The organism is Rugamonas brunnea (assembly GCF_014042345.1).
Lineage (GTDB): Bacteria > Pseudomonadota > Gammaproteobacteria > Burkholderiales > Burkholderiaceae_D > Rugamonas > Rugamonas brunnea.
Genome location: NZ_JACEZT010000007.1, coordinates 172,512 through 230,182, shown reverse-complemented (window position 1 = coordinate 230,182; position 57,671 = coordinate 172,512). Strand labels below are relative to the sequence as shown.

Here is a 57,671-nt window from a genome sequence, read left to right as displayed (position 1 = left end):
CTGACCTCTTTGCAAGCAAGGGCCCCGGCATGGACCACGGCGAGAACAACCCGGAACCGCCGCGCCGCCGCAAGGAAGACGCGGAGGAGGCCATGCCGCGCTATCTCGATCCCGGCGACACCGTGTTCAGCCTGTGGGGCCGGGTGCTGCGGGCCCGCTATCAACGCCTGGCCGCCGCCATCACCCGCCACATCATCCAGCGCCCGCTGCACATCGGTATCTCGGCCCGCATCTTCCACCCGGAGCCGGGCGCGCGCGGGCTGCGCAGCAAGAAGCTGCAATACCTGGAGGAGTCGATCGCGCAATGGGTGATGTCGCGCGACGTACTGGTGTTCATGATCCCCACCGTGAACACGGACGGCCTGCTCCATCCCAGCAATATCCGCCTGCGCGACTACGCGCGCCACCTGGACGGTCTGGTGCTGCAAGGCGGCGCCGACGTCTCGCCGCAAAGCTATTCGGAGGCGCCGACCCGGCCCGAATGGAGCGGCGACCGCGCGCGCGACATGTACGAGCTGGAGCTGCTGCACGAATTCGTGGAGGCCGGCAAACCGGTGCTGGGCGTGTGCCGCGGCTGCCAGCTGATCAACGTGGCCTTTGGCGGCACGCTGTACCAGGATATCGCGTCGGACGTGCCCACGGCCCAGCCGCACGTCCATGAAGACTACGACCGCCACCGCCATGCCGTCACGTTCCCGCGCGGCTCGTCGCTGTCCAAGCTGTTTGCGGGCCAGGGGCCGGGCCTGGTGAACTCCATCCACCACCAAGCCGTCAAGACACTGGGCCGCGACATGATGATTGAGGCGCTGTCCGAGCCGGACCAGATGGTGGAGGCGATCCGCTACCGCAAGGCGCCGTTCGTGATGGGCTTGCAGTGGCATCCAGAATTCCACCGGGCGGGCGGGGTCGAACTGCTCGACTGCACGCCCATCCTCGACAACTTCCTGCGCGTGGCGCGCGAAACGCGGTTCTGAGCAGCGGCCATACCATCACCCTTCCCGTCCCAACATAGTTGATGACTCAAGTATCGACGTCGCTTGTCAGCGCCTCCCTTGCGGTATAGGATGAACTGCATCATCGTCGCCGCCTGCCTTGCCCCATGAACGGAGCCACCACCCTGCCAGCGCCGCGTCGCGCCATCCCGGGCCTCCTGTGCGTCCTTTGCCTGGTGCCCGCGTTCGCCCTCGCGCAAGCGGACGCGCCACTGGTCGTCACCTACAGCATCCGCCCGCCCTACACCGTGACCGGGCCGGACGGCGCGCTGGGCGGCCTGACGGGCGCCCCGGCCAGCGAGGCCTTCCGCGTGGCCGGCATCGCGGCAGACTGGCGTGTGATGCCGCCCAACCGTCAACTGGCCATGGTCAAGCAGGTCGCCCCGCCCAGTTGCGCCGTCGGCTGGTTCATTACGCCCGAACGCGAGCGCTACGCCAAATTCACGCGCCCCATCTACCGCGACAGCGCCTGGGTGGCGCTGGCCAACGCGGATTTCGCCGCGCACGGCGATACCACGCTGCAAGCAGCCTTGCGCCGCAAGCAGACGCGCATCCTCGTCAAGGACAATTTCTCCTACGGCCAGACGATAGACCAGATGCTGGCCGACTACCACCCCACCACCGCCGTCAGCACCGCGCCCATGATCAAGATGTCGCACTCGGTCAGCAGCGGCATGGTGGACCTGATGCTGGTACCCGAGGAGGAGGCGCGCTACATCATGGAGCACGCCGGGGGACAACGGGACAATCTGCGCCTGCTGCGCTTCAGCGATATCCGGGGCGGCAACGAGCGCCGCATCATGTGCAGCCGCAGCGTGCCGGACGAGGTCATCGAACGCCTGAACCAGGCCATCAGTTTCAGATAACGACGTAACGCGACCAGCCAGCGCGATCAGTTTGTGCGCGCTTAAACAGGCCCATCGCGGAAGCGCGCGATGGCCGCTTCCACCATGCCTTCCGCGCTGCCGCGCGCCTGGAACTCGCCGCGCAGCTGGTGCGCATCGCCGCCCTCGCGCAGCACCTGCTCCAGGTGCGCCAGCGCGGCCATGCCGCCGAGCGCCGCACCGTGCGACGCCATCGCCTCCAGCGTGGCCTGGATGTCGTCGCGCAGTGGCAGGCTGTCATAGGTACGCGGATGCACCAGCGTGCCATCGAGCCCGAAGCGGCACGCCTGGAAGCGGTTGTAGTTGTAGACCAGGTAGTCATCCTCGCACGGCTGCTCGCGCCGGTGTTCCAGCAGGTAGCTGCACAAGGCCTGCAGGTAGGCGGCCAGCGCGGCGGCCCGTTGCACCGTCAGCGGCGTGTCGCACACGCGCAGTTCGATGGTGCCGTATTCGGGCTTGGGCCGGATGTCCCAGTAAAAGTCCTTCATGCTCTTGATCACGCCCGTGTGCTCCATCTTGGCGAAGTAATCGTCGGCGAACTGGCTCCAGCGCAGCATGAACGGCGCCCGGCCGCTCATGGGGAAGGCGAATACGGAATTGAGGCGGGCCGAATGGAACAGCGTGTCGTTCCCCTGCACGAACGGCGACGAGGCCGACAACGCGATGAAGTGCGGCACGTAGCGGCCCAGCGCATGCAGCAGGTACAACGCGTCGTCGCCGTTGGCGCAGCCGATGTGCACGTGCTGGCCGAACACCGTGAACTGCTTGGCCAGGTAGCCATACAGGGCCGACACCTGCTGGAAACGGGGCTTGGCGAAGATGCGCTGCTCCGACCATTTCTGGAACGGGTGGGTGCCGCCGCCGCAGATGCCGATGTTGAGCATCTCGCCGGCCTGCACCAGCGTGTCGCGCACATGCTCCAGCTGCGCCAGCAGTTCCGTGTGGTTGGTGTGCACGTCCGAGTTAATCTCGATCATGCTCTCGGTGATTTCCGGCGTCACGTTGCCGGGGAAAGGTTTGCGGGCCAGCAGGTGCAGCAGGTCCGGACTCGACGCCGACAGGTCGAAGTCCGACAGGCTGACCAGTTGCAGCTCCAGTTCCACGCCCATGGTCAGGGGCACGGAGTTCTTGAACGGTTCCAATGCCATATCAGGCCTCCGGTCGTTGGGTTTCGTTGGCCCACACCAGCGCGCGCTGGGTGAGGATAGGACCCACCACTTCCAGCAGCAGGATCATGGCGGCCAGCGCCGCCAGCTCGTCCACCAGCACCACGCCCATCTGGCGGGTCTGCTCCAGCAGCAGCGTGATGAACACGGACATCGGCGACAGCGCGATCCCCGTCAATATCCCCTTGCGCCACGAGGTGCCGCCCGGGTGCGAGAACAGCGCCACGGCCGCCATCTTGACGATGAAGCGCGCGCCCACCAGCACCGCGCCCAGCGCCGCACCCTCCACCACCCGCTCCCACGGCAGCACGGTGACGGCGAACACGAACAGCAGCACCGTCAGCAGTTCACCGATGCTGCCGAAATTGCGCTCGGTGCGGGCGAAGGCCACGCGCCGGTGGCGCGCCACCAGACCAAAGGCCAGCGCCGCCAGCACGGGCGACAGGTTGGCTGCGTGGGTCAGCGCCACCAGCAGCACCACGCCGAGCGCAAAGCCCACCGTGCCGTCCTGCGACAGCGCGCCCAGGCGGCGCAGCAAGGCCGGCGCGCCGAAGCCAAACAGCGCGCCCAGCGCGGCCGATGCCAGCAGCTCGATCAGGCTGTGCGAGACGGCCTGCCACAGGTTGCCGGACGTCTGGAACACCCACACGCCCACGATCACCTTGAACGCGAACACGGACAGCACGCAGTTGATGGCCACCAGGTGCAGCAGCCGTTCCGTCACCTGGCCGGAGCTGTTCTGCTCATTGACCACCCGCAGCACACCGGCCGGCGAGGTGGACATGGCCAGCGACGCCAGCAGCAGCGACGTCAGCGGCGGCATGCCCGTCCATTGCGATATGCCATACACGGCGCCGAACGTGGCGGCCGCCTCGGCCAGCCCGCTGACGGCGATCCACGGATTGATGCGCAACCAGTGCAGGTTGATGCGGTAACCGAATTCGAACAGGATCAGGCCGAAACCGAGATTGGCCAGCAGCGTGACGGTGCTCGATGCGCCGCTGGCCAGCGCGCCCGGCCACACCTGGGCCAGGCCGAAGCCTACCAGCCCGTACACGCTGATGCGGGGCACGCCAAACCAGCGGTACGCGCACTCCCCCGCCAGCCAGGCCAACGCGATCGCGAGTGGCCAGCCCAGTTCCGTCAAGACGATATCAAGATTCGGCATGCGCCTCCCCATTGTTGTGATCCTAGTACAATTCTGCCCATCCACGCCGCCGCCCACCGTGCGGTACTGAACATAAGGACAGCAGATGCCAGAACTGATCAGCGAACACGCCTGCTTCGGCGGCAGCCAGCGCTACTACCGCCATGCGTCGCAAGCCATCGGCCTGCCGATGCGCTTTTCCGTCTTCCTCCCGCCGCATGCGCCGGGCGCGAAGCTGCCCGCGTTGTTCTACCTGGCCGGCCTGACCTGCACCGAGGAGACTTTCATGATCAAGGCCGGCGCACAGCGCGTGGCGGCCGAACTGGGACTGGTGCTGATCGCGCCCGACACCAGCCCGCGCGGCGCCGGCGTGCCCGGCGAGACCGATGATTGGGACCTGGGCGTGGGCGCCGGTTTCTACGTGGATGCCACCGAGCAGCCGTGGTCCAGCCACTATCGGATGGATAGCTATCTGCAGGAGCTGCACGCGCTGGCGTGCGCCGCGCTGCCGGTGGATGCGGCGCGGGTGGGCATCTTCGGCCATTCGATGGGTGGCCATGGCGCGCTCACGCAGGCGCTGCGCCGGCCGGAGCTGTTCCGCTCCGTGTCGGCCTTCGCGCCCATCGCCGCGCCCACGCAATGCCCGTGGGGCCGCAAGGCGTTCAGCGCCTACCTGGGGAAGAACGAGGACAGCTGGCGCCAGTACGACGCCAGCGCCCTGATGGCCGGATTGCACACGCCGTTCCCGGCGGGGATACTGATCGACCAGGGACTGGCCGACAAATTCCTGGCCGACCAGCTGCACCCGGAACTATTCGAAGCGGCCTGCCGCGCCGCCGCGCAGCCATTGCGGCTGCGCCGCCATGAAGGCTACGACCACGGCTACTACTTCATCGCCACCTTCATGGAAGAACACTTGCGCTTCCACGCCCGCAACCTGGGCGTGGACAAGGGCGCATGACGATGACAGCTTTACTTTACAGCTTGATCTTTACAGCTTGATCTCGGTCCCCAGCCGCTGCAGGAACTGGCCCAGCCAGGCCGGATGCGCGGGCCACGCGGGCGCCGTGACGAACTGGCCGTCGGTGACCGCCTGGTCGACGGGAATATCGGCATACTCGGCGCCAGCCTGGCGCACCTCGGGCGCGCAGGCCGGATAAGCCGAAATGCGCTTGCCGCGGATGACGTCGGCCGCCGTCAGCAGCTGGGCACCGTGGCAGACGGCGGCGATCGGTTTGCCGGCCGCAGCCATCTGCTGCACGATCTCGATCACGCGCGGGTTCAGGCGCAAGTATTCGGGCGCGCGGCCGCCGGCGATCATCAGGCCATCGTAGCTGGCCGTGTCCACGCCGTCGAAGGCGGCGTTGATGGTGAAGCGGTGGCCCGGCTTTTCGGTGTAGGTCTGGTCGCCTTCAAAGTCGTGGATGGCGGTCTTGATGGTGTCGCCCGGCTGCTTGCCGGGGCACACGGCGTGCACCACGTGGCCCACCATCTGCAGTGCCTGGAACGGCACCATGGTCTCGTAATCTTCCGCGAAATCGCCGGTCAGGAACAGGATCTTCTTTGCTGCCACGGTAGCTCCTTTCGAAAAGGGTTGAGGGCCGTGCCAGTCCGGCAATGTTAGCCAGACCACCACGACCCTCAGAGTGTAACCCGATTCGAGACGGCGTGCGCCGCGCAGCCTTATTTGTGCAGCACCTGGCGGATGGTGGCGGCCAGGTCCTCGGCCACGAACTTGGCCACGTAGGCGTCCGCGCCCACGCCGCGCACGTGGTCCTCGTTGGTCTTGCCCGACAGCGAGGAGTGGATCACCACGGGGATCTTGGCGAAGCGGGCGTCCTGCTTGATCAAACGGGTCAGCGTGAAGCCGTCCATCTCCGGCATTTCCAGGTCGGTCAGCACCAGCCCCACGCGCTCATCGACCGGCACGCCTTCGGCCTTGGCGCCGTCGGCGATGTGCTGCAGGCGGTCCCACGCCTCCTTGCCGGTCTTGGTCATGATGTAGTGCGCGCCCATGGCCGTCAGGCCCTTCTCGATCAGGCTGCGCGCCACCACCGAGTCGTCTGCCGCCAGGATGATCTGGCCAGGCTTGAGCAGCAGTTGCGGGCCGATGGTTTCCGGGTCCACGTCCTTGCCTTCGGGCGGCACCAGTTCACGCAGGATGGTCTCCACGTCCAGCACCTGGGCCAGGCGGGTGTTCTGCACGTCGCCGTCCACGCGCGCGATGCTGGTCACGCGGCCGCCGGCCGTGCCTTCGGCCGTCAGCACCTGGCTCCAGTCCAGGCGCACGATCTCGTCCACCGACTCCACGGCGAAGGCCTGGGTGGTGCGCGCGAATTCCGTCACCAGCATGATGTTCAGGCCGGTCTTGGGAATCACGCCGACGATGGAGGGCAGGTCCAGCACGGTGATGATCTGGCCGCGCAGGTTGACCACGCCCAGCATGTGCGGCGAGGAGCCCGCCACGGCCGTCACTTCCGGCATGGCGACGATTTCACGGATCTTGAAGACGTTGATGCCAAACAGCTCGGAATGTTCGCCGTTGGCGTCGCCGCCGAGCCGGAACAGCAGCAGTTCGAATTTATTGGAGTTGGTCAGGTTACTGCGTTCGTCAACTTCCTGTTGAACTGATTTCATCTTTCATCTCCGTGTTCGGTCATGGGTGTGACCCGGCCGTGGCCGGTCAGTGGCGCACAGGGCAAAACCCTGCCCAGGCAATCGTAACATTGCGCTGCCAGTATAGCGAATAAGGATGCATTTACGACAGCTTTGGGGCGCCGCGATGTCATTCTGGCGCAAGTTTATACAACGTTCGGCAACGTTCGCGCCAGCGGCGATCGACTGGTTGAAGAATGTGGGAGGCAGGACGGGGAATAAAAAAAAGGAAGCCATCGGGCTTCCTTTCTTTTTGAATCTGGAGCGGGAGAAGAGTCTCGAACTCTCGACCTCAACCTTGGCAAGGTTGCGCTCTACCAACTGAGCTACTCCCGCGGAGAGCCCGCATTATGACAGAAAGATTTCCGCTTGACCAGAGTCGTGGCCAACTTTGTTAAAAAACATGATTGCCATCCATCCCCTATAATCGGGCGGCTCAATACGGAACAGGACAAGGAACGGGAATGGATGCGATCGAAGTGGTGCTGGCCATGTTGCTGGCCGTGGTGGCCAGCGCCTTCATCGTGCGGGTGATGCCGCGCGCGCCGCTGCCGCTGGTGCAGATCGGCCTGGGCGCCCTGATCGCGGCCAAATCCAGCCACGGCGTGGACCTGGAACCGGAACTGTTCTTCCTCACCTTCCTGCCGCCGCTGCTGTTCCTCGATGGCTGGCGCATCCCCAAGAGCGGCCTGCTGCGCGATAAGGGCACGATATTGGAACTGGCGCTGGGCCTGGTGGTGTTCACGGTGGTGGGCGCCGGCTTCCTGATCCACTGGCTGATCCCGGCCATGCCGCTGCCGGTGGCGTTCGCGCTGGCGGCCATCGTCTCGCCCACCGACCCGGTGGCCGTGTCGGCCATCGCTGCGCGCGCGCCCATCCCCAAGCGCCTGATGCACATCCTGGAGGGCGAATCGCTGCTCAACGACGCCAGCGGCCTGGTCTGCTTCCGCTTCGCCGTGGCGGCCGCACTCACCGGCCACTTCTCGCTCGGCTCGGCCGCCCTCACCTTCCTGTGGCTGGCCTGCGGCGGCCTGGCGGCCGGGATCGCCATCACGCTGCTGGTGACGGGCATCCAGCGCTGGCTCACGGCCCGTTTCGGCGAGCCGGCCGGCTCGCCCATCCTGGTCAACCTGCTGCTGCCGTTCGGCGCCTACCTGGGCGCCGAACACCTGCACGCGTCCGGCATCCTGGCCGCCGTGGCGGCCGGCGTCACCATGAGCTACGTGGAACTGAGCGGCAGCGCGCTGGCGGCCACCCGCATCCAGCGCGCCGCCGTGTGGGACACGGTGCAGTTCGCGCTGAACGGCATCATGTTCGTGCTGCTGGGCGAACAACTGCCCGACATCTTCCATGGCGCGCGCGCCTCCATCGCCCAGGGCGGCCACGCCAACCCGTGGTGGCTGGCCGCCTACGCGCTGGCCATCAGCGCCGGCCTGCTGGTGCTGCGTTTTTGCTGGGTGTGGGCGTCGCTGCGGCTGAGCATCTTCAAGCAGCACATGCGCGGCCAGCCCCGCCTGCGGATCAAGCCGCGCCTGCTGCTGGCCATGTCGCTGGCCGGCGTGCGTGGCACCATCACGCTGGCCGGCGTGCTGACGCTGCCACTGGCCCTGCCCGGCGGCGCGCCCTTCCCCGCGCGCGACCTGACCGTGTTCCTGGCCAGCGCCGTAATCCTGATCTCGCTGCTGGCCGCCAGCATCGTCCTGCCGCACCTGCTCAAGGACATGCACTTCCCGCATGAACCGGCGGAACAACAGGCCGAAGACAAGGCGCGCCGCGAGGCCGCCACGGCCGCCATCATCGCCGTCGAGACGGCCCAGGTGGAGCTGATGCCGCGCACCGCGGACGCGCAAGCGTGGCCGCAGGCGGCCGCGCGCGTGATCGCGCTGTACCGGCACCGGCTGCACGAGGCCGACGGCGACGGCGAGAACGACAGCGGCAGCCGCGCCGCCCTGCGCGAACTGGCCGACGCGGAACAGGCGCTGCGCCTGGCCGCGCTGGCGGCCGAGCGCGACGCCATCTTCCGCCTGGCGCGCCACGATCTGCTGCCGGACGACGTGACGCGCAAGCTGGTGCGCGAGATCGACCTGGTCGAGGCGCGCTACCGCTGACCACCGGCACATGCGCATCGCGCTACAATCCACGTTTTCAGACCGATACCAAGAACGCCATCATGATGACCATCTTCGCCGCCCCCGTGTTCGACGCCACCGTCATTTTCGAGGACAAGGAATTATTCAAGGGCCAGGGCGCCGCCAAGGGCTGGGCCGAAAAACTGGCGAAGGAACTGGAAACGGAGATCACCGTACAAAAGATCGGCACCGGCTGGGCCCTGTGCGGCACCGTCGACGGCGAAGCCTGCCAGTGGGGCATCCACGGCCAGCGGCTCAAGCGCATCAACTGACGTCGATGGCGCCATGACGCCCCGTTGTTTTAGCGTTCGATTAAGATTAACTTAACAACAGCGCTTGCTTTTCAGGTATGTTATTGCTCGGCGCCGCCATGTGCCGCGCCACTCAACCTAACCTGAAGGGGACGTCCACATGAACCAGCATCCACGCTTCACGCAACGCCTGACCCAAGCCGCGCTCGCCCTGAGCCTGGCCGCCCTGCTCGCTCCCGCCACCGCGCTGGCCGATCCGGCCGCCGCGCCCCAGTACGCGTCCATCATCGCCAGCCCGCTGCGCACGGCCGACGACGTCAAGGGCGACGCCAAGCGCAAGCCGGCCGTGTTCCTCGCCTTTGCCGGCGTACAGCCCGGCATGAAGGTGCTGGACGTGGCCGCCGGCGGCGGTTCCACCTCGCAGCTGCTGGCACTGGCCGTGGGCAGCTCGGGCGAAGTGTGGGCGCAAGGCCAGAAGGCCAATCCGGGCATGGAGAAACGGCTGGCCGAGCATCCGCAGGCGAACCTGCACCCGGTGCTGCAAAGCTTCGACAACCCCGTGCCGGCCGGCGCGCCGCCGCTGGACCTGGTCACCCTGATCATGAACTACCATGACATCGTCAACCTGCCCACCGACCGCGCGGCCATGAACAAGCACATTTACGATGCGCTTAAACCGGGCGGCCACTTCATCGTGATCGACAACGCGGCCAAGGCCGGCAGCGGCCTCAGTGCCACCAACACCCTGCACCGCATCGACGAGGCGACGCTGGTGGACGAGGTGACCAAGGCTGGCTTCACCGTCGAAGCCACCAGCGACTACCTGCGCGTGCCGTCCGACCCGCGCGAGCAGCCGTTCTTCAAAATGGACGGCAAGCCGGATGACAAATTCGCCATCCGCTTCGTCAAAAAGTAAATCCTGACCGGCTGCCGCGCCCATGCGCTCCGCCCGCACCAACGACCTGATCGCCGCCGCCTGGCTGTTGTTCTGGCTGCTGATGATCACCAACGAGGTGCAGGGCTACCTGCGCGAGGGCGGCCGGGAACTGTGGAAGCCGGTGCTGTGGTCAGTCTCCTCCGCCATCACCGGCACCCTGCTGCCATGGATACAGCGCCGCTACAGCCGGCGCCACGACAAGCTGCTGGGCACGCCGCGCCAGTGGTTCGCGCACCAGTTGCTGTGGCTTCCCATGTACTGGATCGCGTTCGTCCCCATCACCTTCGCCATGCGCCACGGCGTGTACGCGCTGCTCGGCCAGCGCTACCATCACGAACCGTGGCTCGAAACGTTCCTGTACGAGGACGTGCGGATGACGGTGTTCTTCGGCGCCTACGTCGTGATCCTGTTCGGCATGCTGTCCTACCACGCGCTGCAGCAGGAAAAACTGCGCGCCGAGCAGGCCAACGCGCTGCTGCGCCAGGCCCAGTTGCAGCAGTTGACCCAGCAGATGCAGCCGCATTTCCTGTTCAACGCCCTCAACACCATCTCCAGTCTGATGCACGCGGACGTGGAGCGGGCCGACGCCAGCCTGCTCAAGCTGGCCGAAGTGCTGCGCGCCACGCTCGACATGAGCGCACAACATCAGGCACCGTTGGAGACGGAACTGCGCCTGCTGCGCGCCTACGCCCACCTGATGGGCGAACGCTTTGCGGAACGGGTCCATTTCACGTGGCACATTGAGGACGCGGCGTTGCCCTGCCAGGTGCCCGTGATGAGCATGCAGCCGCTGCTGGAGAACATCTTCAAGCACACGGTGGAGCGACGCCGCCAGCCCACCGCCATTTCCATCTCGGCGCGCCGCGTCGGCGATGCGCTCGTGCTGCGGCTCGAAGATGACGCCGGCCGCCTCGACACGGCTCGCGCCACGGCCGGCCACGGGGTCGGCATGCGCAATTTGCGGCAGCGGCTGGCCGCCATGCACGGCCCTTCGGCCACCGTCGAACTGCAACAATTGTCGCCGGCGGGCGTGCGCACGGAGCTGCGGTTGCCATGCGCGTGATGATCGTCGACGACGAGCGTCCCGCCCGGGAGCGATTGCGCCGCCTGCTGACGCAGGAAGCGGACGTGGCCAGCGTGACGGAGGCGCGCGACGGCGTGGAGGCCCTGGAACTGATCGCGCGCGAGCAGCCCGACGTGCTACTACTCGATATCCAGATGCCCGAAGTGAGCGGCCTGGAACTGGCGGCCTCCTTGCCCGCGCCGGCGCCGCTGGTGGTGTTTGTGACCGCCTATGATCAACATGCGATCGCCGCCTTCGACGCCAATGCCATCGATTACCTGCTCAAGCCGTTCGACCACGCGCGTTTGCGCCGCGCGCTCGCGCGCGTGCGGGCGCGCCTGGCGCAGCAGCCGGCGCCGGTGGCCACGGCGACGGCGCCGGTGCTGGCCACCCAGCCAGTGCGCCAGTTGCTGATCGCAGAACGCGGCGCCACCCGCATCGTGCCGGTGGAGCAGATCCAGTGGCTGGAAACGGCGGACAACTACGTCGTGCTGCACACGGCCGCAGGCCAGCCGCTGATGCGGCAAACCCTGGCCGGCCTGCTGCTGCAGTTGGGCGAACCATTCGTGCGCTGCCACCGGCGCGCCGCCGTCCAGCTGGCATGGGTGGAAGCGCTGCTGCCACTCGACAAAGGCGACGGCGAGCTGCTGCTGCGCGGCGGCGCCCGCGTGCCGTGCAGCCGCCAGTACCGGGCCGGCGTGCTGGACGCCCTGCGCGGCGGCCCGCAGCAGCGCTGAGCGCGCGCCGCCATCCGGTTCGCCCCGGCCACGCCCCGCCTCGCCCCAAAACGGTGGCGCCGCCGCCGCTGCCCGCATTACAGTGGTTTCATTATTTATTCAATAACGGAGCCAAGACGATGTCCACCGCATTCTCCCCCGCCAGCCGCGCCACGCCCCCGCGCCTGCACTTTCTCGACTGGCTGCGCATCTGCGCCTTCCTGCTGCTGATCCTCTTCCACACGGGGATGTATTACGTGACGTGGGGCTGGCACGTGAAGAGTCCCTACGCCAGCGACGCCATCGAACCGCTGATGCGCCTGTCGTCGCCGTGGCGACTGAGCCTGCTGTTCCTGATCTCCGGCGTCGCTTCCACCTTCATCCTGAACAAGACGGGCGTGGCTGCCTTCCTGCGCCAGCGCAGCGTGCGGCTGCTGGTGCCGCTGCTGTTCGGCATGGCCGTGATCGTGCCGCCACAATCTTATTTCGAGGTGGTGGAAAAGCTGCACTACGCGGGCAGCTATGGCGACTTCCTGCGCCTGTATGCGAGCGGCTACCACGGCTTCTGCCAGGACGGCTGCCTGATCCTGCCGACCTGGAACCACCTGTGGTTCGTCTGCTACCTGTGGGTGTACACAGTCGCGCTGGCGGCCATCGCCGCGCTGGCCGGCGGCGCCATGGCGCGCTGGGGCGCGCGGCTGGAGCAGTTGCTGACGGGCTGGAAGCTGATCGCGCTGCCGGTCGCCGTGCTGGCCCTGTACCGCATCGTGCTGGCCATGCGCTTCCCCACCACCCACGCCCTGATCGACGATTGGTTCGAACATGCGAACAACTTCTCGCTGTTCCTGCTGGGTGCCCTGATGGCGTGGCGTCCCGGCTTCTGGGCCCGCACCGAGCGCGCGCGCTGGGCGGCGCTGGGCCTGGCCCTCACATGTTGGTGCATGGGCGAGATTTTCCACGCCCAACCGGGCGCCGTGCGGGACCACATCTTCACCGAGGCGTTCGCCTACGCCGGCGCACCGCTGCTGGTGGTGTATGCGCTGTGCCAATGGAGCGCCATCGTCGCCGCCTGCGGCTTCGCCCACCGCCACCTGCGCGCGGACGGCCCGGCGCGGCGCTACCTGACGCAAGCCGTGTTCCCGGTCTATATCGTGCACCAGACGCTGATCGTGTGCATGGCCCACCTGCTCAAGCCAGCCCAGCTCGCGCCCGGTCTGGAAGCGGCCGTGCTGATTGTACTGACCCTGACCATCAGCTTCGCCGCGTTCGAAGTGGCGCGCCGCTTTGCGTTGCTGCGGCCCCTGTTCGGCATCAACGGTCCCTTGCCGCGCGCCGAGCCGGCCCTGGACACGGCCACCGCCGCAGCGCGCCCGGCCGCCGCCTGATCGCGATACCGCCCCGTCAGCGCACGAAGGTCAGCGTGTGCGCGGCGGGGCCGGGCAGCAGCGGGGTCTGGCGGCCCGCCACCCAGTCTTCCCGGCCGTCGAGGAAGTACGGCGACAGCGGATGGCCGCTCTGCCCGCCGGGCATGTTGAAGATGCCCTGCTCCTCCTTGCCCGGCGTGACCGTCAGCCGCTCGGACTGGCCGAACGTCGGTCCCGCCACGCGCGGCATGTTGCTGTCGCCGGGCAGCATCTCGGGCGGCACCTTGAGCCAGCGGCCCAGCAGCGGCACGGCGCTGGCGAACGGATGGGCGCTGGCGGCCGTGTTGCGCTGGCCCCAGGTGGCCGCCGCCAGCGGCTGGCCGTCCCTGGTCAGGTCGGCCGTCACGCGGTCGATGGCGGCCAGTTGCACGTCCTGCCAGCTGGCGTATGGCGCCGGCAGCCATGCGGCCGGCTGCGCATCGAGCAACCGCGCCAGCGCCACCGGCCAGCGCTGCGTGACGGCGGCCATGTTCGATTTGGGATCAAGCTTGGCCAGTTCGTCGTTGGCATGCTCGAACACGATGTCATACAGCGCGTGCATGTAGCCGCGCGCGATGCGGTAGCCGGCTGAATCGACGCTGGCATGGCCGCTCCAGTTGTCCCTCAACAGCCGCAGCGCTTCGGCGCGCTGCGCATGGCCGGCCACGGCCTTGCCGTTATCGGCCAGCAGCGCCTTGATGGCGCGATCGCGCCAGCCTTCAATGAACACGGCGCGGTCGTCCAGACCCACCGCATACACTTGCGGCACGTTCGTTTTCGCGCCCAGCGCGCGCAGGTCGTCGCGCACCTGGCGCGTGCGCGCGCCGAGGTCGAAGCCGCCGTCGCCGATCAGCTCCGCACCAGCGCCGGCCAGCTGGCGGCTGTTGGCCGTGGCCAGCTGGCCGCCGGCAGGATTGAACACGCGCGGATAGTCGGCCGGCGCCAGCCAGCCTTGCCAGACACCGGTCGCATCCCCGGCCGCCAGCGGATAGGTGGCCGCCTCGCCGGTGGCGGCGCGGCGCGGCAGCGGGCCGGCGATGGTCCAGCCGATGTTGCCGCGGTCGTCGCCGGCCACGAAATTCTGGGCCGGGATGCCCAGCGTGGGCGCGATCAGCAGGGCCTGCTCGACCGAGTTGGCCGCTTCCAGCTGCATGGCGTTGAAGTTGATGGCGGCCGCCGTGTGGGCGGTCCAGTGCACGGCGTACTGGCGCCCCGCCACTTCGCGGATCGGCCCCAGCGACGTTTCGCGCACCAGCAGCTTGTCGGCCGGCGCACCTTTGACGAGGATGGTTTCTTCATGCACGGCCGGGGTTTCCCAGCCGGCCTGGGTGCGCACCTGGCCGGGGTGGCCGCTATCGGTGTCGAGCGCCACCAGGTCCAGGTAATCGCCATAACTGTTGGTAAAGCCCCAGGCCACGTGGCCATTGCTGCCCACCACCACGGCCGGCGTACCGGGCAGGGTCACGCCCACCACGCGGCGCTGGCCGCCGCCGGCGTCCGGAAATTGCAGCGCGGCGCGATACCAGGTGTTGGGCAGTTGTATGCCCAGGTGCATATCGTCGGACACGATGGCGCCGCCGTCGGCGCTGCGGCTGCCCGCCACGGCCCAGTTGTTACTGCCCACCATATCGAGGAAGGCGACGGACGCCGTCTGCGGTGCGCCCTGCGCGCGCGGCTTGCCCCACCACGCGGGCGGCGCGGCCGGGATGGGCGCGTCGGCCAGCGGCAGTTGGTCGGCGTCCAGCGGCGCGTCCCATGCGGTGGCGGCCGGCGCCAGGAAGGCGCGCTGCGCCGCGTCCGTGTGCTCCAGCAACCAGCCGCGTGCCAGCTCGCGCGGCTCCTGGCCGCCTTGCAGGTCGAAGTACATGGCCCAGATCACCAGCAGCGTATCCTCGGGCGTCCAGGGACGGGGCGCCATGCCGATCAGCGCGTATTCGAACGGCCGCGCGCGCAGCGCCTGCAAGCCGGCGTTGACGCCGCCCACGTAGCGCTCCAGCAGCGCGCGCTGGTCGTCCGGCATGCCCTGCAGCGCCAGCGTGGCGCGCGCGCGGAAGCGGTGCAGGCGGTGGGCGCGGTCCACGCCCAGCGCGCGGGCGCCGAACAGTTCGGACAATTCACCGGCCGCCACCCGGCGCAGCAAATCCATCTGGAAGTAGCGGTCCTGGGCGTGCACGAAGCCGGTCGCGTAGGCCACGTCGAGCCGGTCCGCGCCACTGATGAGCGGCACGCCGTGCGCGTCGCGCGCCACGCTGACCTGGGCGTGCAGGGCCGGCGCATGCAGTTCGCCGTCCAGCTGCGCCATGCTGGCGCGCAGGAACAGCCAGCCGCCCAGCGCGCTCGCCGCCACCAGCCCCGCCGCGCCCAGCGCCACGCGGCCCGTCCACACCCTCGTTCTGCTTTTCTGCATGCGCTTCCCTCTCGTTTGCGGCTGGCACCGGCGGCAGCCAGCGGGGAAGTGTGCCAGAAATCAAGGCGCCGGCATAGCGCGTAGCAGGCCAATTTATTGGAACGCCACCTCCGTGAAACTGCGCAGTTTGCGGCTGTGCAACTTGTCCACGCCCAGCGCGCGCAGCATCTCCATGGCGCGGATGCCGATGCGCAGGTGCTGGTCGACCCGCTCGCGGTAGAAGTGGTTGGCCATGCCGGGCAGCTTGATCTCGCCGTGCATCGGCTTGTCGCTCACGCACAGCAGGGTGCCGTACGGGACGCGGAAGCGGAAGCCGTTGGCGGCGATGGTGGCGCTCTCCATGTCCAGCGCCACGGCGCGGCTCTGGCTGAAGCGGCGCTCGGGCGTGCGCTGCGGCAGCAGCTCCCAGTTGCGGTTGTCGGTGCTGGCCACGGTCCCGGTGCGCATCACGCGCTTGAGGTCATGGCCCGTCAACTGCGTGACCTCGGCCACGGCGGCCTCGATCGCCACCTGCACCTCGGCCAGCGGCGGGATCGGCACCCACAGCGGCAAGTCCTCGTCGAGCACATGGTCCTCGCGCACGTAGCCGTGGGCCAGCACGTAGTCGCCCAGCTGCTGGGTGTTGCGCAGGCCGGCGCAGTGGCCCAGCATCAGCCACGCGTGCGGCCGCAGCACGGCCACGTGGTCGGTGATGGTCTTGGCGTTGGCCGGCCCCACGCCGATGTTGACCATGCTGATGCCGCTGCCGTCGGCCCGGATCAGGTGGTAGCCGGGCATCTGCGGCAGCCGTGGCAATGGCGCGCCCAGCGCGTCGCCCGGCTCGGCGGCCGTGCCGGCCCGGCGCGTGACCAGGTTGCCCGGCTCGATGAAGGCGATGTAGTCGTCCTGGCCGTCCTTGAGCGGTTCGCTCATCAGCGACAGTCCCAGCTTGACGAATTCGTCGATGTAGAACTGGTAGTTGGTGAACAGGACAAACTTCTGGAAGTGCTCGGGCGAAGTGCCCGTGTAGTGGCGCAGCCGCTGCAGGGAATAGTCCACGCGCGGCGCCGTAAACAGCGCCAGCGGTTCCGGTTTGCCGGGCGGCGTCTCGTGAGTGCCGTTGGCGATGCCATCGTCCATCGCGCCCAGGTCCGGCAAGTCGAACACGTCGCGCATCAGCAGGCGCCGCTCGGCGCTCAGGCTGCCCTCGATGTGTTCATGTTCGGCGAACGAAAAATGGATGGGGATGGGCTGGGTGCTGATGCCCACCTGCAGGTGCACGGCCTGGCGACTGCCGTGGTTCTTCAGCAGCAGCCGGAATTGCTGCTGGTAGTAGCGCGCATACAGGTCGGGCCGGGTCAGCGTGGTCTCGTAGGTGCCGGGGCCGGCCACAAAGCCGAACGACAGGCGCGAATCGGCGCGCGCCACCGTGTCCGTGTGCACGCGCACGAACGGGTAGCAGGCGCGCACCCGCTCGCCCACATCCTCGCCGGCCACGAAGCGCCGCATGGCCTCGCGCAGGTGGGCGATGCTGCCATCGTAGATGGTCTTGACCTGCTCCCAGGCGGCCTCCGGATCGTCGAACAACATGGGGGCGATGAACGGGCGGTGGTGCATGGCGGTTCCTTCCACGGTGATAACGCAGGGCAATTATCACCAGTGTATGCGAACCGCGGGGTCCGTGCCAACATCCATGAAATTCGGTGTCAGCTCGTGTCCGAATGACAGACCTGACACCGGCTTTGGCACCGGCTTTTTTATTTGCCCAGCACGTACTGGCCCGGCGCGTCGCACAGGGCTTTGGGCATCTTGGGCGGGGCCGCCAGCTCGGGCGCGGAATGGCGCGCCAGCCAGGCGTGCCAGTGCGGCCACCACGACCCTTCCGTCACTTCGGCCGTCTGCTGCCATTCCTCGGGGCTGAGGAAGTGCGAGCCGGGCGGGCGGTGCGCCATCGACTTGAAGCTGCGGTTGGCATGCCCCGGTTCGCACACGATGCCGGCGTTGTGGCCGCCCGAGGCCAGCACGAAGTCCACCGGGGCGTCGGCCATCAGGTGGATCTTGTACACGGACTTCCACGGCGAGACGTGGTCGCGCCCCGTGCCCACCACGTACATCGGCGCCTTGATGTCGGAGATGGCGGCCGCCTTGCCGTCCACGCAGTAGCGGCCTTCGGCCAGGTCGTTGTCGAGGAACAGGTGCTTCAGGTATTCGCTGTGCATGCGGTACGGCATGCGGGTGGTGTCGGCGTTCCACGCCATCAGGTCGTTGGGGATGTTGCGCTGGCCCATCAGGTATTCGCGCATGATGCGCGACCAGATCATGTCGCGCGAATTGAGCAGGCGGAACGAGCCGGCCATCTGCGAGCCGTCCAGGTAGCCGTGCTGCCACATCATCGCGTCCAGGAACGCCAGTTCGCTGTGGTCGATGAACAGGCCCAGCTCGCCGGGGTCGCTGAAGTCCGTCTGCGCGGCCAGCAGCGACACGCTTTTCAGCTTGCCCGCATGGCGGTGCCGGCCCGACCCGTACACGGCCGCCGCGATCGCCAGCAGCGTACCGCCCAGGCAGTAGCCGACGGCGTGGATGGGCTGTCCCGTCAGGCGGTCCACTTCGCGCACCGTGTCGAACACGCCGTGCCGCAGGTAGTCGTCCATGCCCAGGTCGCGGTCGGCCGCCACCGGGTTGCGCCACGAGGCCATGTACACCGTGTGGCCCTGCTCGACCAGGTAGCGCACCATGGAGTTGTGCGGCGACAGGTCGAGGATGTAGTACTTCATGATCCACGACGGGATGATCAGCACCGGCTCGCGGTACACCTTGGCCGTCTGCGGCTTGTACTGGATCAGCTCCACCAGCTCGTTGCGGTACACCACCTTGCCCGGCGTGACGGCCACGTTGCGCCCCACTTCGTAGGCGCTGTGCTCGTCCTTGGGCGCCTGGCCGCGCCCGCCCAGGTCCTGCATCCAGTTGGCCCAGCCCTGCAGCACGCTCTGGCCCTGGGTCTCGTAGGCCTTGTGCAGCACTTCGGGATTGGTCCAGAAGTAGTTCGACGGCGAGGCCACGTCCAGCAACTGGCGCGCCGTGAAGCTGACCACGTCCGCATGGTGGGCCGACACGCCGCGCACGCCGGTGGTGGCCTCGCGCCAGAACTGCTCCGTTTGCAGGAAGGCGTGCGACAGCGCGTTGAACGGCCAGGCCGACCATTCCGGCGCCGAGAAGCGGTTCTCGCCCTCGCGCCGCTCGGGCGCGACGGGCGCCAGGTCGCCGCTCATCTTGATGGCCAGGTCCAGCAATTCCATCTGCTTGCCCGGCGAGGTGGCCAGGTGCAGCAGCCAGTCCTGGAACGCCAGCGACATGGCGATCGGCGACACCCCGCCCGTGATCTTGGCCACCGCGCTTTGCAGGCGCAGGTCGAGCGGGTTGGTGGAGACGCCATGGTCGTCGATATAGCAGGCCGGATGCTGCTCGGCCTTGGCGGCCGTCACGGGCTCGGACTGGGTGGTCACGTCGTTCAGGTTCACGATTGCTCCTTCTAGAATTGATTTTCATTATTGCAATTGTCGAACGCTAATGTATTTGATCTAGATCAAATACAGCCTCATGAAACGTCCTCTACACTGCGCTGCATCAATACCAACCTTTTCGGTATCCATGAAGAACAAGAATATACAGCGCCTCAGGTGCTGCCAGGCGATCATCGCCTGTTTAATCGGTGCCATGTGCAACCGCAGCATAGCATCCGAAACCCTGGCCCAGGCGTGGGCCAGCGCGCAGCAGGTCGACCACACGGTGGCCGCCGCCGCCGAACGCGAAGCGGCGGCCCGCGACGGCCTGGCCGCGGCCGAGGCGCACCGCCTGCCCAATGTGAGCCTGTCGGCCGGCTACACCCGGCTGCAATCGGAGCCGGCCGCCGCCATCGCCATCCCCGCCCTGCACATCAACGGCCTGCCGTTCGCGCAGGATGAAGCCTACTCCGCCGCCGTCAGCTTCAGCGCACCGCTGTTCACGGCCGGGCGCATCAGCCACGGCATCGCCGCCGCCGGCGCCATGACGGACGCGGCCCGCGCCGCCAGTGCGCTCAGCAAGCAGGAGTTGAAACTGGCCGTGGCCGAAGCCTACGTCAACGTGCTGCGCGCCCAGCACCTGAACGGCGTGGCCACCAGCCATGTCACCGCCATCACGCGCCACGCGGACGACGTGGAACAGCTCTACAAACAAGGCTACGCCGCCCGCCACGACGTGCTGGCCTCGCAAGTGGCGCTGGCGGACGCGCGCCAGCAGGCGCTGCAGGCGGCCAACGGCGTGGCGCTGGCCAGCGCCGCCTACAACCGCCTGCTGGGCCGCCCGCAGGACGCGCCGGCCGATCTGGCCGAATTGAACGACACGGAGGAACCGTCGGCCAGCCAGTTGGCGGGCCTGATCGCGGCCGGCCGCGCCCAGCGCAACGAACTGGCGCAGCTGGGCGCGCAGGAAACGGCCTTGCGCCGCCAGTCCGACAGCGTGGCGGCCCAGCGCGCGCCGCAAGTGGGCGTGAATGGCGGCTGGGGCAAGCTGCAGAACCGCTACCTGGTCGAGGACAAGGGCTGGTGGATAGGCGTGGCCCTCAAGTGGGACTTGTTCGACGGTGGCCTGGTCAAACGCGAATCGGCCCAGCTGGCGTCGAACGCGCGCGCCGTGGCCGAACTGCGCGCCGACGCGGCCGACAAGATCGAGCTGCAGGTGCGCCAGGCCTGGCTGCGCTGGCAGGAAGCGGCGGCCCGCATCGACGTGGCGCGCGCCGCGCTGGCCCAAGCCGACGAGACGCTGGACCTGTCGCGCGAACGCTACCGCGCCGGCCTGGCGCCCAACAGCGAGGTGCTGGACGCGGAAACGCGCCGCGCCGGCGCCTACGCCAACCGCGACAACGCCTGGTACGACCGCGCGCTGGCCCGCCTGCGCCTGCAATATGCGAGCGGCAGCCTGTGAGCGCCGCCCTCCCCCACATTCCGAAAGCCATCCATGACTGACAAACGCAAATACCTGGGCCCCGCCGTGATCACGCTGGTGCTGTGCGCCGTGGGCGGCGGCCTGGCCTACTACCTGCTGCACGCGCGCAGCATGCCCGACGGCCTGATCGCCGCCAGCGGCCGCATCGAGGGTGACCGCATCGTCGCGGCCAGCAAATTCCCGGGCCGCATCGCCACCATGCTGGTGCACGAGGGCGACAGCGTGAAGGCCGGCGCCGGCGTGGCCCAGCTGGACGACCAGCAGATCGCCACGCGCCTCGAACAGGCGCGCCAGGCCTACAACGCGGTGCAGGCCCAGGTGCAGTCGGCCGAGGCCAGCCTCGCCATCGCGCGGCGCGAGGTGCCGCTGTCCCAGGCCAGCGCCAACGCCGGCGTGAGCCAGGCCGAAGCCGTGCTGGCCAAGGCGCAGGCGGTGGAGGCGCAGGCATCGCGCGACGCCCAGCGCCACCGCGAACTGTTTGAACACGGCAGCATCGAGCGCCACCGCGCCGAACAGGCCGACCTGGCCTGGCATGTGGCCCAGGCCGACGTGACCGCTGCGCGCGAGACGCTGGTGCGCGCGCGCCAGGGCGCGAGCGAGGCGGCGCTGGGCGGCGACAAGGTCAAGGCCCGCGAGCAGGAACTGGCGGCGCTCAAGGCGCAACTGGCCCGCGCGGCCGGCGCCGTGGCCGAGGCGCAGTCCGTCAGCGGCGACCAGCTGGTGGTGGCGCCCGCCGCCGGCGTGGTGGTGTCGCGCCTGCGCGAACCCGGTGAAGTGATCCAGGCCGGCAGCGCCATCGCGGAACTGGCCGACCTCGACGCGCTGCACCTGAAGGTGTACGTGCCGGAAGCGCAGATCGGCAAAGTTAAACTGGGCCAGCCCGTGCGGCTGTACGTCGATTCACAGCCGGGCAAGGCCTACGAGGCCAAGGTCAGCTACATCGCCTCGCGCGCCGAATTCACGCCCAAGGAAGTGCAGACGGCCGATGAACGGGTCAAGCTGGTGTACGCCGTCAAGCTGGCCATCGTGGCCAACCCGGAACACCGCCTCACGCCCGGCCTGCCGGCCGACGCCGTGATCCGCTGGGACGAGCATGTGGCATGGCAGAAGCCGACGTGGTGAGCGCATCGTCATCATTGCTGGTTGAAGCGCGCGGCCTGGGCAAGCGCTATGGCGCGGTGCGCGCCGTGGACGCCGTGGAGCTGGAAGTGCGGCCCGGCGAGATCTATGGCCTGATCGGTCCGGACGGCGCCGGCAAGAGCAGCCTGCTCAAGGCCGTCGCCGGCATCCTGCGCTTCGACAGCGGCACGCTGGACGTGTTCGGCGTGCGCCTGGACAGCGAGCGCGCGTGCGAACGCATCAAGGACCGCATCGGCCTGATGCCGCAGGGCCTGGGCCAGAACCTGTACGGCGACCTGTCGGTCGAGGAGAACATCGATTACTTCGGCGGCCTGCGCCTGCTGGGCGGCGACGAGCTGACCAAGCGCAAGGACAGCCTGCTGCGCAGCACGCGGCTGGATGCGTTCCGCGACCGGCCCATGAAGAACCTGTCGGGCGGCATGAAGCAGAAGCTGGGCCTCGTGTGCACGCTGATCCACCAGCCGCAACTGGTGATCCTGGACGAGCCGACCACCGGCGTCGATCCCGTGTCGCGCCGCGAATTCTGGGCCATCCTGGACCGGCTACTGGCCGAACACGGCACCACGGCGCTGGTCTCGACGGCCTACATGGACGAGGCGAGCCGCTTCCACCGCGTCTCCATGATGCACGAGGGCCGCATGCTGGCCAGCGGCACGCCCGAGCGCATGCGCGCGCTGAGCGCCGGACGCATCGTGCGCAGCGGCGCGGACGGCCGCCAGGCCGAGGCGCTGGAACGGCTGCAGCGCAGCTATCCGCAAGCGGAGGCGCTGGGCCGCGAACTGCGCGTGTTCGTGGACGGTGACGACGCCAACGCCGCGCTGGAGCAAGTCGAACAAACGCTGGATGGCCTGCCGCACGACCCGTGCGAAGTGCTGGAGCCGGAACTGGAGGACGTGTTCATCGCCCTGCTGCGCCAGCGCGGCGCGCAAGCGGACGCGAAGCGGACACCCGGCGCGGTGACGAACGGCGCGACCAGCGCGGCCACGCCGACGGCGGCCGGCCGGGCCAGCGCGCCAGCCACGCCCGCGTCCGTCCCCGCGCCCTCGCTCGCGTCCATGCCCGCACCTGCCAGCGCGCCCGCGCGCGCGACCGACGCCACCCCCGCCATCGAGGCCGACCAGCTGACCCGCACCTTCGGCGCCTTCAAGGCCGCCGACGCCGTCAGCTTCCGCGTGCCGCAAGGCGAGATCTTCGGCCTGCTGGGCGCCAATGGCGCCGGCAAGAGCACCGTCATCAAGATGCTGACGGGGATTTTGCGCCCCAGCGACGGGCGTGGCCGCGTGGCCGGCGCCGACATGCGCGACGCTGGCCGCCAGATCCGCGAACGCATCGGCTACATGTCGCAGGCGTTCTCACTGTACCTGGACCTGACGGTGATGGAGAACATCCGCCTGTACGCCGGCATCTACGCCGTGCCGCCCCAGCTGGAGGCCGAGCGCATCGCCTGGGTGCTCGACATGGCCGGCCTGCACCCGTTCGCCGGCGCGCTGGCGGCCAGCCTGCCCATGGGCCTGCGCCAACGCCTGGCGCTGGGCTGCGCGCTGCTGCACCGGCCGCAGGTGCTGTTCCTGGACGAACCCACGTCCGGTGTGGACCCGGTGGGCCGGCGCGCGTTCTGGGACATCCTGTTCCGCCTGTCGCGCGAGGACAAGGTGACCATTCTCGTCACCACCCACTACATGTCCGAGGCCGAACACTGCGACCACATCGCCCTGATGTACGCGGGCCGCGTGGTGGCCGACGCCTCGCCCGAACAACTCAAGGCCGGCGTGGAGCGCGACGCCGGCAAGCTGTACGAACTGACCACCAGCGCGCCGCAGCCGCTGCTGGACATGCTGCGCGCCGAGGCGCTGGGCCAGGCCGCCCTGTTCGGCTCGCACATCCACCTGCTGCTGCCCGATCCGCAGGCGGGGCTGGCGCGGCTCGATACCCTGCTGGCCAAACACGGCATGCAGGTGGACGCCATCACGCCGCGCCGCCTGTCGATGGAGGACGTGTTCGTCCACCTCGTCACCAAACTGGAAGCGGCCGACCAGGCCCGCGCCGGCGCCGCCACGGCCAAGGGCGCGGCCGGGGGTGATGGCAAAGGCGCGGCCGAAGGTGGGGCCAACCCGTCCGCACAGGGAGCATCCGCATGAACCTGCACCGCATCGCCGTCGTCGCCTACAAGGAGTGGCGCGAAATCGTGCGCGACCGGCTGTTCTTCGCGCTGGCCTTCATCGTGCCCTCGCTGCTGATGCTGCTGTTCGGCTACGGCCTGTCGCTGGACGTGGAGAACATCCCGCTGGCCGTGGTCGATTACGACCAGAGCGTGCAATCGCGCGACTACGCGCACCGCTTCACCGACTCGCGCTATTTCGAATTCCACGGCTATGGCAAGAACGAGGAGGCGCTGCGCAAGCTGGTGGTCAACAACACGCTGCGGGCCGTGATCGTGATTCCGCCGCAGTTCGGCGCGCGCCTGGCCAGCGGCCACCCGGCCGAGGCGCAGACCTGGATCGACGGCACCTTCCCGTTCCGCGCGCTGACGGCCAAGGGCTATGTGACGGCCATCAACGCGGCCGCCACGCTCGACCACATGGCGCGCTGGCTGGGCGACGCCAACGGCGTGCCCGCCGCCAGCGTGCGCGCGCTGCTGCAGCCGGTGAAGCTGGAAACGCGCTACCTGTACAACCAGGAAGTGAAAAGCATCTGGTCGATCGCGCCCAAGCTGATCATGGTGATCCTGATGCTGTCGCCGCCGTTCCTGACGGCGCTGGGCGTGGTGCGCGAGAAGGAGTCGGGCGCCATTTACAACGTGTACGCGTCCACGCTGTCGCGCGGCGAGTACCTGGTGGGCAAGCTCACGCCCTATGTGGGCATCTCCATCATCAACGCCTCGCTGCTGACGGCCATGGCGCTGCTGCTGTTCGGCGCGCCGTTCAAGGGTAACCCGCTGCTGTTCATGCTCGCCACCGTGCTGTACGTGATCTGCACCACCGGCATCGGCCTGCTGGTGTCGGTGCTGGTCAACACCCAGGTGGCGGCCATGGTGGGCACGGCCATCGTGACGGTGGTGCCGGCCGTGCTGTACTCGGGCATGATCATCCCCATCCCGTCGCTGTCGGCCGAGGCGGCGCTGATCGCCCACCTGCTGCCAGGCATGTACTACGCCGACATCGCCACCGGCAGCTTCCTCAAGGGCGCCGGGCTGGCCGCGCTGTGGCAGGACGTGCTGATCCTGGCCCTGTACGCGGCGGCCCTGTTCACGGCCGGCTTCCTCGGCTTCCACAAGCGCCCCGCCAACTGAATGACCACCACTATGCGACTTTGGCCAACTAACGCAACTGCCACCTGGTGGCGCCGCCTGCGCGTGATGACGTGGAAAGAACTGGTGCAGCTGATGCGCGACCCGCTGCTGCTGCTGTTCGTCGTCTACGCCTTCTCGGCCGACATCTACAACGCCGCCGCCGGCGTCACCCTGCAACTGAACAACGCGGCGCTGGCCGTGCTGGACATGGACCGCAGCGCCGCCTCGCGCGAGCTGGCCGGCCGCTTCCTGGCGCCCGAATTCCGCCAGATCGGCAGCGCCGGCCACGCGAGCACCGGCCAGGCCCTGCTCGACAAGGGCGACGCCATGGCCCTGCTCGACGTGCCGCCCGGCTTCGGCGCGTCGCTGGCGCGCGGCGAACCCGCCGCCGTGCAGATGCAGATCGACGCCTCCAACTCCGTGCAGGGCTTCCTCACCTCCGTGGACGCGGCCCAGATCGTGGCCCGCTTCGGCCTCGAATCGGCCGCCGCCCGCCTCGGCCTGGGCAATGCCACGCTGGACGGCCCGCTGATCGACAACCGCGTGCGCGTGTGGTTCAACCCCAACCAGAACGACGCCTGGTTCATGGGCATCTCCGAGCTGCTCAACGTGATCACGCTGTTCTCCATGCTGCTGCCGGCGGCGGCCATGGTGCGCGAGAAGGAGCGCGGCACCATCGAGCAGTTGCTGGTGTCGCCGCTGGGCCCCTTGCAGATCATGCTGCCCAAGATCGTGGCCATGGTGGCCGTGATCCTGTGCGGCACGGCGCTCGGCCTGTTTGGCTTGCTGATCCCCGTGTTCGGCGTGCCGGTGCACGGCAGCCTGCTGCTGTTCCTGGCCGTGTGCACGGCCTACATCTGCACGCTGGCCGGCATCGGCATCCTAATCGCCACCGTCACGCGCAACATGGCGCAGGCGGGCATGATGGTGATCCTGATCCTGGCGCCGATGATGTTCCTGTCCGGCGCCTGGACCCCGCCCGAAGCCATGCCGGCCGTGATGCGGGCGCTGATGTACATCTCGCCGCTGTACTATTTCATCAACGCCAGCTACGGCATCCTGCTCAAGGGCGCCGGTTTGCTCAGCCTGTGGCCCATGATCGCCGGCATCGTCGGCCTGGGCCTGGCCGTGGGCGTGGCCTGCACGCTGCGCTTCACCCGCCAGTTCGGCTGAACGCGGCCCGCCCGTCCGCCATCCGACAACCGTCCACCCGCCAACCAACCACAAGGCCAATATGAACGAGAACGCCAACCGGAACGCCGCCCCCAGCGCCACCCCGAGCGCCACCGCCCCCTACTCGCTGGCCGGCAAGCGCGGCCTGATCGTCGGCCTGGCCAATGAGCACAGCATCGCCGCCGGCTGCGCGCGCGCCGCGCACGCGCTGGGCGCGCGGCTGGTGCTGTCCTGCCTGAACGACAAGGCCGTCCCCTACGCCGGCCCCGTCGCGAGCGCGCTCGACGCGCCGCTGCTGGTGTGCGACGTGGAGCAGGACGGCGCGCTGGAAAACCTGGTGCAGCAAGCCGTGGCCCAACTTGGCGGCCTCGATTTCGTGATCCACTCGATCGCCTGGGCGCCGCTGGCGGACCTGCGCGGGCGCGTGGCCGACAGCTCGGCGGAGGGCTTCCTGCGTGCCATGAACATCTCCTGCCACTCGTTCGCCCGCCTCGCGCGCCTGTGCGAGCCGCACATGCGCAGTGGCGGCAGCCTGATGACCATGAGCTACCTGGGCGCCGACGAAGCCGTGCCCCACTACGGCGTGATGGGCCCCGTGAAGGCGGCGCTCGAATCGCTGGTGCGCTACCTGGCGGCCGAACTGGGGCCACAGGGCTTGCGCGTGCACGCCGTCTCGCCCGGCCCCATTCCCACCCGCGCCGCCTCCGGGCTGGAAGACTTCGACGGCCTGATGGCGCGCGCCGTCGAACGCGCGCCGCTGCGCCGCCTCGTCACGCTCGAAGAGGTGGGCCGGCTGGCCGCCTTCCTGGCCGGCGACGCCGCCTCCGGCATGACCGGCCAGACCATCTACGTCGATGGCGGTTATCATATCGTCAACTGATGCCCCCAACAGCACCACCGCGCACCCACCTCAATCACGGACAACGAGCCACAACATGAACGACCATATCCACGACGACCTGCCCGAGATCATCGAGAACGTCACCTACGGCGAACTGCAAGTGGGCCAGAGCGCGCGCCAGACCCGCACGCTGACGGCCGACGACATCGCCGCCTTCGCCGCCGTCTCGGGTGACGTCAACCCGGCCCACCTGGACACCGACTACGCCGACGCCACCCTGTTCCATGGCGTGATCGCGCACGGCATGTGGGGCGCGGCCCTGATCTCCAAGCTGCTGGGCACCACCCTGCCCGGCCCCGGCACCATCTACCTGGAGCAGTCGCTGCGCTTCCTGAAGCCGGTGCGCATCGGCGACACGCTGCGCATCACGGCCACCGTGCTGACCAAGGAAGACGCCAACCACCACGTCACCCTCAACTGCGAAGTGAAGAACCAGACCGGCGCGCTGGTGCTGGCCGGCGTAGCCACCGTGATCGCCCCGGTCGAGAAAGTGCGCCGCCCGCGCGCCCAGTTGCCGCTGCTGCGGCTGGTGGACCCGAGCGACCGCTTCGGCGTGCTGCTGGCCAGCGCGGCCGCACTGGAGCCGGTGCGCTGCGCCGTGATCCACCCGTGCGACGCCGAGTCGCTCAAGGGTGCGCTGGACGCGGCCCGCCGCAAGCTGATCGTGCCCGTGCTGATCGCGCCGGCCGCCCGCCTGCGCGCGGTGGCCGACGAGGCGCGCGAATCGCTGGACGGCGTCGAGATCATCGACGTGGCGCACAGCCACGCGGCAGCCGAGAAAGCGGCCGCCATGGCCGCCGCCGGCGAAGTGGAAATGCTGATGAAGGGCAGCCTGCACACGGACGAGATGATGCAAGCCGTGCTGGCGCAACCGGCGCTGCGCACCAAGCGCCGCTTCTCGCACGTATTCCGGCTCGAAGTGCCGATGTACGACAAGGTGCTGCTGATCTCCGACGCCGCCCTCAACATCCAGCCCACGCTGATGGAGAAGGCCGACATCGTGCAGAACGCGATCGACCTGGCGCACGCGCTGGGCACGCCGGAGCCGAAGGTGGCCATCCTGTCGGCCGTGGAAACGGTGACACCGAAAATCGCCTCCACGCTGGACGCGGCCGCCCTGTGCAAGATGGCCGAACGGCGCCAGATCACGGGCGGCGTGCTCGATGGGCCGCTCGCCTTCGACAACGCCATCTCGCCGCAGGCGGCCCGCATCAAGGGCATCACCTCGCCCGTGGCCGGCCACGCCGACATCCTGATCGCGCCCGACCTGGAAGCGGGCAACATGCTGGCCAAGCAGCTCGAATACCTGGCCGGCGCCGCCACCTGCGGCGTGGTGCTGGGCGCGGCGCTGCCGATCGCCCTGACCAGCCGCGCCGACGCGGCCGACGCGCGCGTGGCCTCGGCCGCGCTGGCGCTGCTGCTGGCCCACCGCTACCGCAAGGAGCGCCCATGAACAACGGACAGCAGGCCATCATCGCCGTCAACGTCGGCTCTTCCTCGATCAAGTTCGCGCTGTATCCGTTCCGCGGCGCCACCACCGGCGCCGCCCTGCTGACGGGCACCATCGCCGGCCTGGAGCCGGACGGCCAGCCATGCGTGGCCTTCAGCACGGACGACGGCGTCAATCTGAGCGAAACACTGGCGCCCGGCCCCGGCGACAGCTTCGAGCGCGCGCTAGCCGCCATGCGCGCACTGCTGGCGCGCTACGCGGCGCCAGCCCGGTTGATGGCCGTGGCACACCGCATCGTCCACGGCGGCGAACGCTATGCCGAATCCGTGGTGCTCGACGAGGCGGCGATGGCCTACCTGCGCACGCTCGAACCGCTGGCGCCCCTGCACCAGCCGCACAACCTGGAAGGCGTGGAACTGTTCATGCGCGCCTTCCCCGAGCTGCCGCAGGTCGGCTGCTTCGACACCTCGTTCCACACCACGATGGACCCGCTGGAGCAGCGCTTCGCCCTGCCGCAAGCCATGCACCGCGAGGGCGTGCGCCGCTACGGTTTCCACGGCCTGTCGTACCGCTACCTGGCGGCGCGGCTGGCCGAGCGCAGCGGCCGCAGTGGCCGCAAGGTGCTGATGGCCCACCTGGGCAATGGCGCCAGCGTGTGCGCCATGCATTGCGGCGTGAGCGTGGCCACCAGCATGGGCTTTTCCGCGCTCGACGGCCTGATGATGGGCAGCCGCTGCGGCGCGCTCGACCCCGGCGTGCTGCTGCACCTGATGCGCCAGGGCTGGGATGCGGACCGCATCGAAAAACTGCTGTACCGCCAGTCCGGCTTGCTGGGTGTCTCGGGCCTGTCGGCCGACATGCGCACGCTGCGCGCCAGCGACCAGCCCGAGGCCCGCACCGCCATCGACCTGTTCACGCACCGGCTGGTGCGCGAATGCGGCGCGCTGACGGCCTGCCTGGGCGGACTCGATCTGCTGGCCTTCACGGGCGGCATCGGCGAGCACGATGCGGCGCTGCGGCTGGCCGCGTGCGAGCAGTTGCTGTACCTGGGCGTGCGCATCGACACGGGCCGCAACAAGGCGGCCGACGGCAGCCAGATCATGGCCATTCATGCCGACGACAGCAGCGTGGAAATCTGGGTCGTCCCCACCGACGAAGGCCGCGTGGCTGCCGGCGACGCGGCGGCACTGCTGGCGCATATGCAAATTTGAATTTATTCGTTCTCTCGACGGGAACGTATCGCTAATCTCTTTTTGGATTGCAAATCAGCGGCAAGACGAGGAAGGCCATCGGGCTTTCCGCAGCGTAACGCATTACGGAGAAACCATGAAACTTGAAACCATCGCAGTACACGGCGGCTATTCCCCCGATCCGTCCACCAAGGCGGCCGCCGTCCCGATTTACCAGACTGTCTCGTATGCGTTCGATGACACGCAGCACGGGGCGGACCTGTTCGACCTCAAGGTGCCAGGGAACATCTACACGCGCATCATGAATCCGACCCAGGACGTGCTGGAGCAGCGCGTGGCTGCGCTGGAAGGCGGCATCGGCGCACTGGCGCTGGCCTCCGGCCAGGCGGCGATCACCTATGCAATCATGACCATCGCCGAAGCTGGCGACAATATCGTCTCCGCGTCGACGCTCTACGGCGGCACCTACAACCTGTTCGCGCATACGCTGCCGCAATTCGGCATCGAAACCCGTTTTGCCGACTACCGCGACCCGGAATCGTTCGCGCGCCTGATCGACGAAAAGACCAAGGCCGTGTTTGTGGAATCAATCGGCAACCCGCTGGGAAACATCACCGATTTCGAAAAGGTGGCGGCCATCGCGCACAGCCACGGGGTTCCACTGATCGTGGACAACACGGTGGCCACACCTTACTTGTTGCGTCCCTTCGAGCATGGCGCGGACATCGTCGTGCACTCGCTGACCAAGTACCTGGGCGGGCACGGCAACTCGCTCGGCGGCGTCATCGTCGATTCCGGCAAATTCCCGTGGGCCGAGCACAAGCAGCGGTTCAAGCGCCTCAATGAGCCGGACGTGTCCTACCATGGCGTCGTGTACACCGAGGCGCTGGGGCCGGCTGCCTACATCGGCCGCGCACGCGTCGTCCCGCTGCGCAATACCGGCGCCGCGATCTCGCCGTTCAACGCGTTCCTGATCCTGCAGGGCATCGAGACGCTCGCATTGCGCATGGATCGCATCACCGACAATGCACTCAAGGTGGCGCAGTTCCTGCAACGGCACAAGAAGGTGAAGTGGGTGAACTATGCGGGTCTTCCGGAGCACGCCGATCATGCGCTGGCAGCCAAATATCTGGGCGGCCGACCGTCCGGCGTGCTGACCTTCGGCGTCGAGGGCGGCCTCGCGGGTGGAGCGCGCTTCCAGGATGGCTTGAAGTTGTTCACCCGGCTGGTGAACATCGGCGACGCCAAGTCGCTGGCCTGCCATCCGGCGTCCACGACACACCGACAACTGAACGCCGAGGAACTGGCCAAGGCTGGCGTCACCGAGGATACCGTGCGACTGTCCATCGGCATCGAGCACATCGACGACCTGTTGGCGGATCTCGATCAGGCATTGGCTGAAGTTTGATTTTCCGGAGCGGTGCGGCAGGGGATCGCGTCAGGTAGCCCGCCCCTGCCGTACCGCCGGCCAGATACGGGATGTTTTTCGTACCGGCGGCGAACTACTCGGCGTCCGACGACGACATTCCACAACCGCCAGCTCACAAAGGAAATTCGGCGATAAACTTGACGACCCGCCGGCTGGCGCCGTCCGTCATGGCTTTTCCTATGCCGACATGCAGCCCAACCTCATCGATCTTGGTGTCCGCCGTCAGGAACAGCAACTCGCTGCGCTGGCTTCTTGGCAGCAGCTTCTTCAACGGCCCCGCCTCGACAAAGTATTCCAGCCCGAGCGCGTGACGTTTGTCGATATGCCAGGACAAGCCGGCTGCTGGCTCAAACCGGACATCGCGGTCCTCGCCGGACAGCGGAATGTCGAAGCCCGGATTGAGCGCCAGGTTCAGTGGCCCGCTACGCCAGCCGACTATGCCGACCAGTTGCGCATGCCAGGCCTTGTCCTCATCGACAGGCGCGGCATAACCGGCTTCCGCGCGCACGCCCCAGTAAGCGCCATCGTCGGCGTCGTGCGGCGCGATGTATTGCGCTTCAGCGAACAGCCCCGTCGCGCGCCACGCGCCAGCCCGCCGGGCAAGCGGCACCTGGACGCCGAGTTCCAGGTCATCGCGCCAGCCATAGGCATATTCGGCCATCGTATTGACCGTCGTGCGTTGCGGGCTGGCGTTCTTGGGCGAGCGGGCGAAGGTTGTCTGCCATTCGAGCGCATGTTCGCCCAGCTCCGCAATGTCGTCGGTGTAGACCTTGATTTCCTCCGGGGCGGCGAGCGCGGAGTTCCCGCCTGCCAGCACACCACCCAGCAACGCGAGGACGCTACCCATGCGAAACACTCGTCGGCCCATGCAAACTACTTTCGTCAGATGAATTGGAATCGGCGGCAACAGCGCCGCAAGCACTCTAACCAAGAGTTGCCTGCAATGCAAATATTCGCAACAACAAATGCTGGGCAGCATGTCTCACCTCACGCCACCCGGCAGCGCCTGCTGTACGTTGTACCGGCCCGATTACCAGTACAGTCATGCTAAGCGATTAAGTAACTGTATAGGTACTGTACTGGTCTTGTGTTCTAGTATGGATACTCATCAACAGGAGCTTTCATGGACGAACTGATCACTTTCGCACCGCTGGCGACCTTCGCCTTCGTTTCCTCGATCACGCCGGGACCAAACAACATCATGCTCACCTCCTCGGGCATCTGGTTTGGCTTCCGTCGCTCGATTCCTCACATGCTGGGTATCACGGTGGGCTTCGGGGTGCTGCTGGGGATCTGCGCGGCCGGCATCGGCGCGCTCGTGATGGCGGTGCCGTCGGCGCAGACGGCGCTGCGCGTGGCGGGTTCAGCCTATCTGCTCTACCTCGCGTGGCAGATGCGCAATATGCGCTTCGACCGCAAGGCCGAGCAGGCACAACAGCCGCTCAGTTTCATGGGGGCGGCGGCGTTCCAGTTCCTGAATCCGAAAGCCTGGGTGATGGCGATCACGGGCGGATCGGCCTTCCTGCCGCAGATCCTGCCGACCTGGCTGGCGGTGGCGGTGTACTGCCTGGTGTTCTGCGTGATCAACCTGCCTTGCATCTCGGTCTGGGCCGGCGCCGGCGCGCTGCTGCGGCGCTTCCTCGGTCAGCCGGCATGGCGCATCACCTTCTGCGCCGTGATGATGGTGCTGACCGCTTACTCCGCAATCGCGATCTGGCTGTAGCGCATCCGCATGCAGGCTCAGCGCCGCCCCAGGCGCGGCAGCATGCGCGCCAGCACGCCATCCTTGAAGACGTACTGATGCACCAACGCCGCCGCCGCGTGCAAGCCGGCCAGCACCAGCAACAGGTTGGCGGCGAGTTCGTGGTATTCCTCGACGGTATGTCGCAAGGCCTTGTTGCCGGGATCAAAGGCGGGCACCTTGAACAGGTCGAACAGGTTGTCGCCCCGCACCCAGACGTTGGCCACACCCAGCACCACCGCCGCCAGCACGCACAGGTACAAGGCGATGTGGCCCACCTTGGCCAGGACTTGCGCCGCGTTATTGCCCACGCCCGGCAAGTGTTCGCCGGCCGTGGCGCGCCACCAGATGCGCACCATCAGCACCACGCCCAGCAACGCGCCCAAGCTGATGTGCACGCTGCGCGCGTACACCCGCGCCGTGCCGCGCGGGAACCAGTCGATTGTTTCGCCCAAGCACCACAATGCGATGACCAGCCCCGCCGTCAGCCAGTGCAGGCGGATCGTCCGCGCATCGTATTGCTGGACCGTAGCATGAACTGTTCTCATCGTAACCCTCTTTCCTTGAAATCCTGTAAGAGTCACAACGCACCGGGGCGCGATGGACATCCGTCAGCGAGCGCGGTCAATCGCGCGCCCACGCTGTACATGATGTCACATTTTCCCTTCTGGCAACAGAGCGCCAGATCACACCACGTCACGCCCGTCCCGCGCGCGGCCCCGTGCCCGACACCAGCGTGAAACTGGCCACCAGCTCCTCCAGCTTGCGCGCCTGTTGCTGCATGCTAGCCGCCGATGCGGCCGCCTGTTCCACCAAGGCCGCATCCTGGCGCGTCACATTGTCCATCTCGGCAATGGCGCCGCGCACCTGTTCGATGCCTTCGCTCTGCTCGCCGCTGGCGCGCTTGATCTCGCCCATGATGCCGGTGGCCTGGTCCACCGCCGCCACGATCTCGCCCATGGTGCGTCCGGCCTGGTCGACCAGCGCCGCGCCGGCCTCGACCTGCGCCACCGCGTCGCCGATCAGGGTCGCGATTTCCTGCGCCGCGCCGGCCGAGCGCTGGGCCAGGCTGCGCACTTCCGACGCCACCACGGCGAAGCCGCGTCCCTGCTCCCCGGCGCGGGCCGCCTCCACCGCCGCGTTCAAGGCCAGGATGTTGGTCTGGAACGCGATGCTGTCGATCACGCCGATGATGTCGGCGATGCGGCGCGAACTATCGCGGATCGAGCCCATGGTCTGCACCACCTGCCCCACCGCCTGCCCGCCGCGCGCGGCGATGCCCGAACTTTCCACCGCCAGCCGGGCCGCGTGCTGCGCCTCGGCCGCGTTGTGCTGCACGGCGCTGGTGAGCTGGGCAATCGAGGCCGAGGTCTGCTGCAGCGAGCTGGCCTGCGCCACCGTGCGCTGCGACAGGTCGGCGTTGCCGGTCGCCATCTCGTGCGCACCCCGGTTGACGATGCCCGTCACTTCCTTGATCTGCCCCACCAGCAGCTTGAGATTAACCTGCAACACCCGCAACGATTGCCGCACCTGGCTCACTTCGTGCGCGCCGTGGGCGTCCAGCCGCCCGCTCAGGTCGCCCGTGCTCATGCGTTCCAGGTCGCGCCGCATGCCAGCCAGCGGTTCCACGGCGCGCCGGTAAGTGAGCCAGCCACCCACCATGGTCAGGGTGGCGCCGGCCGCCGCGCTGGCGTCGGCCACGGCCGGGCTGGCGGTGGCCGTCAATGCGAACAGGCCGACCAGCAGCAGGCTGGCGCCCAGCATGCCGTGCCGGATCGACAGCCCGGCCACCCAGTCGCGCACGCCATGGCGGGCGCGCTGCACCACGGCGCCCTCGCGCACGGCCAGCTTGCCGTCGCTGGCCGCCAGCGCCCGGTAGGCCGCGTCGGCCGCCGCCACGGCCGCCCGGTCGGGACGGATGCGGATCGAGGTATAGCCGACCACCCGGCCTTGTTCGAACAGGGGCGCGGCGCTCACGTCCACCCAGTAGAAATTGCCGTTCTTGCAGCGGTTCTTCACCAGCCCGCTCCACGCCTTGCCGCTTTTGAGCGTGCGCCAGAAATCCTCGAACGCGGCGGCCGGCATGTCCGGGTGGCGCACGATGTTTTGCGGCGCCCCCATCAATTCCTGCTCGGAATAGCCGCTGATGTTGATGAAATCCTGGTTGACATAGGTGATATTGCCCCGCAGATCGGTCTTGGAGACGACGGTCTCATGGGGCTGCAAGATGTATTCGATGTCGGTCACGTAAGGGCGGTTGCGCATCTCGTTCAGTTCCAGGCGTTTTAGAGGGGAAGTCCCCGGGGGCCGGGGCGAATGAAGGCGCAAGTCTAATGAGGCCGTGATTAAAAAAATATGATCCTTATCAAAGATTTACGATACATATATAAAAGTTGCAATTAAAAAAGTTAAGAAAAGGGGTGGATGCGCGCCGCTTTCCCTATGGTGCGGGCGAGGCTTGCCGTACAATGACAGCCCTTCCGCCCAGTCTGTCAGCGGAGGGCAATTTGATACCAAAGAACACTGCATGAACGATTTCACCCCACAGCCTCTTTCGCAACTGCATCCCGACATCCTGTACGGTCCCCGTCGGGACGAGCTGTTGCGCGAGGAAATCCTGGCCGACCTGCTCGAAGCGAGCGCGGCCCGCGCACCGGAGCACACGGCCCTGGTGTGCGGCGGCCGCCGTCTCAGCTACGGCGAGCTGGACGCCCAGGCCGACCTGGTGGCGGCCCGGCTGATCGCGGCCGGCGTGGGGCCGGGCCAGATCGTGGGCCTGTGGCTGGCGCGCGGCGTCGAGCTGCTCGTCATGCAGGCCGGCATCGCCAAGGCCGGCGCGGCCTGGCTGCCGGTGGACGAGGACACCCCCGTGGAACGCCTGCAGGTGTGCCTGGACGACGCCCAGGCGGCCGGCGTGCTCACCAGCGCCAGCTTCGCGCCGCGGCTGGCCCAGCTGGGCCGCCCCGTGTGGACCGCCGAAGCCATGCTGGCCGCGCCCGCCGCCGGCGAGGCGCTGGCCCGGCGCGGCGCCGTCTCGCCCGATGCGCCGGCCTATGTGATCTACACGTCGGGCTCGACCGGCAAGCCGAAAGGCATCCTGATCACCCAGCGCAGCATCTGCCACTTCCTGCGCAGCGAGAACGCGGTGCTCGGCGTGCGCGCCGACGACACCGTCTACCAGGGCTTCTCGGTGGCGTTCGACATGTCGTTCGAGGAGATCTGGATCGCCTACCTGGTGGGCGCCACGCTGTTCCTCGGCCCGCGCGAAGTGAGCGCCGACCCGGACGCCCTGCCCCAGCTGCTGGCCGACAACGGCGTGACCGTGCTGCACGCCGTGCCCACGCTGCTGGCCCTGTTCAACCAGGAAGTGCCGACGCTGCGCATCATCAACCTGGGCGGCGAAATGTGCCCGGAATCGCTGGTCACGCGCTGGTCGCGCGCCGGGCGCCAGATGTTCAACACCTACGGCCCGACGGAAGCGACCGTGTCCGCCAGCCTGGCCGCACTCGCGCCGGGCCGCCCGGTCACCATCGGCACCCCGCTGCCCAACTACGGCCTGCTGGTGGTGGACGCGGAGGCGGCCCAGGCCGGCGCGCCGCTGCGCCTGCTGCCGCGCGGCGAGACCGGTGAGCTGTGCATCATCGGCCCCGGCCTGGCTGCCGGTTACCTGGGCCGGCCCGACCTGACGGCCGAAAAATTCCTAGCCAACCCGTGGCGCGCCGGCGCGCACGACGACCGCCTGTACCGCACGGGCGACCTGGCCCGCATCGATGACGACGGCGAAGTGCTGTGCCTGGGCCGCGCCGACGACCAGGTCAAGATCCGCGGCTTCCGCGTCGAACTGGGCGAGATCGAAGCGCTGCTGGCCCAGCAGCCGGGCGTGGGCACGGCCGCCGTCCTGCTGCGCAAGGATGACGGCATCGACCAGCTGGTGGCCTACCTGGTGCCCGAGGCGGGCGCCGCGCTCGAAGGCCGCGCGCTGCGCCAGGCGCTGGCCGCCGTGCTGCCGCCCTACATGGTGCCGGGCCGCTACGAGCTGCTGGCCGCCATGCCGCGCCTCACCTCCGGCAAGATCGACCGCAAGGCGCTCAAGGCCACACCCCTGAGCGCGCCGGCGGCCGGCGACGCCGCCGATTCCGACCTGCCCGAAACGCCGGCCGAAGCGGCCCTGTTCGCGGCACTGGCCACGCTGTTCCCCGGCCAGCCGATTTTGCGCCAGGCCGACTTCTTCGCCGACCTGGGCGGCCACTCGTTCTTCGCCGCGCGCCTGGCCTCGGCCCTGCGCGCCGATCCCCGTTTCGCCCACGTGACCGTGCGCGACATCTACCAGCAGCGCCAGGTGGGCAAGATCGCCGCCGTGCTGGCCGACGCGCCGGCCGCCGTGGCGGCCGAGGCGCCATGGACGCCGCCGTCCGCGCTCAGGCGCTGGACCTGCGGCCTGGCCCAGGCGGCCGCCATGCCGGGCCTGGTGGCGCTGCGCATGGCGCAGTGGCTGGCGCCGTTCTTCACCTACCATTTCTTCACGGGCGATCCCGGCGACTCGGTGCCGCGCGCCATCGCCGCCTCGGCCGGCGTGTTCCTGCTGGCCACCGTGATGGAATTCGCCATCGCCATCGCCGGCAAATGGCTGATCGCGGGCCGGCTCAAGGCCGGCGACTATCCGCTGTGGGGCCTGACCTACTACCGCTGGTGGCTGGCCGACCGGCTGGTCGAGGCGGCGCCGGCCTACCTGCTGAGCGGCTCCTCGCTCAACGCCTGGTGGCTGCGGGCGCTCGGCGCACGCATCGGCAAGGACGTCATCATCGGCTCGTTCACGCTGCGCGCGCCCGATCTGCTGTCCATCGGCGACAACGTCAGCATCGGCAACGCCGTCAACATGGAAAACGCGCGCGTGGAACGGGGCCGGCTGCGGCTGGGCGCGATCCGGCTCGACGACGACGCCTGCGTCGGCTCGTTCGCCATCCTGGAAGGGAACACCCGCGTCGGCGCCCTGGGCCACCTGGAGGGCCAGTCGGCGCTGGGCGACGGCATGGCCGTGCCGGCCGGGCGCGTGTGGAGCGGCTCGCCCGCGCGCGACGCCGGCCCGCACGACGCCAACCGCCTGCCACCGCGCCCCGCCGTCAGCCGCGCGCGCCAGTTGGGCGAAGGCGCGTTCTTCGTGTTCGGCATCCTGCTCATCGTCACGCTGTTCTTCATGCCCGTGTTCCCCAGCTTCGTGCTGATCGACTGGTTCGACGAGGCGGGCTGGCTGCCGTGGGTGCAGGGCGACGACGTGCGCATCCAGCTGCTGCGCTACTTCCTGCTGGCCTTCCCGGCCAGCACGGTGCTGATCGTGCTGACGGCGCTGCTGTCGGCCGGCATCCGCTGGAGCGTGCTGCCGCGCCTCACGCCGGGCCGCTTCGCCATCCACGGCAACACCTACTGCGCCAAGTGGCTGGTGAGCCAGATCCAGGAATCGAGCCTGAACGTGCTGCACGGGATCTACGCCACCATCTATGCGCCGTTCTGGTATCGCCTGCTGGGCGCCAAGGTGGGCCGCGACGCGGAAATCTCGACCGCGCTGGGCGTGGTGCCGGACATGCTGACGCTGGGCGACGAAACCTTCATCGCCGACGCCGTGATGCTGGGCGACGAGGAGATCGACGGCGGCTGGATGACCATGCAGCCGACGGTGGTCTCGCACCGCAGCTTCGTCGGCAACGGCGCCTACATCCCGGACGGCACCGTGCTGCCCGAGCACGTGCTGATCGGCGTGCACTCGCGCGCGCCCGACAACGAGCAAATGACGAGCGGCGACACCTGGCTCGGCTCCCCGCCCATCAACCTGCCGGCCCGCGAAACCACCAGTGGCTATCCCGAGTGGCTGACCTTCCACCCGTCGCCGCTGCGCCGGCTGGGACGCGGCCTGATCGAAGCATTCCGCATCGTCGCCCCGCACGCGCTGGTTATCGCCGTCGGCTACACGCTGGTGCTGTCGGTGATGCCGGTGGCCGGCGCCGGCCGCTGGGCCGAAGTGACGTGGGACCTGACCCTGGCCGGCTTGGCCTACGGCATCGGCAACTACTTCTTCGTGGTCGGCTTCAAATGGCTGCTGCTGGGACGCTACCGCAAACAATCGGAACCGATGTGGACCCCGTTCGTGTGGCTGTCCGAAGGCGTGACCAATATGTACGAAGGCATCGCCGTGCCCAACTTCATGCGCTACCTGCGCGGCACGCCGTGGCTGCCGCTGGCGTTCAACCTGCTGGGCAGCCGCATCGGCCGCGGCGTCTACCTGGACACCACCGACATCACGGAATTCGACTGCGTGCGCATCGGCGAGTACAGCGAGCTCAATGCACTGACCTGCCCGCAGACCCACCTGTTCGAGGACCGCGTGATGAAGATCGACCATGTCGACATCGGCGCCCGCGTCTACCTGGGCCCGCGCAGCGCCGTGCTGTACAGCGCCAAAGTGGCCGACGACGCCCACCTGGGACCGCTCACCCTGGTGATGAAGGGCGAGCACATCCCGGCCGGCAGCCGCTGGGTCGGTTGCCCGGCCGCGCCCGCGCGCGCCTGACCGGCGCCGCGCCACGACCACGACCATGGCCACGATGAACGTCCACGATGGCGTATTCCCGGTCCAGCCGTGGCCTGGCCCCCTGCCCGTCGCCATCGATGGCCGCTGCGTGATCGCGCTGGCGACGGCGGGCCGCACGCGCCCGCAAGCGCGCCAACTGGCCCGCGACGCCTTGCGGCAGGTGCTGGCGGGATGGCTTTCCATCGACGGCGTGCGCATCGGCCTGCCCGCCACGCCCGGCCAGCCGCAGCGCATCGTGCTGGATACCGGGTCGGCCAACGCGGCGCACAGCGTCGCAGACCCCGCCATCGTCCCCTGCTGCTCGATCAGCCATGAAACCGATTGGACGCTGGTGGCCATCAGCCTCGATGGCCCGGTCGGCGTCGACCTGATGGTGCCGCAGGAAATAGAGGATTGGGCCGCGCTGGCACGCGACTATCTGGGCCCGGCGGTGGCGCAAGCACTGGCGGCCTGTCCAGCGCCACAACGCGCACGCGCGCTGGCGCAGGCATGGACGGCGCGCGAAGCGAGCCTGAAATGCGCGGGACAGGGTCTGACAGAATGGAGCGCAGCACCGGTGCTGGCTTGCCACACGGTGCCGCTGCTTGCGCAAGCGGGATGGGTGGGATCGCTGGCCTGGCCAGCCAAAGCCTGAACGGCGGCGCGGCACGGATCGGAAGATCAGTAGTTCGGAGATTCGGTAGTTCGGCAGCACGGCAGGCCGGCAGGCCAGCTACGCGGAAGTCGGAAGGTCGGCTGCGCCGGCGCCCTACCGCGCCGACGCATCAAATGCCAACCATGACAAGGTTAGCACCATTACCTGCAATTGCCACACAAAGTAGTTGAATCGCCACGCACTCAACCACGCGCTAATCGACTGCGCCGGCGCCCTACCGCGCCGGCGCATCGACCCTCAGCTAAAAATGATAGCGGTAGCCCACGCTCCAGGCGCCGACATGGCGCCGCTCGTAGCTGACCGTGGGGCCCGCGCCCCCCGAACCGCCGGGCATGCGCAACCACGTGTATTGCACGAACAGGTCGTGCGCGGGCGCCAGCCGGTAATCAAGGCCAAGGCGGGCCTGGTACAACCAGCCGCCATGGTCGGCGCCAGCGAAGCAATTGCACCCATTACTCATCTGCAGTGACGGCAGCGTGGCCGCGCCCCAGCCCAGCCCCACGCCAGCGTAGCCGCCCAGCGATTCGGTCCATGCCGCCGTGCGATAGGCATTGACGGTCAGGGCCTGATAATGGCCGCCGCCACTGCCCGCTTCCGACACCGGCCCCAAGGTCATACGGCTGATGTCGAAGCGGCCGTACTGGTACTCCAGCTCAAAGCGGGCATGTTCGGTCTGGCGGCCAACGGCCACGCCGCCATGCAGGCCGCTGTCCAGGCCAAGCTCACCGTCCACGCCCACGCCGCCAAAATCCACGCGCGCCGGCCAGCGGCGCAGGTTGTTCTGGCCAAGTTGGGCGGTCGCGTAATAGGCCGGCGCGTCGGCAGCGGCCGGCGCAGCGGACGTGGGCGCGGCCGCACCGGCCGGCGCCGGCTCCGCCCATGCAGGCAAGGCGCCGGCCAGCAGCAGCACGGCGCCGGTGGTACGTAATATCGTCTGTCGGAGTTTCATTGTCATCATCATCGGGTCCGTAGGGTTGGCCATCCGCTGGCCGTCAGTTGCCAAAGTGCGTGCCGAACGCCGCGTTCAATTCCGCCGCGCCGGCCGCCCCGCCGTGCTGCACGCCGACCAGCTGCACCTGGCTCAGATAGTTCTGCTCGACCGCGTCCACGAAACGGACGTCGGACACGGAGCTGTAAGTCGCCGCCAGCTGCCGCACCAGCGCCTGCACACCGGCGTTGCCCTGGTTAGCCAGCAGATAGCCTTCCGGATCGAACACGAACGCGCTGTCCTGCGTGGTGCTGAACATGGCGCCACGGTCCACATACCCCTTGGCGGCCAGGCCCAGTGCGCCGGCATCGGCGCTGCTGAGCAGCTGCGTCAAGCCTTGTCCGTTCTGGTACAGGTGCACGTCGACCTTGCCAGTCGTTCCCGCGGCCGCCGCGCCGAAACCGGCCGCGCCAGCCACCACGTTATAACATGAATAAGGCATGGCTTGCCCTGGCGCGGCGAAATACCAATCCTGGGTGTAGGGTTGGAACGCGGCGTTCAGGTGGTGGCCGCCGGCGTCGCTGGCCAGCGAATCAAACCGCGCGCCTTCGAACACGTTGCCGGTGCCCTGCGCCATGCGGGCCGCCTCGGCCGCGTCGGTCGTGTAGTAACGGTCACCATTGGCCAGCAACACGCTCAGCACCGGCGTGGCGGCCGGTGCCGGCGGCGCCACGGGCACCACGGGCGCCGGCGCGGCGCGCTGCACCAGCATGCCAGGGTCGACGATGGTGCCGTTGACGATGCCGTCCTCGTCGCCGGGGCCGCCGTCGGTCAGCGTGACGACGATGCGGTCCACCTTGCCGTCGCCGTTCAGGTCCAGCAACGTGGCGCCATTGTCGGCCGTGGCCAGGTTCTGGTCGTCCAGGAAGCTGTACCAGGTGCCGGTCTTGCTGTCCCACTTGATGAAATCGTTGGCCTGCACGCCGCCCGGCGGCAGGTCGATCACCACCCGCACTTGCAGCCCTGCCAGGTCGGGCGCGATGTCGGCCAGCGGCTGGCCGCCGCTCTGCTGGGTGACGGAGAAATGCAGCAGCGGCGTGGCGGCCGTCACATGGTCGGGCAACGGCGCCGTCGGCGCGCTCACCGACAGGTTGAGCAACTGGGCGCCGGACGCCAGTTGCACCGGCGCGCCAGGATGGGCCGGGTCCACCTGGCCAGCCATGATGGCGCCGAAACTGGACGCCGGGGCCAGCTTACCCTGCTGGAACGCTTCGACCGATGCCAGCGGCAACTGGCCCACGTTGTTCTGCTGCCAGTCGGGTATGCCATCGTGGTTGAAGTCACCGCCGTTGGCGGCCAGTTCCACCGATGGCAACACGCCGTCGACGTCGGTCACCACCGTCATGGTGACGGGCGCCTGCGCCTTCACCTTGCCGGTACTGTCAAGAATCTGGGCCGTGAAGGTGTAGACGCCGTCGTCCAGCACCACGCCGGGCAGGTGCACTTGGCCGGCGTGGGCCTGCTCCGCCGTCACCGCGCTCGTCTCCACCACTTCGCCCGTGCTCGTCACCAGGCGCACCGTGCCCCCTTCCACCAGTTGCCCGCCGCCGTAAATGGTCAGCTCCGACGGGGCCAGCGGGCCGGTCCCGCCATCGGTGACGGGGCCCAGCTTGACGCTCATGTCCTGTTGCGTGGACGGTGCCTGCGGCGCCACGTCGTTGTCCAGGATGGAGCCGGTGGCGGCCACGCCACCCACCGTCAGCGTCAGGCTCTCCGTGTGCTCGACCAGCGTGTCGTCGCGGGTGGCCACGGTGATGGCGAAACCGCTGACGCCGGACGGCACCACGATGATGCCGGTGGACGCGTCGCCATTCTTCCAGGCCACGCCGTCGCTGAAGGTGATGCTGGTGTAATCGGCCGCCGAAGCCGTGCCGCTGATGGCCAGCGTGTGCTCGGTGCTGGACGGGCTGGTGCTGTTGAGCGCCACCGTGTAGCGCAGGCTTCCCCCTTCCACCACGCTGCTGTCGATCGGGCTGGCGCCCAGGTGGGCCGCGTTCTCCGCCGTCACGCTGGTCACGCTCTGGCTGTCGTTGTCGGTGATGGTGCCGGTGGCGACCACGCCGCCCACGGTCAGCGCCAGGCTTTCGGCGCTCTCCACCAGCGCGTCGTCGGTGGTGGCCACGGTGATGGTGAAGCCGCTCACGCTGGACGGCACCACGATGATGCCGGTGGATGCGTCGCCATTCTTCCACGCCACGCCGTCGCTGAAGGTGAAGCTGCCGTAATCGGACGAAGACGCGGTGCCGCTGATGGCCAGTGTGTATTCTGTGGCGCCGCTGGTGGCGCCGCTCAGCGCCACGGTGTAAAGCAGGCTGGCGCCTTCCACCACGCTGCTGTCGACCGGGCTGGCGCCGGTGTGGGCCGCGTCTTCGGCCGTCACGCTGCTGACGCTCACGCTGTCATTGTCGGTGATGGTGCCGGTGGCGGCCACGCTGCCCACGGTCAGGGTCAGGCTCCTGGCGTTGTTCACGGCCGTGTCGTCCACGGTAGGCACGGAGACAGTGAAACCGCTCACGCTGCCCGGCACCACGATGATGCCGGTGGACGCGTCGCCATTCTTCCACGCCACGCCGTCGCTGAAGGTGAAACTGCCGTAGTCCGACGAGGACGCCGTGCCGCCGATGTCCAGCGTGTATTCGGTGCTGCCGCTGGTGGTGCCGCTCAGGGCCACCGTGTACAGCAGGCTGGCGCCTTCCACCACGCTGCTGTCGACCGGGCTGGCGCCCGTGTGGGCCGCGTCTTCGGCCATCACGCTGCTGACGCTCACGCTGTCGTTGTCGGTGATGGTGCCGGTGGCGGCCACGCTGCCCACGGTCAGTGTCAGGCTTTTGGCGCTGTTCACGGCCGTATCGTCCACCGTGGACACGGAGACGGTGAAGCCGCTCACGCTGCCCGGCACCACGATGATGCCGGTGGACGCGTCGCCGTTCTTCCACGCCACGCCATCGCTGAAGGTGAAGCTGCCATAGTCGGCCGAGGTGGCTGTGCCGCCGATGGCCAGCGTGTATTCGGTGCTGCCGCTGGTGGTGCCGCTCAGGGCCACCGTGTACAGCAGGCTGGCCCCTTCCACCACGCTGCTGTCGACCGGGCTGGCGCCCGTGTGGGCCGCGTCTTCGGCCAGCACGCTGCTCACGCTCACGCTGTCGTTGTCGGTGATGGTGCCGGTGGCGGCCACGCTGCCCACGGTCAGGGTCAGACTGCGAGCGCTGTTGACGGCCGTATCGTCCACGGTGGGTACGGAGACGGTGAAGCCGCTCACACTGCCGGGCACGACGATGATGCCGGTGTGCGGATCGCCATTTTTCCACGCCACGCCGTCGCTGAAGGTGAAGCTGCCGTAGTCGGACGACGACGCCGTGCCGCCGATCGCCAGCGCGTATTCGGTGGCGCCGCTGGTGGTGCCGCTCAGGGCCACCGTGTAGAGCAGGCTGGCCCCTTCCACCACACTGCTGTCGACCGGGCTGGCGCCCGTGTGGGCCGCGTCCTCGGCCAGCACGGTGCTGACCGTAACGGCGGCCGGCGCGCTGTCGGCGTTGATGGTGACCACACCGGTATTGTCCGTGATGGCGGCGAAGGAACTAGCCGACAGCGTCACATTGAACGTCTCGCTGGCCTCGGGCGTGGCGTCGGCGCCGATGGCGATATGGATCACCTTCGAGGTCTGGCCGGGCGCGAACGTCAGCGTACCCGAGGTGGCCGTGTAGTCGTTGCCGGCCGTGGTGGCCGTGCCGTCGGCGGTGGCATAGTTGACGGTCACCGTGTCGGCGCTGGCCTTGCTCAGCGTGACGGTGACGTCCACCCCGCCATCGCTTTCGTTGACGCTGGCGTCGCCGATGCTCAGTTGCGGCTGCGCGGCCAGGTAGGTGTTCAGTGTCGACAGCAAACCGCTGGTGGCCGCGTTGCCGGTCACGTCGCCGCCGCTGATGGAGAGCGTGGCGCCGTTGAAGGTCAGGCCCAGGAAGGTGTGGGGGTCGCCATTTTGCTCCGTGAACGGGTCGATGGTGTAAGTGCCGCCGCCGGCGGTGGCCAGCGTCTGGCCGCTGCCGGTGGCGTAGAACACCATCGTGCTGACGGCGCCGCTGGGCGCGCGCCAGTTGATCACCCCATCGATCGTGTGCACCACGCCCAGCGCATCGGTAACGATGATCTGGCCGCTGTAGTCGTTGCCCTGGGTGCCGCCGAACTGGCCGTTATCGGTGGTCTGGGCGAACTGCAGCTTGGACCAGCCCAGCGCCGACATGTACTGCGAATTGATCGCTTCGTTGTTCTTGGAGTAATCGCCGACAAAACCATTGGCGAACGAGACGGAAACAGTGGAAGTAGTCAATTCTGGCCTCTGCGTGATTTGAGTTGAAAAAGGGGCAGCCATGCCATCCGTCTGCGACGGGGCATTGTTGACACAGGTCCAAACTCACGCGAGGTTGAGGGAGAGATGGCGATCCGGTCGATACGGGCACTGCGGGATTGCGACAGTGGGTACGGACTCTCGTTGAGGTACCGCAACATTTAGTACAACAAGTCACGGCACGTGCATGACGATACCACAGAGCCGGGCCAAATCGCCACAAATATATCCATCAAGAAAAACTCATTTACAACAGGAACTTACTTGCAATTGTGAACCATCTGGCGGGACCACACGGGGCCGCAGCCCCGCCCGCGCCCGATTGACAACGCCGCAGCATCGTCGCTTAATGACGCGATGAACTCCCCGGCCGTTCCCCTGTCCCGCGCCGTGGCCGCTTGCCTGCTGGCGGCCGGCGGCGCGCTCGCCGCTGCCCCGCTCACGCCGGCTGGCGGCACGGCGCCGCCGATCGCCGTCACCATCTACGGCGACGACGACTATCCGCCCTACTCCTACCTGGAAAACGGCGAAATGAAGGGGATCTACACGGCCATCATCCGCGCTGCGCTCCGGAAGATGCCCGACTACCAGGTCGAGCTGCAACCAGTGCCGTGGAAGCGCGGCCTGGTCAAGCTGGAGACGGGCGAGAGCTTCGCCCTCTACCCGCCCTACCTGCGCGCGGCCGAGCGGCCCTACATGGCCTACTCGGAACCCATCATGGCCGAGCAACTGGTGGTCTATTGCAACCGGCCCGCGATCGCCGGACGCGCCCTGAAGCACTGGCCGGCCGACTACCACGGCCTGCGCATCGGCTACAACGCCGGCTTCCTCAGCGGCGGCAAGGCGTTCGACGAGGCCGTGCGGGCCGGCCTGCTGAGCGCCCTGCCGGCGCGCAACAGCCGCCTGAACCTGCTCAAGCTGCTCAAGGGCCGCATCGACTGCTACCTGAACGACCGCCTGTCCATCGTGTGGGAACTGGGCAAGCTGCGGCACGAAAAACTGATCGAAGCGGGCGCGCTGGACGTGGAGGAGACGGCGGCCCTGAGCGCCGAACAGGGCCACCTCGGCTACACCATGCGCGACGACGGCCGTTTCCCGTACAAGCAGGACTTCATCCGCCAGTTCAACGCCATCATCCGCGACATGAAGCAGGATGGCGAAATCCGCAACACGGTCGAGCGTTTTCTGCACGGGCCGGGCTAGCGGCGCCAGAAAGCCATTGAGCCGGGGCCCGGCTTCGGGTACAGTATGCGCGCACCACAGGCATCGCACCTGCCGCGGCTGCTGCGCCGGCCCGGCCCGGCCCGGCCACGATGCATGCGCCAACCTCACACATCATGACGACTATCGCAGTTATCGGCGGCGGCATCACCGGCGTCACCACGGCCTACGCGCTGGCACGGCGCGGCTACCAGGTCACCGTGTTCGAACGCCACCGCTATGCGGCCATGGAAACCTCGTACGCCAACGGCGGCCAGCTGTCGGCCTGCCACGCCGAGGTCTGGAACCACTGGAGCACCCTCGCCAAGGCCTTGAAATGGATGCTGCGCGCCGACGCGCCGCTGCTGCTCCATCCCCGGCCGAGCTGGCACAAGCTGTCGTGGTTCGCCCAGTTCATGGCCGCCATGCCGCGCTACGAGCGCAACACCATCGCCCTGGCGCAACTGGCCATCGCCGCGCGCGGCCACCTGTTCGCCTGGGCCGAGGAGGAAGGCATCGCGTTCGACCACCGGCGTGAAGGCATCCTGCACATCTACCGCGACCGCGCCAGCTTCGAGCACGCTTCCGGCGTGTCGGGCCTGCTGGCGCGCGGCGGGCTGGATCGGCGCGCCGTCACGCCACAGGAGATGCGCGCCATCGAGCCCACGCTGGCCGGCAACTACTACGGCGGCTACTTCACCGAGAGCGACAGCACGGGCGACATCCACCTGTTCACCACCGGGCTGGCGCGGGCAGCGGCCAAGCTGGGCGTGGAATTCCGCTACGAGCAGGACGTGCGCGCCGTGGCGACCGACGGCGCCACCGCCCTGGTCACCGTGCAGCAGGACGGCGAAGGCCGCACCAGCGATTACGACGGCCTGGTGATCTGCGCCGGCACCGCCAGCCGCGCGCTGGCGGCCATGGTCGGCGACCGGGTCAACGTGTATCCGGTCAAAGGCTATTCGATCACGCTGCGGCTGGACGACGCGGCCAGCCAGGCCGCCGCCCCCACCGTCAGCCTGCTCGACGACGCCACCAAGCTGGTGTCCTCGCGGCTGGGCCAGCAGCGGCTGCGGGTGGCCGGCACGGCCGAATTCAATGGCTACAACCGCGACATCCGCGCCGACCGCATCGCGCCGCTGGTGGAATGGGTGCGGCAATGCTTCCCCGGCGTGAGCACGCGCGACATGACGCCATGGGCCGGCCTGCGGCCCATGATGCCGGACCTGATGCCGCGCGTGGGCCGGGGCAAATCGCCGTGCGTGTTCTACAACACGGGCCACGGCCACCTGGGCTGGACGCTGTCGGCCGCCACGGCCGACATGGTGGCCGGCGTGATCGGCCAGGCGCTGGGCGCACCCCGCCTGGACAGCCAACAATACGGGACGTAAGCCATTTGCATCTGGCGTACGTCCCGTCTACGTTCCCGTTTTCCCCACCTGACGCTCGGGGACGCGCCACCATGGCATTCCGATGTGCCGCGCCGTCAGGCCGGTGGCACACCGCAGCGCGTCACCAGTTGCTCGAAGTCGGCCAGCGGCAAGGGCCGGCCATATAAATACCCCTGGTAGTGGCGGCAGCCGGCCGCTTCCAGCCGCTGGCGTTGCAGCTCCGTCTCCACCCCTTCCGCGATCACATCCAGGTGCAGGCTGGTCGCCATGCCGATGATGGTGCTGACGATGGCCTGGTCGCTGCCATCGGTGGCCAGGTCGCGCACGAACGACTGGTCGATCTTGAGCTGGTCCAGCGGCAGCCGCTTCAGGTATTGCAGCGACGAATAGCCGGTGCCGAAATCATCAAGCGAGAACTTGATGCCCAGCGCCTTGAGCTCCTTCATGGTGGCGATGGTTTCCTCGATGTTGTCGACCAGGATGCTCTCCGTCAGTTCCAGCTTGAGCACGCCCGGCGGCAAATGGTAGCGCTGCAGCGCGTTGCGCACATGGTCGACGAACTGGTGCTGGCGGAACTGGCGCGCGCTCACATTGATGGCCAGCACCAGCGCGCGCGTGCGCGCATCCCGCTGCCATGCGTGCAACTGGGCGCAAGCCTGCTCCAGCACCCAGTCGCCGATCGGCAGGATCAACCCCGTCTCCTCGGCCAGCGGGATGAACTGGGCCGGCGATACGAAGCCGCCATCGGGCCGCTCCCAGCGGATCAGGGCTTCGGCGCCCAGCGCGCAGCCATGCTGGTCCACCTGCACCTGGTAGTACAGGCGGAACTGGTCCTGCTCCAGCGCCAGGCACATCTGCTCCTCCAGCTGGGCGCGGGCCGTGATGTTGTCCTGCATCTGCTGGTCGAAGAAGCGCATGCCGTTGCGGCCCGCCTTCTTGGCCTGGTACATGGCGATGTCGGCCTGCACCAGCACTTCATCCGGTTGCTGGCGGTGGTCGGCGAACAGCGTGATGCCGATGCTGGGCGTGCTGCGGCAGTTGTGGTGGGCCAGCTGGTAGGGCTGGTTCAGGCTGGCCAGGATCTTGTGCGCCACCATCTCGGTCTTGGTGGCCGCGCCCATGGGGTCGATGTCCAGGCCCTCGATCAGCACCACGAATTCGTCACCGCCCAGGCGCGCCACCGTATCGCACTCGCGCAGGCATGCTTGCAGCCGCTCGGCCACCTGCTGCAGCAGCAGGTCGCCCACGTTGTGGCCCAGGGTGTCGTTGAGGGTCTTGAAGTTATCGAGGTCGATGAACATCAAGGCGTTGATGCTGTGGCTGCGCGCCAGCACATGCAAGGCCTGCTTGAGCCGCTCAAGCAGCAGGCGGCGGTTGGGCAGGCGCGTGAGCGGGTCGTAGAACGCCAGGTTCTTGATCTCGTCGGTGGCGGCCTTGCTGAGCGTGATGTCGCTGAGCGAAGCCACGTAATGCGTGGCCAGCTGGTCGGCGTTGCGCACGGCCGTCACGGTCAGCCGCTCCGGATACACCTCGCCGTTCTTGCGGCGGTTCCAGATCTCGCCGTCCCAGCGGCCGCGCACGCGCAGGCTTTGCCACATGGTCTTGTAGAAATCGGGGCCGTGGCGGCCCGAACTGAGCACGGCCGGGGTCTTGCCCGCCACCTCATGCGAGTCGTAGCCGGTGATGGCCGTGAAGGCCTTGTTGACGCGCAGGATCACGCCATTGGCGTCCGTCACCAGCATGCCTTCCGTGGTTTCGAACGCGACGGCGGCCACGCGCAGCGCTTCCTCGTTGCGGCGGCCGGCCGTGATATCGGCCAGCGTGACGATGGCGCCGGGCCAGCCCTGCCCCAGCGGCGTGACGCGCAGGCGCCACCAGCTATCGGGACGCGGATGGTCGCCGCAGTATTCCACGCGGTAGCTGCCGCGCCGGCCCGCCAGCACCGCCAGGATGCCATCGTGCACGGCCAGCGCCGCATTATCGTCGCCGCCGCCGGTATCGACGGCGTCGACCACGTCACCCAGGCCGGCGGCGGCGCGGCACAGACTCGGAAAATCGCTGCCCACGGTGACGCGGGCCAGCGTGCCACAGCCGGTGGCGGCCGCCGCGCCACGGCGCCAGGCAGCGTTGACGGCCAGCACAGTGCCGTTGCCATCAAGCACAGCCATGCAGTCGTCAAGGGCATCCAGTACGGCCCAGCAAAAGTCGGGACGGCGGGTCGGCGCATCGGGCGCATCGGGCGCATCGGGCGCGCCGGCGCCCGGCAGCACGCCTCCCGAACTGAGCCAGTCGCAATTATGGGAGCGCGGGCTGAAATCGGGATCGCAAGGTGTTTCGGCCAAGATCGTGCGGCGCGGCAAGGCGCCATGGCCGGGCGAGGCATCTGCCATCGTGGACAAGTCCGATGGCAGCGGAGGTGTGGTCATGATTACGGCTATGGGGGTAAACTCGGGATGCCGACCAGTGTATTGACTCTAATCGGAAAAAAACTTGATCCACATCAAATCCGGCTAAATATTGCCGTGTGTAAATGTTAATGTAGAGAAAAAGTCACGCGTGTTGACGTCTCTTGTAAAATCCGCCGCCGCCCCTATCTGGGGCCCATCTCTCACGGAGGCTTTAACCATGACTGCACTAAAACTCGTCCGCACCACCCTGATCGCGTCCGCGCTAGCGTTGAGCGCCCCGGTGTTCGCGGCCGATCCCACCATGCACGAAGTGTATCTGGCCGCCGAAGCGGGCAAATTCACGGAAGCGCAGGCAATGATGGACCAGGTGCTGCGCGACCACCCCAACAGCGGCAAGGCCCACTTTGTCGAAGCGGAACTGCTGGCCAAGCAAGGCAAGATGAGCCAGGCCCAGGCCGAATTGAGCAAGGCCGAGCAACTGGCGCCCGGCCTGCCGTTCGCCAAACCGGGCGCGGTGGACAAGCTGCGCCAGTTGCTGGCCCAGCCGACGCCGCGTGCGGCCGCCGCCCCCATCACCCACCCCAACTACGGCCAGCAGCAGCCGGCGCCGCGTCCGGCCAATAGCGGCCTGCCCTGGGGCATGCTGCTGATCCTGGGCGCCGGCCTGGTCGGCTTCATCGTGCTGGCCAGCCGCTTCATGGCGCGCCGCCAGGCCGGCATGCAGGGCCCGGCCGGCATGGCGCCCTACGCTCCGGGCGCGCCGCAGGGTTACAACCCCGGCTACAACCCCGGTTACGGCCAGCCGCAGGGCTGGGGCCAGCAAGGCATGGGCCAGCCCCAGGCGCCGGGCATGGGTTCGCGCATCATGGGCGGCCTGGCCACGGGTGCTGCCGTGGGCGCCGGCGTGGTGGCCGGCGAAGCGCTGATGCGCCACTTCACCGAGGGCGACAACGGCAGCCGCGAGCGCGGCCACAGCGACACCCGCAACGACATCATCTATGACGATCCCACCCAGCGTAACAACCTGGCCGGCGACGACATGGGCGGCACCGACTTCGGCGTGAGCGACAGCGGCTCGTGGGATGACAACAGCGGCGGTGGCGGCAGCGACGACTGGTAATCCCTCCCGGCGGCGCCGTCCGCGCGCCGCCCGCCGCCTCGATCAGCGCTCCACGGCCACCTGTGCACGTCGTACCCGAGAAAGCGGGTACCCATGGAGCGCATCGCTTGCCCTCACTTACGGCAGGCCAGTAACGGTGCCCTCCTTCGGATAGCTGATCGCATACCCGGCGCTGATCTTCAGCGTTTCATGCGGCGCCAGTGGCTGATCCCAGCCGACCACGCCCTGGCGCTGTTCCCATTGCGTGATGGTGGGCTGCGGCCCGAACGTGGCGCGCACCTTGATCTCGTCGGACGTGCTGACCGGCGACGCTTCCAGCACCAGCACCCGCACCGGCGCCGTATGGAAACTGGTGATGGTGTACACGTCCGTCACCTCGCGCTCGCCGTGCTGCGCCAACAAGCCGCCCGTCCCCGATTGCTGGCTGGCCCGGTCCACGGCCACCCGGATCAACTCGTCGCGCCCGAATGGCAGCACCAGCCGCTCCGACGCCTGCGGGTTCCAATGCGTCGCCCCGACATAGCCGCCATCGCGGAACAACTGCACATTCCCCGCCAGCCACACGCCGGCCGGCCGCGCCGCCTCGGCCGTCACCACGGCCGACTTGTCCTGGCGCGGCACCACGCGGATGCGCTGCGTGACGGGCACCGGCTGGCTCGATAACGCCACCGTCACTTCCCGCCCGTCCGCCGGCAGGGTGACGCGGTTGGGCACGCTGAATTCCGTGTCGAACGCACCCTGCTCCTCGATCACGGGCGGAATGTAAGGCTCGCCCGCCGGAGCGCGCGCGGCCATCGCCACCATGGGCGCCGGAGCCGGGGCGGGCGCCGGCATCGGCGCGTAGCCATAGGCGGCCACCTTGCTCTCGGCGACCGGCTTGTAATAGGTCAGCAGGCGCGGTTGCGGGTCGGGCGCGTCCGGCGAACGGCGCGGCTGGCCGGTGGACAGCTTCAGCGCCACACCATTCCAGTCCTCGCCCGTCTTCTGCGACACGGCGGCCAGCCGCTCCAGCTCCACGCGCGACGCGCCCGCGTCGAGGCTGGCGCGGTACACCGGCTTCCATCCGGCGCCATTGACCTGATAGGACACGCGCACCGTGCCCGCCTGCCGCACGGCCAGTTGCACGCTGATGCTACGCTGCTCGCGGCCACCGCCGCGCACCTTGTCCAGCTCCCCCTGCAACACGGCGATCTTGCGGTCGATCTCGCGCATTTGCACCTGGGTGCGCTGGATCTGGCTGAAGGCATCGTGGGCGCCGCGGCGGATCGTGTCGAGCATGGCGCCCATGGCCTTGCCATCGGCGGCCACCGGCGCCCGGTCGGCCGGGCCCGCGCCGTTCAGGTGCTCCAGGTAGTTCTGCACCAGCGCGGCCGATTTCGCGTCCACGTTGAGCACGTCCTTGCTGTCCTGCAGCGCCTGGATGCGCGCCTCCAGCTCGGCCTGGCGCGCGTTGGCCGCCTCCTCCTTGCCCACGTCGCGCGTGACGACCTGGCCCACCTGGATGCCGGCCGACGCTTGCACCCGCAAGGTGCGCAGGTCGAAGCCGGCCGGCAGGCCGCTGATGTCGAGATGCGTCATGCCCGGCTGGACGGCGCCGCTGCGCTCCACCATGGCGCTGCCCGGGTACAGGGTGACGCTGGTGATGGGCGCGTCCTCGGCGCAGGCCAGGCCGTGCGCGGTGGAAGCGAGTGTCAACAGGATGGCGATACGGGTGGGAGTCATGGCGCTTGCTGGTTGTGAAGATCCGGCAATACTGCTGCGCTTTGATAAAAATGTCAATTTTGCCATTACGCATTTCGAAAGGAATCGCCGCCTACTCTTTCGAGGGAGGCGGCGCCCATCATTTTTGGTCGGTGGACCGCAGAGTCCCGCGAAGTCAGGCAAAATAGCGCAAGTTCCAACATTCAAGCGACTCCAACGCCAGCAAAGGACGGACATGAGCACCGACATACCGTTGCTGCCGGCATGGCTGCACACGGGCTGGTTCCGCCTGCTGTTCCCCATCATGGTGGCCGGCCTGCTGTACCTGGTCTACCTGTGGCGCATCCGGCAAATCACCGAACGCGTCCAGACCCAGCTCAAGGCACGCCAGCTTGAGCGCGAACGCATCGCGCGCGCCCTGCACGACACCCTGCTACAAGGCGTGCAAAGCCTGACGCTGCGCTTCCAGACCGCCATCGACCAACTGCCACCGGAGGCGGCGGCCGCGCGCGCGACCATGGAGCAGATCCTCGACAGCGCCGACGAGGTGATGGCGGCCGGCCGCGACCAGGTGATGGACTTGCGCGGCAGCCTCGAATTAGGCAGCGACCTGGCGCAGTCGCTCAACGCCGCCGGCTGCGCCATGGGCGGCGAATACGGCGTGCGCTTCCGGTTCACCGTGGAAGGCGCGCGGCGGCGCATGCAAGCCTTGCTGACCGACGAGGTGAACTGCATCGCCCGCGAGGCGCTGTCGAACGCTTTCCGCCACGCCCGCGCGCGCACGGTGACGCTGACCATGGCCTACGGCTGCGACGATTTCCGCCTGCGCGTGCAGGATGACGGCCAGGGCATCGACGAGCAGACCCGGGCCAGCGGCCGCCGCCATGGCCACTGGGGCTTGACCGGCATGCGCGAGCGCGCCCACGGCCTGGGTGGCAGGCTGGAGATCTGGAGCCGCCCCGGCCAGGGCACCGAGGTGGCGCTGACCGTGCCCGCGCCACTGGCCTACGCGGACGCCGACCAGCACCCGCTGCGCCGCTGGCTGGACCGCACTATACTAAAACTATTGGGCCGCCATTGAGGCGCCTGAACCAAACCGGAAAGCCGCATTGAACGCACACCACGCCATGCAGGACAGCCCCGCCCCCCGCCCCATCAGCGTGCTGGTGGTGGACGATCATCCGCTGATGCGGGCCGGCCTGGTCGAGGCCATCGCCAGCCAGCCGGACATGCGGGTGGCCGGCGAAGCCGGCAATGGCCGCGAGGCCGTGCAGCAGTTCCGCGCCTGCCCGCCGGACGTGACGGTGATGGACATCGCCATGCCCGAGCAATGCGGCGTCTCGGCCCTGCTGGAGATCCGCCGCGAGTTCCCGCAGGCGCGCGTCGTCATGCTGACCACCTACAAGGGCGACGCCCAGATCCTGCGCGCCGTGCAGGGCGGCGCGGCCGGCTTCCTGCTCAAGAGCACCCTGCGCAAGGAACTGCTCGACACCATCCGCGCCGTCCACGCCGGCGCGCGCCGCATTCCGCCCGAGGTGGCGATGGAACTGGCGCAGCACATGGGCCAGGGGCCGCTCAGCCCGCGCGAGGTGGAGGTGCTGGGCTACGCCGCCACCGGCCATTCCAACAAGCGCATCGCGGCGCAACTGGCCATTTCCGAGGAGACCGTCAAGGCGCACATGAAGAACGTGCTGGCCAAGTTGATGGCCAACGACCGCACCCACGCCGTCACCATCGCGCTCAAGCGCGGCATCATCGCGCTCTGAACGCCAGCGCCAGCAGGATCGCGCAGGGCGCGAGCAGGCCGCCGAAGCCGGCCAGCACGAAGGCCCAGGCGCCGCAGACGGCGCCGGCGGCGAAGGCCAGCGCGGGCCACAACAGGCCGGCGGCGCGCGCCCGCGCGGCCATGTCGCCGCGCACCGCGTCCACCAGTTCGATCACCAGTTGCGTCACATTGCCCGTCATGACGGTGGTGGCGGCCTCGCGCCCCAACAGCAGCTTGCCATAGGCGTTCTGCACCGCCATCGCCGCCGCGCACGCCATGCCGGTGGCCAGCGTCAGCGGCGCGCCGGGCCGTTCGACGGGGCTGGCCAGCCAGCCCAGACCCGTCCCGGCCAGCAGCAGCGCCAGTTGCAGCAGCAGGCAACGATGCAGGGCCCGGGCCGGCCCGCCGTCGCGCTGCCAGCGCAGCACCAGCATGCGCGTCAGCGCGACGAAGGCGATGAACACCGGGAACACCAGCAGCTTGATGGCGATGTCGGGCGCGGGCCGCACCAGGCCCCGGCCGATCAGCACGAAATTGCCCGTCACATGGGCCGTGAACAGGCCGAACAGGCCGATGAAGCCGAGCGTGTCGACATAACCGGCCAGGTAGCCCAGCGCCACGCCGCGCAGGCCGTCGCGGCCCGCCGCCGGCGCCGTCGCGGCGGCGTCCATCAGCCGCCGCTCGCCCGCTGGCGCGGCTGCAGGTCGTGCCAGGCCACCAGCAGGAAGGCGCCGGCCAGACCCAGGTGCTCGAAGAAGCTGTTGGCGGCCATGAAGCGCTCCGTGCCCGCCATCTCCCAGAAACGGTTCGCCACCAGCGTGGCCATGACCGTGAACAGGGCCAGGAAGCCGGCGCCCAGCCAGCGGTAAAAGCCGCTCAGCACCAGCGCCGAGGCGCCCAGTTCACCGGCGATCACCAGCGCCGCCAGCGTCGCGGCCGGCGCCAGGCCGAAGTGCTGCATCTCGCCAACGGCGCCGTGGAAGTCGGTCAGCTTGTTCCAGCCGCCCTGCAGATAGGCGCCGCACAGCAGCAACAGGAAAAGCCAGCGCAGTGCCGGCGCGCCGGCCAGCGCGCGCCAGCCCTGTAGGGGCACCGTGGGGGTGGTCGTGGTATGCATGGTCATGTCCCTCCCCCGTTCGTCATACGGCCCAGCACGCGCAACCGAGCGCGCCCCAGAAGCCCTTCAGGTCGGACACCGGCAGGGAACTGGTCCACGCCGTGGCGTGCTGGTGGCCGTGCAGATTGCACTGGTGGGCGCAGCCGCAGGCGCCCTGCTGCCGGCGCTTGGCCTGCGCCTGCTCCTGCGCCTTCTGTTGCTCGCGGCGCGCCGCCGCGCCCTTGGCCGGCGCCAGACCCCAGCCCGCGTAGCCGCCGTAGCGCCGCACGGGCGACCAGTCGGGCATGGCCGGCGGCGGCGGCTGGTCGAGCCCGGCGAACGGGCCGGCCCCGTACACCACCTTGCCGCCGACGATGGTCAGCAGCGCGCTGGTGTCGGCGATCTCGCTTTCGGCGCAGGCGAAGAAATCGCGGTCCGGCACGATCAGGTCGGCCAGCTGGCCCGCTTCGATGCGGCCCTTCTTGCCCACCTCGTTGGAGAACCAGGTGGTGTTCTCGGTCCACATGCGCAGCGCCGTCTCGCGGTCCAGGCAATTGGCGCGCGGGTATAGCTGCATGCCGCCCACGGTCTTGCCGGTGATGAGCCAGGCCAGCGACACCCACGGGTTGTAGGACGCCACGCGGGTGGCGTCGGTGCCGGCCGAGACCTTGACGCCGGACGCCAGCATCTTGGCCACCGGCGGCGTGGCCTCGGCCGCGCCATGGCCGTAGCGTTCGACGAAGTACTCGCCCTGGTAGGCCATGCGGTGCTGCACGGCGACGCCGCCGCCCAGCGCGGCGATGCGCTCGATCGAGCGGCCCGAGATGGTTTCGGCATGGTCGAAGAACCAGTTCAGGCCCGCCAGCGGGATGTCCTGGTTGACCCGCTCGAACACGTCGAGCGCGCGCGAGATGGTCTCGTCGTAGGTGGCGTGCATGCGCCACGGCCAGCGGTTCTGCGCCAGCACGCGGATCACGCCGTCCAGGTCATCCTCCATGTTGGCCGGCATGTCGGGACGCGGCTGGCGGAAGTCCTCGAAATCGGCCGCCGAGAAGGTCAGCATCTCGCCGGCGCCGTTGTGGCGGAAGTAGTCGTCGCCCTGCTGGTAGGTGGAATTGCGCGTCCAGTTGAGGAAATCCTCCTTCTCCTGCTGCGGCTTTTGCGTGAACAGGTTGTAGGCCAGGCGCACCGTCAGCTGCTTGGCCTCGGCCAGCTGCTCGATCACCTGGTAGTCCTCGGGATAGTTCTGGAAGCCGCCGCCGGCGTCGATGGCGCCCGTCACGCCCAGCCGGTTCAGCTCGCGCATGAAATGGCGGGTCGAGTTGATCTGGTATTCCATCGGCAGCTTGGGGCCCTTGGCCAGCGTGGCGTACAGGATGGAGGCGTTGGGCTTG

General features: G+C 68.3%; 43 protein-coding genes and 1 tRNA gene (1 of these 44 only partly in view). 26 read left to right on the top strand and 18 right to left on the bottom strand.

The window, feature by feature from the left end:
• Positions 1-29 precede the first annotated feature (29 nt).
• Together H3H37_RS12845 and H3H37_RS12840 are read left to right on the top strand one after the other, a co-directional pair.
• Positions 30-974, top strand: a complete 945-nt coding sequence (locus tag H3H37_RS12845) for a gamma-glutamyl-gamma-aminobutyrate hydrolase family protein (RefSeq protein WP_182163006.1) — start codon at positions 30-32, stop codon at positions 972-974.
• A gap of 125 nt (positions 975-1,099) precedes the next feature.
• A complete protein-coding gene (locus H3H37_RS12840) occupies positions 1,100-1,858 on the top strand; it encodes a substrate-binding periplasmic protein (protein WP_182163004.1) in 759 nt (252 codons plus the stop codon).
• Between the two features lie 41 nt (positions 1,859-1,899).
• Here the strand turns inward: H3H37_RS12840 and H3H37_RS12835 are convergent, their stop codons facing one another.
• Positions 1,900-3,024 carry a YbdK family carboxylate-amine ligase gene (locus H3H37_RS12835; RefSeq protein ID WP_182163002.1) on the bottom strand — a complete coding sequence of 375 codons (1,125 nt, stop codon included), beginning with the start codon at positions 3,022-3,024 and terminating at the stop codon, positions 1,900-1,902.
• Position 3,025: 1 nt separating this feature from the next.
• The gene (locus H3H37_RS12830) at positions 3,026-4,210 is read right to left on the bottom strand and encodes a cation:proton antiporter (RefSeq protein ID WP_182163000.1); all 1,185 of its coding nucleotides are present in this window, start codon (positions 4,208-4,210) and stop codon (positions 3,026-3,028) included.
• Positions 4,211-4,295: 85 nt separating this feature from the next.
• On the opposite strand from H3H37_RS12830, the gene fghA reads away from it, so the two are divergent.
• Positions 4,296-5,150 carry an S-formylglutathione hydrolase gene (gene fghA, locus H3H37_RS12825; protein ID WP_182162998.1) on the top strand — a complete coding sequence of 285 codons (855 nt, stop codon included), beginning with the start codon at positions 4,296-4,298 and terminating at the stop codon, positions 5,148-5,150.
• A gap of 30 nt (positions 5,151-5,180) precedes the next feature.
• Here the strand turns inward: fghA and H3H37_RS12820 are convergent, their stop codons facing one another.
• The 3 genes from H3H37_RS12820 to H3H37_RS12810 form a co-directional block, all read right to left on the bottom strand.
• Positions 5,181-5,762, bottom strand: a complete 582-nt coding sequence (locus H3H37_RS12820; protein WP_182162996.1) for a DJ-1/PfpI family protein — start codon at positions 5,760-5,762, stop codon at positions 5,181-5,183.
• Positions 5,763-5,872: 110 nt separating this feature from the next.
• On the bottom strand, positions 5,873-6,826 hold the full coding sequence (locus H3H37_RS12815; protein WP_182162994.1) for a chemotaxis protein: 954 nt from the start codon (positions 6,824-6,826) through the stop codon (positions 5,873-5,875).
• Between the two features lie 278 nt (positions 6,827-7,104).
• Positions 7,105-7,180: transfer RNA gene (locus H3H37_RS12810), tRNA-Gly, on the bottom strand.
• A gap of 128 nt (positions 7,181-7,308) precedes the next feature.
• On the opposite strand from H3H37_RS12810, the gene H3H37_RS12805 reads away from it, so the two are divergent.
• The 6 genes from H3H37_RS12805 (at position 7,309) to H3H37_RS12780 (ending at position 13,325) form a co-directional block, all read left to right on the top strand.
• A complete protein-coding gene (locus tag H3H37_RS12805) occupies positions 7,309-8,952 on the top strand; it encodes a Na+/H+ antiporter (protein WP_182162992.1) in 1,644 nt (547 codons plus the stop codon).
• 65 nt (positions 8,953-9,017) lie between these two features.
• Complete coding sequence (locus H3H37_RS12800; protein ID WP_182163165.1) at positions 9,018-9,245, top strand: hypothetical protein; 228 nt, start codon at positions 9,018-9,020, stop codon at positions 9,243-9,245.
• Positions 9,246-9,384: 139 nt separating this feature from the next.
• Complete coding sequence (locus tag H3H37_RS12795) at positions 9,385-10,140, top strand: class I SAM-dependent methyltransferase (RefSeq protein ID WP_182162990.1); 756 nt, start codon at positions 9,385-9,387, stop codon at positions 10,138-10,140.
• 22 nt (positions 10,141-10,162) lie between these two features.
• The gene (locus H3H37_RS12790) at positions 10,163-11,224 is read left to right on the top strand and encodes a sensor histidine kinase (RefSeq protein ID WP_182162988.1); all 1,062 of its coding nucleotides are present in this window, start codon (positions 10,163-10,165) and stop codon (positions 11,222-11,224) included.
• Entirely contained in the window at positions 11,215-11,961 is a 747-nt protein-coding gene (locus tag H3H37_RS12785) for a LytR/AlgR family response regulator transcription factor (protein ID WP_182162986.1), read from the top strand. The genes H3H37_RS12790 and H3H37_RS12785 overlap by 10 nt, the downstream gene beginning before the upstream one ends.
• Before the next feature lie 119 nt (positions 11,962-12,080).
• Positions 12,081-13,325 carry an acyltransferase family protein gene (locus tag H3H37_RS12780; protein ID WP_182162984.1) on the top strand — a complete coding sequence of 415 codons (1,245 nt, stop codon included), beginning with the start codon at positions 12,081-12,083 and terminating at the stop codon, positions 13,323-13,325.
• Between the two features lie 16 nt (positions 13,326-13,341).
• Here H3H37_RS12780 and H3H37_RS12775 read toward each other — a convergent pair whose 3' ends face one another.
• From H3H37_RS12775 to H3H37_RS12765, 3 genes are all read right to left on the bottom strand, one after another.
• Positions 13,342-15,750, bottom strand: a complete 2,409-nt coding sequence (locus H3H37_RS12775; protein ID WP_182162982.1) for a penicillin acylase family protein — start codon at positions 15,748-15,750, stop codon at positions 13,342-13,344.
• A gap of 93 nt (positions 15,751-15,843) precedes the next feature.
• Positions 15,844-17,346: an AMP nucleosidase gene (locus H3H37_RS12770; RefSeq protein WP_182162980.1), complete on the bottom strand. Its 1,503-nt coding sequence runs from the start codon at positions 17,344-17,346 to the stop codon at positions 15,844-15,846.
• A gap of 140 nt (positions 17,347-17,486) precedes the next feature.
• Positions 17,487-19,247 carry a PHA/PHB synthase family protein gene (locus tag H3H37_RS12765; protein WP_311197478.1) on the bottom strand — a complete coding sequence of 587 codons (1,761 nt, stop codon included), beginning with the start codon at positions 19,245-19,247 and terminating at the stop codon, positions 17,487-17,489.
• Between the two features lie 196 nt (positions 19,248-19,443).
• Here H3H37_RS12765 and H3H37_RS12760 point away from each other — a divergent pair, with 196 nt between their 5' ends.
• The 9 genes from H3H37_RS12760 to H3H37_RS12720 all read left to right on the top strand — a co-directional run bounded on the left by H3H37_RS12760 (position 19,444) and on the right by H3H37_RS12720 (position 31,263).
• Positions 19,444-20,691: a TolC family protein gene (locus H3H37_RS12760; RefSeq protein WP_182162978.1), complete on the top strand. Its 1,248-nt coding sequence runs from the start codon at positions 19,444-19,446 to the stop codon at positions 20,689-20,691.
• Positions 20,692-20,724: 33 nt separating this feature from the next.
• A complete protein-coding gene (locus tag H3H37_RS12755) occupies positions 20,725-21,834 on the top strand; it encodes an HlyD family secretion protein (protein WP_182162976.1) in 1,110 nt (369 codons plus the stop codon).
• Positions 21,813-23,990 carry an ATP-binding cassette domain-containing protein gene (locus tag H3H37_RS25855; protein WP_182162974.1) on the top strand — a complete coding sequence of 726 codons (2,178 nt, stop codon included), beginning with the start codon at positions 21,813-21,815 and terminating at the stop codon, positions 23,988-23,990. Before H3H37_RS12755 ends, H3H37_RS25855 begins: the two co-directional genes overlap by 22 nt.
• Positions 23,987-25,141 carry an ABC transporter permease gene (locus H3H37_RS12745; RefSeq protein ID WP_182162972.1) on the top strand — a complete coding sequence of 385 codons (1,155 nt, stop codon included), beginning with the start codon at positions 23,987-23,989 and terminating at the stop codon, positions 25,139-25,141. The genes H3H37_RS25855 and H3H37_RS12745 overlap by 4 nt, the downstream gene beginning before the upstream one ends.
• A gap of 66 nt (positions 25,142-25,207) precedes the next feature.
• Positions 25,208-26,314 carry an ABC transporter permease gene (locus tag H3H37_RS12740; protein ID WP_229218817.1) on the top strand — a complete coding sequence of 369 codons (1,107 nt, stop codon included), beginning with the start codon at positions 25,208-25,210 and terminating at the stop codon, positions 26,312-26,314.
• A 61-nt stretch (positions 26,315-26,375) separates the two neighbouring features.
• On the top strand, positions 26,376-27,194 hold the full coding sequence (fabI, locus tag H3H37_RS12735) for an enoyl-ACP reductase FabI (protein WP_182162968.1): 819 nt from the start codon (positions 26,376-26,378) through the stop codon (positions 27,192-27,194).
• Positions 27,195-27,249: 55 nt separating this feature from the next.
• Complete coding sequence (locus H3H37_RS12730; RefSeq protein WP_182162966.1) at positions 27,250-28,668, top strand: bifunctional enoyl-CoA hydratase/phosphate acetyltransferase; 1,419 nt, start codon at positions 27,250-27,252, stop codon at positions 28,666-28,668.
• Positions 28,665-29,876, top strand: a complete 1,212-nt coding sequence (locus H3H37_RS12725) for an acetate/propionate family kinase (RefSeq protein ID WP_182162964.1) — start codon at positions 28,665-28,667, stop codon at positions 29,874-29,876. The genes H3H37_RS12730 and H3H37_RS12725 overlap by 4 nt, the downstream gene beginning before the upstream one ends.
• 115 nt (positions 29,877-29,991) lie before the next feature.
• Positions 29,992-31,263: an O-acetylhomoserine aminocarboxypropyltransferase/cysteine synthase family protein gene (locus H3H37_RS12720; protein WP_182162962.1), complete on the top strand. Its 1,272-nt coding sequence runs from the start codon at positions 29,992-29,994 to the stop codon at positions 31,261-31,263.
• A gap of 133 nt (positions 31,264-31,396) precedes the next feature.
• Here the strand turns inward: H3H37_RS12720 and H3H37_RS12715 are convergent, their stop codons facing one another.
• On the bottom strand, positions 31,397-32,131 hold the full coding sequence (locus tag H3H37_RS12715) for a hypothetical protein (protein WP_182162960.1): 735 nt from the start codon (positions 32,129-32,131) through the stop codon (positions 31,397-31,399).
• Positions 32,132-32,407: 276 nt separating this feature from the next.
• On the opposite strand from H3H37_RS12715, the gene H3H37_RS12710 reads away from it, so the two are divergent.
• On the top strand, positions 32,408-33,007 hold the full coding sequence (locus tag H3H37_RS12710; protein WP_182162958.1) for a LysE family translocator: 600 nt from the start codon (positions 32,408-32,410) through the stop codon (positions 33,005-33,007).
• Positions 33,008-33,024: 17 nt separating this feature from the next.
• On the opposite strand, the gene H3H37_RS12705 is transcribed toward H3H37_RS12710, so the two are convergent.
• Together H3H37_RS12705 and H3H37_RS12700 are read right to left on the bottom strand one after the other, a co-directional pair.
• Positions 33,025-33,573 (bottom strand): cytochrome b, encoded by a 549-nt coding sequence (locus H3H37_RS12705; RefSeq protein WP_182162956.1) that lies wholly within the window; start codon positions 33,571-33,573, stop codon positions 33,025-33,027.
• 148 nt (positions 33,574-33,721) lie between these two features.
• Positions 33,722-35,290 (bottom strand): methyl-accepting chemotaxis protein, encoded by a 1,569-nt coding sequence (locus H3H37_RS12700; protein ID WP_182162954.1) that lies wholly within the window; start codon positions 35,288-35,290, stop codon positions 33,722-33,724.
• Positions 35,291-35,552: 262 nt separating this feature from the next.
• On the opposite strand from H3H37_RS12700, the gene H3H37_RS12695 reads away from it, so the two are divergent.
• Together H3H37_RS12695 and H3H37_RS12690 are read left to right on the top strand one after the other, a co-directional pair.
• Positions 35,553-39,587 carry a Pls/PosA family non-ribosomal peptide synthetase gene (locus H3H37_RS12695; protein ID WP_182162952.1) on the top strand — a complete coding sequence of 1,345 codons (4,035 nt, stop codon included), beginning with the start codon at positions 35,553-35,555 and terminating at the stop codon, positions 39,585-39,587.
• Positions 39,588-39,612: 25 nt separating this feature from the next.
• Positions 39,613-40,242 carry a 4'-phosphopantetheinyl transferase family protein gene (locus H3H37_RS12690; RefSeq protein ID WP_182162950.1) on the top strand — a complete coding sequence of 210 codons (630 nt, stop codon included), beginning with the start codon at positions 39,613-39,615 and terminating at the stop codon, positions 40,240-40,242.
• Between the two features lie 262 nt (positions 40,243-40,504).
• Here H3H37_RS12690 and H3H37_RS12685 read toward each other — a convergent pair whose 3' ends face one another.
• Entirely contained in the window at positions 40,505-41,212 is a 708-nt protein-coding gene (locus tag H3H37_RS12685) for an outer membrane protein (RefSeq protein ID WP_182162948.1), read from the bottom strand.
• 43 nt (positions 41,213-41,255) lie between these two features.
• Positions 41,256-45,578, bottom strand: coding sequence for a beta strand repeat-containing protein (locus H3H37_RS12680; RefSeq protein WP_182162946.1), 4,323 nt, complete (start codon positions 45,576-45,578; stop codon positions 41,256-41,258).
• 375 nt (positions 45,579-45,953) lie between these two features.
• Here H3H37_RS12680 and H3H37_RS12675 point away from each other — a divergent pair, with 375 nt between their 5' ends.
• Together H3H37_RS12675 and H3H37_RS12670 are read left to right on the top strand one after the other, a co-directional pair.
• Positions 45,954-46,799 (top strand): substrate-binding periplasmic protein, encoded by an 846-nt coding sequence (locus H3H37_RS12675; protein WP_182162944.1) that lies wholly within the window; start codon positions 45,954-45,956, stop codon positions 46,797-46,799.
• A gap of 134 nt (positions 46,800-46,933) precedes the next feature.
• Entirely contained in the window at positions 46,934-48,187 is a 1,254-nt protein-coding gene (locus H3H37_RS12670) for a D-amino acid dehydrogenase (RefSeq protein WP_182162942.1), read from the top strand.
• Between the two features lie 95 nt (positions 48,188-48,282).
• Here the strand turns inward: H3H37_RS12670 and H3H37_RS12665 are convergent, their stop codons facing one another.
• Complete coding sequence (locus tag H3H37_RS12665) at positions 48,283-50,613, bottom strand: putative bifunctional diguanylate cyclase/phosphodiesterase (protein ID WP_229218803.1); 2,331 nt, start codon at positions 50,611-50,613, stop codon at positions 48,283-48,285.
• 199 nt (positions 50,614-50,812) lie between these two features.
• Here H3H37_RS12665 and H3H37_RS12660 point away from each other — a divergent pair, with 199 nt between their 5' ends.
• Positions 50,813-51,715: a tetratricopeptide repeat protein gene (locus H3H37_RS12660; protein ID WP_182162940.1), complete on the top strand. Its 903-nt coding sequence runs from the start codon at positions 50,813-50,815 to the stop codon at positions 51,713-51,715.
• 117 nt (positions 51,716-51,832) lie between these two features.
• On the opposite strand, the gene H3H37_RS12655 is transcribed toward H3H37_RS12660, so the two are convergent.
• Positions 51,833-53,437, bottom strand: coding sequence for a mucoidy inhibitor MuiA family protein (locus tag H3H37_RS12655; protein ID WP_182162938.1), 1,605 nt, complete (start codon positions 53,435-53,437; stop codon positions 51,833-51,835).
• Positions 53,438-53,651: 214 nt separating this feature from the next.
• On the opposite strand from H3H37_RS12655, the gene H3H37_RS12650 reads away from it, so the two are divergent.
• Together H3H37_RS12650 and H3H37_RS12645 are read left to right on the top strand one after the other, a co-directional pair.
• Positions 53,652-54,497: a sensor histidine kinase gene (locus tag H3H37_RS12650; RefSeq protein WP_182162936.1), complete on the top strand. Its 846-nt coding sequence runs from the start codon at positions 53,652-53,654 to the stop codon at positions 54,495-54,497.
• Between the two features lie 28 nt (positions 54,498-54,525).
• The gene (locus H3H37_RS12645) at positions 54,526-55,182 is read left to right on the top strand and encodes a response regulator transcription factor (RefSeq protein ID WP_311197475.1); all 657 of its coding nucleotides are present in this window, start codon (positions 54,526-54,528) and stop codon (positions 55,180-55,182) included.
• Here H3H37_RS12645 and H3H37_RS12640 read toward each other — a convergent pair.
• The 3 genes in view from H3H37_RS12640 to H3H37_RS12630 are tightly spaced (at most 22 nt apart) and all read right to left on the bottom strand, a layout consistent with a single transcriptional unit that may run on beyond the window.
• Positions 55,169-55,852, bottom strand: a complete 684-nt coding sequence (locus H3H37_RS12640; RefSeq protein WP_182162934.1) for a YoaK family protein — start codon at positions 55,850-55,852, stop codon at positions 55,169-55,171. The genes H3H37_RS12645 and H3H37_RS12640 overlap by 14 nt on opposite strands.
• Positions 55,852-56,298: a DoxX family protein gene (locus tag H3H37_RS12635; protein ID WP_182162932.1), complete on the bottom strand. Its 447-nt coding sequence runs from the start codon at positions 56,296-56,298 to the stop codon at positions 55,852-55,854. The genes H3H37_RS12640 and H3H37_RS12635 overlap by 1 nt, the downstream gene beginning before the upstream one ends.
• A 22-nt stretch (positions 56,299-56,320) precedes the next feature.
• A protein-coding gene (locus H3H37_RS12630) for an amidohydrolase (protein ID WP_182162930.1) crosses the window boundary here: on the bottom strand, positions 56,321-57,671 show its 3' portion. 578 nt of this gene lie beyond the right edge of the window; the window shows 1,351 of its 1,929 coding nt (coding positions 579-1,929); its start codon lies beyond the right edge, outside the window; its stop codon occupies positions 56,321-56,323.

Coding starts and splice junctions, on each gene's coding strand:
- H3H37_RS12785 (WP_182162986.1), top strand. CDS start 11,215: ATGCGCGTGATGATCGTCGACGACGAGCGTCCCGCCCGGGAGCGATTG.
- H3H37_RS12770 (WP_182162980.1), bottom strand. CDS start 17,346: ATGCACCACCGCCCGTTCATCGCCCCCATGTTGTTCGACGATCCGGAG.
- H3H37_RS12805 (WP_182162992.1), top strand. CDS start 7,309: ATGGATGCGATCGAAGTGGTGCTGGCCATGTTGCTGGCCGTGGTGGCC.
- fghA (WP_182162998.1), top strand. CDS start 4,296: ATGCCAGAACTGATCAGCGAACACGCCTGCTTCGGCGGCAGCCAGCGC.
- H3H37_RS12840 (WP_182163004.1), top strand. CDS start 1,100: ATGAACGGAGCCACCACCCTGCCAGCGCCGCGTCGCGCCATCCCGGGC.
- H3H37_RS12670 (WP_182162942.1), top strand. CDS start 46,934: ATGACGACTATCGCAGTTATCGGCGGCGGCATCACCGGCGTCACCACG.
- H3H37_RS12815 (WP_182162994.1), bottom strand. CDS start 6,826: ATGAAATCAGTTCAACAGGAAGTTGACGAACGCAGTAACCTGACCAAC.
- H3H37_RS12675 (WP_182162944.1), top strand. CDS start 45,954: ATGAACTCCCCGGCCGTTCCCCTGTCCCGCGCCGTGGCCGCTTGCCTG.
- H3H37_RS12665 (WP_229218803.1), bottom strand. CDS start 50,613: ATGACCACACCTCCGCTGCCATCGGACTTGTCCACGATGGCAGATGCC.
- H3H37_RS12695 (WP_182162952.1), top strand. CDS start 35,553: ATGAACGATTTCACCCCACAGCCTCTTTCGCAACTGCATCCCGACATC.
- H3H37_RS12650 (WP_182162936.1), top strand. CDS start 53,652: ATGAGCACCGACATACCGTTGCTGCCGGCATGGCTGCACACGGGCTGG.
- H3H37_RS12660 (WP_182162940.1), top strand. CDS start 50,813: ATGACTGCACTAAAACTCGTCCGCACCACCCTGATCGCGTCCGCGCTA.
- fabI (WP_182162968.1), top strand. CDS start 26,376: ATGAACGAGAACGCCAACCGGAACGCCGCCCCCAGCGCCACCCCGAGC.
- H3H37_RS12745 (WP_182162972.1), top strand. CDS start 23,987: ATGAACCTGCACCGCATCGCCGTCGTCGCCTACAAGGAGTGGCGCGAA.
- H3H37_RS12720 (WP_182162962.1), top strand. CDS start 29,992: ATGAAACTTGAAACCATCGCAGTACACGGCGGCTATTCCCCCGATCCG.
- H3H37_RS12760 (WP_182162978.1), top strand. CDS start 19,444: ATGTGCAACCGCAGCATAGCATCCGAAACCCTGGCCCAGGCGTGGGCC.
- H3H37_RS12755 (WP_182162976.1), top strand. CDS start 20,725: ATGACTGACAAACGCAAATACCTGGGCCCCGCCGTGATCACGCTGGTG.
- H3H37_RS12790 (WP_182162988.1), top strand. CDS start 10,163: ATGCGCTCCGCCCGCACCAACGACCTGATCGCCGCCGCCTGGCTGTTG.
- H3H37_RS12705 (WP_182162956.1), bottom strand. CDS start 33,573: ATGAGAACAGTTCATGCTACGGTCCAGCAATACGATGCGCGGACGATC.
- H3H37_RS12775 (WP_182162982.1), bottom strand. CDS start 15,750: ATGCAGAAAAGCAGAACGAGGGTGTGGACGGGCCGCGTGGCGCTGGGC.
- H3H37_RS12845 (WP_182163006.1), top strand. CDS start 30: ATGGACCACGGCGAGAACAACCCGGAACCGCCGCGCCGCCGCAAGGAA.
- H3H37_RS12715 (WP_182162960.1), bottom strand. CDS start 32,131: ATGGGTAGCGTCCTCGCGTTGCTGGGTGGTGTGCTGGCAGGCGGGAAC.
- H3H37_RS12800 (WP_182163165.1), top strand. CDS start 9,018: ATGACCATCTTCGCCGCCCCCGTGTTCGACGCCACCGTCATTTTCGAG.
- H3H37_RS12640 (WP_182162934.1), bottom strand. CDS start 55,852: ATGGACGCCGCCGCGACGGCGCCGGCGGCGGGCCGCGACGGCCTGCGC.
- H3H37_RS12795 (WP_182162990.1), top strand. CDS start 9,385: ATGAACCAGCATCCACGCTTCACGCAACGCCTGACCCAAGCCGCGCTC.
- H3H37_RS12635 (WP_182162932.1), bottom strand. CDS start 56,298: ATGCATACCACGACCACCCCCACGGTGCCCCTACAGGGCTGGCGCGCG.
- H3H37_RS12725 (WP_182162964.1), top strand. CDS start 28,665: ATGAACAACGGACAGCAGGCCATCATCGCCGTCAACGTCGGCTCTTCC.
- H3H37_RS12690 (WP_182162950.1), top strand. CDS start 39,613: ATGGCCACGATGAACGTCCACGATGGCGTATTCCCGGTCCAGCCGTGG.
- H3H37_RS12655 (WP_182162938.1), bottom strand. CDS start 53,437: ATGACTCCCACCCGTATCGCCATCCTGTTGACACTCGCTTCCACCGCG.
- H3H37_RS12830 (WP_182163000.1), bottom strand. CDS start 4,210: ATGCCGAATCTTGATATCGTCTTGACGGAACTGGGCTGGCCACTCGCG.
- H3H37_RS25855 (WP_182162974.1), top strand. CDS start 21,813: ATGGCAGAAGCCGACGTGGTGAGCGCATCGTCATCATTGCTGGTTGAA.
- H3H37_RS12685 (WP_182162948.1), bottom strand. CDS start 41,212: ATGAAACTCCGACAGACGATATTACGTACCACCGGCGCCGTGCTGCTG.
- H3H37_RS12700 (WP_182162954.1), bottom strand. CDS start 35,290: ATGCGCAACCGCCCTTACGTGACCGACATCGAATACATCTTGCAGCCC.
- H3H37_RS12780 (WP_182162984.1), top strand. CDS start 12,081: ATGTCCACCGCATTCTCCCCCGCCAGCCGCGCCACGCCCCCGCGCCTG.
- H3H37_RS12835 (WP_182163002.1), bottom strand. CDS start 3,024: ATGGCATTGGAACCGTTCAAGAACTCCGTGCCCCTGACCATGGGCGTG.
- H3H37_RS12730 (WP_182162966.1), top strand. CDS start 27,250: ATGAACGACCATATCCACGACGACCTGCCCGAGATCATCGAGAACGTC.
- H3H37_RS12740 (WP_229218817.1), top strand. CDS start 25,208: ATGACGTGGAAAGAACTGGTGCAGCTGATGCGCGACCCGCTGCTGCTG.
- H3H37_RS12710 (WP_182162958.1), top strand. CDS start 32,408: ATGGACGAACTGATCACTTTCGCACCGCTGGCGACCTTCGCCTTCGTT.